Source organism: Streptomyces sp. NPDC054932 (assembly GCF_053610205.1).
In genome coordinates this window covers 1-45,462 of sequence record NZ_JBSGXU010000051.1, presented here as the reverse complement: position 1 = coordinate 45,462, position 45,462 = coordinate 1, and the positions used below count along the sequence as shown (strand labels likewise).

Below are 45,462 nucleotides of genomic sequence, written 5' to 3'. Positions count from 1 at the left end.
GCCCGCCGCGCCCGCCGCGCCCGCCGCGCCCGCCGCGCCCGCCGCGCCCGCCGCGCCCGCCGCGACGACGGGGCGCGCGCCTCATCAGCCGGGGGCGGGCGCCGGCGGGAAGGTGACGGTGAAGCAGGCGCCGCCCTCGGGGCCGTGCCCCTCGACGCGGATGGCGGCGCCGAGCCGCCCGGTCAGCCGGTGGGCGATGGCCAGCCCCAGGCCGCTGCCGACCGGGCGGGTGTCCCGGTAGCGCTCGTGGAGGGCGCCGTGGTCGAAGGCGATGCGTACGTCGTCGTAGGTGAGGCCGGGCCCGCCGTCGCGGACCTGCAGCTCGGCCCCGCCGCCCGCGGAGGCCGCATGGACGGCGAGTACCAGGGGAGCGCCCTCGGGCGTGACCCGCAGGGCGTTCTGCACCAGGCCGTCGATCAGCTGCCGGACCCGGAAGGCGTCCGTTGCGACGACGACGGGCCGGTCGGGCTGTTCGATCCGGAGATCCACACCATGGCGTGCGCACAGCCCGGTCCAGAACGCGGCGGCCTCGGAGACGACCGCGCGGAGGTCGGCCGGTGCCACGTCCAGGCGGAAGTCGTCGGCCTCCAGCCGGGCCAGGTCCAGCAGATCCCGCAGGAACCGGTCCAGGCGGCGGGTCTCGTCGGCCAGGATGGAGCCGACCCCGGGCACCCGGTCCGGCTCGATCAGTCCGTCGGCCAGTGCCTCGGCGTAGCCCTGGAGCGCGGTCAGCGGTGTGCGCAGGTCGTGGGAGACGGAGAGCAGGAACTCCCGCTGCCGGTTCTCGCTGTGGGCCAGCGCCCCGTCCAGGACGTTGAGCGCGCGCCCGATGTCGGCGGTTTCCCGGGGGCCGTCGACCGGCGCCGGTACGCCGCGTTCGCCGTCGGCGAGCCGGTGCGCGATCTGCGCGGCCGTCACGAGCGGACGGGCGATCCGGCGGGCCAGGAGCGCTCCGGCGAGGGCCGCTCCGAGCATGCCGAACACCAGCGGCACGATCACGTTGCGGCGGATCTGGTTCGTGTTCTCGGTGACCACGGTGTACGGCTCGGTCAGGACGACCGCGCCACCGCGCACGCCGGGCCGGCCCACCAGCAGGACCTCCTGGCCGCCCAGGATCCCGGTGGTGGAGACCGGCTTCCCCGCGAGCAACGCAGATTTGGACACCCGGTCGACGGCCGGGCTGGCGGTTCCGCTCACGGTGCCGTCCGGGGCAATGACCGCGATCTGCACCCCGTTCGGCCCGGCCAGGGCCTGGGCTCCGGTGAAGAGCGCCTCCGAGAGGGCCGGCAGGCGGCTGAGGACCGTTGCCTGACGCGTCAGCTGGTCGCGTTCGCGCTGCTCCGCGCCGTGTGCGGCGGTCTGCCAGGCGATCAGCCCGGTCAGGGCCACCGCGAGCGCCGCCACCACGGTGGTCAGCACCACGATCTTGCGGGTGAGGGAGCCGCGACGCGCGCCCGTCCCGGGGTCGGAGCGTGGGCCGGACCGAGGGCTGGACGGAGTGCCGGACGCAGGGCAGGGCAGCGGGCCACGAAGGGGGTCCGGGCGGCGGGGGCGCTTCACGGGCCGGGAGCCGTCGCGCTGTACCCGACGCCGCGGACCGTCCGGATCGGGCTCGCGTCGCCGAGCTTGGCGCGCACCTGCGAGACGAAGACGTCGACCATGCGGGTGTCGCGGTAGCCGGGGTACCCCCATACCTGGGAGAGCAGTTGCTCGCGGGTGAAGACCTGGCCCGCGTGCTGCAGGAGGTGGGCGAGCAGGTTGAACTCGGTGGCGGTGAGTTCGACCTGCTCACCGTCGCGGCGCACGGTGCGGCTGACCGGGTCCACCTGGAGCCGCCCGGTGCTCCCGGGCGGCGGACCGGGCGGGCCCGCCGCCCGGCGCAGTACGGTCCTGACCCGGGCGACGAGTTCGCGCGGCGAGAACGGCTTGGTCAGGTAGTCGTCCGCGCCGAGTTCGAGGCCGAGGATCCGGTCGGCCTCCTCGCCGCGCGCGGTGACCAGCAGGACCGGTGTCCAGTCGCCGGCATCCCGCAGGGCGCGGCAGAAGGCGATGCCGTCCATCCCGGGCAGGCCGATGTCCAGGACGATCGCCACCGGGTGCATGCGCCTCGCGGCCGCGAGACCGGCGGCCCCGTCGGCCTCGACGTGGACACCGAAGCCGTCACGCGCCAAGTAGAGGCGCTGTACGTCGGAGATGTGGCGCTCGTCCTCGACGATCAGTACGAGGCCCCTGGACTGCGTCATCACTGCCTCTCACGCGCGGTCGGCCGCATCGATGCTAACCGCGCCGACCCGCCGTTCCGGCGGGCGCGCCGCCGTCCGTACATTCCCCGAACAATGCGCGGGCCGCGCTGGGGGCGGGCCGCGGTGGACCGCGCGCTCACCCTCACGGGCGTCGGGGAACTCGCCGATCGCGGCGCCGAGCACCTGTCCGGCGGACAGCTCCAGCGCGTCTGGCTGGCCGGCTGTCTCGCCCAGGAGACGGGCGGCGAGGTCGAACGCTTCCACCACACCCTGCTCGAGGAATGGGCCTACCAGCAGCCCTACACCTCAGACCGCCAACGCATGGAAGCGTTCACCGACTGGCTGCACTGATACAACTACCACCGACCCCACACCGGAATAGCAGGCCAAATACCCGCCAGCCGCGGCATCAACCTCTCCGGACAACTCACCTAGACGGTTTCCATCGGCGGGGGCGGGGGCGGTGGGTTCGGCGGTCTCGCCGCCCCGCCCCCGCCCCCGCGCCCCGGGTGGCTCAGCCGTGGCTGAAGCGGGCCGGGCGCTTGTCCACGAAGGCGGACATGCCCTCCTTCTGGTCGGCCGTGGCGAATACCGCGTGGAACAGGCGGCGTTCGAAACGGACGCCCTCGGTGAGGGTGGTTTCGAACGCCCGGTTCACGGCCTCCTTGGCCATCATCGCCACCGGCTTCGACATCGCGGCGACGGTCTCGGCGACCGCGAGGGCCTCGGACAGCAACTCGTCCGCCGGGACGATCCGGGACACCAGGCCGGCCCGCTCGGCCTCGACCGCGTCCATGGTGCGGCCCGTCAGGCACAGTTCCATCGCCTTGGCCTTGCCGACGGCCCGGGTGAGACGCTGCGAACCGCCGATGCCCGGGATCACCCCGAGCCTGATCTCCGGCTGCCCGAACTTCGCGGTGTCGGCGGCGAGCAGGATGTCGCAGAGCATGGCGAGCTCGCAGCCGCCGCCCAGCGCGTAGCCGGATACCGCAGCGAGGGTGGGCGTACGGACCTGGCCGAGGCGGTCCCAGGCGGTGAACCAGTCGGAGAGGTACATGTCCATGTAGCTGTGCGGCCGCATCTCCTTGATGTCGGCGCCCGCCGCGAAGGCCTTCGCGGAGCCGGTCAGGACGATGCAGCCGACCTCGGGGTCCCGGTCCAGTTCCTCCGCAGCCGCCACGACTTCGGTCATGACCTGCAGGTTGAGGGCGTTGAGGGCCTCCGGCCGGTTGAGGGTGAGGACGGCCACCCGTCCCTTGCGCTCCAGCAGGATGGTTGCGTAGGTCATGCGGGTGTTCCGTTCCGGGGTCGCAGGGTGCGGACGATCGCCGAGAAGTCGAGGCCCGCGCCGTCGCCGGCGGCGAAGTCGGCGTACAGCTCGGCGGCCTTGAGGCCCAGCGGCGCCGCCACCCCGCCGGCCCGCAGGGCGTTCGCCGCCAGGGCGAGGTCCTTGGCCATGAGGGGCGCGGCGAAGCCGGGCAGGTAGTCGCGGTTGGCCGGGCTGCCCGGAACCGGCCCGGGCACCGGGCAGTTGACGGTGAGGGCCCAGCACTGGCCGGAGGCGGTGGAGGCCACGTCGTAGAGGGCCTGGTGGTCCAGGCCGAGGCTCTCCGCGAGGACGAAGGCCTCGCTCACCCCGATCATCGAGACGGCGAGGATCATGTTGTTGCAGATCTTCGCGGCCTGTCCGGCGCCCGCCGTCCCGCAGTGCACGGTCTTCTTGCCCATCGCGGCGAGCAGCGGCTCGGCCGCCGCGAACTCGGCTGCGCCGCCACCCGCCATGAAGGTGAGGCTCGCCGCCTGCGCACCGACCACCCCGCCCGAGACCGGCGCGTCCAGGGACCGGTGACCGGCCGCCCCGGCGGCCTCGTGGGCCGCCCGGGCGTCGGCCACGTCGATGGTGGAGCAGTCGATGAACAGCGTGCCGGGCCGCGCGGCGGCCAGCAGCCCGTCCTCCCGGTACAGGGCCAGGACGTGCTTGCCCGCCGGCAGCATGGTGATCACCACGTCGGCCTCGGTGGCCGCCGCGGTGGCCGCCAGGGCCGGCTCCACCCCCGTCGCTGCCGCGCCGGCCAGCAGCTCCGGCACCAGGTCGAAGCCGAGGACGCGATGTCCGGCCTTCACCAGGTTGGCCGCCATCGGGCCACCCATGTGGCCCAGTCCGACGAACGCCACGGTACTGCTCACCAAGGCACCTCCTGAGTCGAATCCGTCCGGGTCAGCTGCAGTTCGCGCTCACCGAGCGGGGCGAAGAACCGTTCCACGTCCGCCGGAGCCACCTCCGGCAGGGAGGGCGGTGACCACTGCGGGTTGCGGTCCTTGTCGATGACCTGCGCCCGGATCCCCTCCACCAGGTCGGGGGAGGAGAGAGCGGCGCAGGAGATCCGGTACTCCTGCTCCAGGACCCTTTCCAGCGGGCCGAGTCCGCGGACGCGCCGCAGGGCGGCCAGCGTCACCTTCAGCGCCGTGGGCGACTTGGCGGCAAGGGTGGCCGCGGCCTCCTTCGCCGCCGGGACACCGCTGCGGAGCAGGCGCTCCACGATGTCCTCCACCGTGTCCGCCGCGTAGCAGTGGTCGATCCACTCGCGGTCGCCGCCGAGCGCGCCACCGGGCGCGGGCCCGACGTACCGTTCCAGCACCTCGTGCACGCAGGCCCCCGCCAGGTCCGCGGCCAGCCGCGGCAGCAGCTCCGACGGCGCGAAGTGATCGGCGAGCCCGCACAGCAGCGCGTCCGCCGCCCCGATCGGGGCCCCCGTCAGGGCCAGGTGCGTGCCCAGCTCCCCGGGCGCCAGGGCCAGCAGGTAGGTGCCGCCGACATCGGGGACGAAGCCGATGCCCGTCTCGGGCATGGCCACGCGGGAGCGTTCGGTGACGATCCGCACGGTGCCGTGGGCCGAGATCCCGACGCCGCCCCCCATGACGATGCCGTCCATGAGGGCGACGTACGGCTTGGGGTAGCGGGCGATGCGCGCGTTGAGCCGGTACTCGTCGCGCCAGAAGTCCGCCGAGGCCGTGCCGCCGGTGCGGGCGTCCTCGTGGATCGCGCGGATGTCGCCGCCCGCGCACAGGCCGCGCTCACCGGCGCCCTCGATGACGACGGTCTCGACGTCCGGGTCGTGCTGCCAGTTCGCCAGCGCCTCGTCGATGCGGAGCACCATGGGGTGGCTGAGGGCGTTGAGCGCCTTGGGGCGGTTGAGGGTGATGTATGCGGCGTGGCCCTCGGTACGCAGGACGACGTGATCGCTGTCGTGTTCTGCGGGGGACGGGTGGTTCATCGCAGGGCCTCCGTGAGCCCGCGGGCGACGATGATGCGCATGACCTCGTTGGTGCCTTCCAGGATCTGGTGGACCCGAAGGTCCCGGACGATCTTCTCGATGCCGTACTCGCTCAAATAGCCGTATCCCCCGTGGAGTTGCAGGGCTCGGTCGGCGACCGTGTAGCCGGTGTCCGTGGCGAAGCGCTTGGCCATCGCGCACAGCTGCGGGGCCAGCGGATCGCCCCGGTCCAGCGCGTCGGCGGCCTGGCGGACCAGGGCGCGGGCCGCGGCCAGCTCGGTGGCCATGTCCGCGAGCCGGAACTGCAGGGCCTGGGCGTCCAGCAGCCGGGACCCGAAGGCCTCACGGTCGGCCAGGTACGCGAGGCTGCGGTCCAGCGCGCTCTGCGCACCGCCCAGCGAGCAGGCCGCGATGCCGAGCCGGCCGCCGTTGAGCCCGTTCATGGCGATGCGGAAGCCGTCGCCCTCGGCGCCGAGCCGACGGTCGGCGGGGACGCGCACCCTGTCGAGGACCACCTGGCAGGTGGGCTGGGCGTTCCAGCCCATCTTGCGCTCGTTCGGGCCGAAGGAGACCCCGGGGTCTCCGCGTTCGACGACGAAGGCGGAGATGCCGCCCGAGCCCTCGCCGCCGGTGCGCGCCATGACGATGTAGACGTCGGAGGCGCCCGCGCCGGAGATGAACTGCTTGACGCCGGTCAGTACGTAGCCGTCACCGGTGCGCTCGGCCCGGGTGCGCAGTCCGGCGGCGTCGGACCCGGCGCCGGGTTCGGTCAGGCAGTAGCTGCCCAGCGACCGGGCGGTGCACAGGTCCGGGAGCCAGCGGGCCCGCTGGGCCGGATCCCCGTACCGGTCGATCATCCAGGCGACCATGTTGTGGATGGAGAGGTACCCGGCGATGGAGGGGCATCCGGTGGCGAGGGTCTCGAGGACGAGGACGCCGTCGCTGCGGCTGAGCCCGGAGCCGCCGTGCTCCTCGCGGACGTAGACGCCGCCGAGTCCGAGGTCCGCCGCCTTGCGGATCACGTCCAGCGGAAAGTGCTTGTCCTGGTCCCAGGTGACGGCGTACGGGCCGATCTGCTCCTGGGTGAAGTCGAGGGTGACCTCGGCGAGGGCGAGCTGATCGGCAGTCAGCGTGGTCGTCACCGGGCTCATCCCATCGTCGGGATGGTGAAGCTCGCGCCCTCCTTGGCCCCCGAGGGCCAGCGCGAGGTGACGGTCTTGGTGCGGGTGTAGAAGCGGATCGAGTCGGGGCCGTGCTGGTTCAGGTCGCCGAAGCCGGACCGCTTCCAGCCGCCGAAGGTGTGGTAGGCGACGGGGACGGGGATCGGCACGTTGACGCCGACCATGCCGGCGCCCACCCGCCGGGTGAAGTCGCGTGCCGTGTCGCCGTCGCGGGTGAAGATCGCGACGCCGTTGCCGTACGGGTGCTCGGTGGGCAGGCGCAGGGCTTCCTCGTAGTCGGCGGCCCGTACGACGCACAGCACCGGGCCGAAGATCTCCTCGCGGTAGATCCGCATCTGCGGGGTCACACGGTCGAAGAGGGTTGCTCCGGCGAAGTAGCCGTCCTCGTGTCCGGGCAGGGTGAAACCGCGCCCGTCGACGACGAGTTCGGCGCCCTCGGTGGCGCCGATGCCGACATAGCGGTTCACCCGGTCGAGCGCGTCCCGGCTGACCAGCGGTCCGAAGTCGGCCTCGGGGTCGTCGGAGCGGCCGACGCGCAGGGTGGCGATGCGCTCCGTCAACTTGGCCACCAGGGCGTTCGCGGTGTCCTCCCCGACGGGCACGGCGACGGCGATGGCCATGCAGCGCTCGCCCGCGGAGCCGTAGCCGGCGCCGATGAGGGCCTCCACGGCCTGGTCGAGATCGGCGTCCGGCATCACGATCATGTGGTTCTTGGCGCCGCCGAAGCACTGGGCGCGCTTGCCGTGGGCGGCGGCGGTGGCGTAGATGTGTGCGGCGATCGGCGTGGAGCCGACGAAGCCGAGGGCCTGTACGCGCGGGTCCTCGAGGAAGGTGTCGACGGCCTCCTTGCCGCCGTTGACCACGTTGAGCACGCCGGGCGGCAGGCCGGCCTCGAGGAAGAGTTCGGCGAGGCGCAGCGGTACGGAGGGGTCCCGCTCGGACGGCTTCAGGATGAAGGAGTTGCCGCAGGCCAGGGCGGGTGCGGCCTGCCACAGGGGGATCATTGCGGGGAAGTTGAAGGGGGTGATCCCGGCGACCACACCCAACGGCGAGCGCAGTGAGTGCACGTCGATCCCGGTGCCCGCGTTGTCGGTGAATTCGCCCTTGAGCAGGTGCGGGACACCGGCGGCGAACTCGACCACCTCCAGGCCGCGTTGCAGATCGCCGTGGGCGTCGGCGACGGTCTTGCCGTGCTCGGAGGACAACAGCCGTGCGAGGGAGTCCCGTTCACCCTCGACGAGCTGGAGGAAACGCAGGAGCACGCGCGAGCGGCGCTGGGGGTTCCACTGCCCCCAGTCGGCCTGCGCCTCCTCGGCGTTCGCGATGGCTGCTTCGGTGTCGGCCCGCCCCGCGAGCGGGACGCGGGCCTGGACGGCGCCGGTGTTGGGGTCGTAGACGTCGGTGAAGAGGCCGGAGGATCCGGTGGTGTGCTTGCCGCCGATGAAATGGGTGAGTTCGCGGACCATGGTGCCTGCTCTCGTCAGGTTGGATCCGGGGATGGCACGGCGGACCGGCGGACGGCACCCGATGGGGTGCGCCGTTGGGGAGGGCCGTGGGACTACGAGCGCGCGAAGGTGTGCGTGCGCTCCGCCGGATCACCAGGGTCGTGGGTACAAACCGGTGCCATGCGTGTCTGCTCCATCCTCGTGGACAACACGGAACATCCGCGGCCGGTATCCTGACTCCCGGATCCCCGCGTGCCGCCCGCCTTCCCGACAGACCTCGTCAGTGGCGTGTGGATGGCAGCACACTCCCCGGTCACAGTGGCGGGACCGTGCCGGTTTCTCACCGGCTTCCCTGCACCGCGGACCTTGTGGCACGAACATATAGTTGGACGTCCTAGTAAGTCCAGAGCCGCCGCCGCGCGCCTTCGGTGGGGACCGGCGCCCGCTCAGTCCTGAGTGCCGGTCACCGGATGGTCACCGGGTGACCACCGGGTAGGGGATGAAGGTGCTGCTGTTCTCGTCGACGGCCAGCGCCCGGCCGAGCGGCGGTACGGCCCGCTGCGGGCAGTCGAGCCGTTCGCACAGGCGGCAGCCCATTCCGATGGGGGTCGCGGCCGCCGTGTTGTCGAGGTCGAGCCCGTCGGCGTACACGAGCCGGGAGGCGTGCCGGATCTCGCAGCCGAGCCCGATCGCGAAGGTCTTGCCGGGCTCGCCCCAGCCGCCGCGGTGCCGGGTGACGGCGCGGGCGGTCCACAAGTACCGCTGCCCGTCGGGCATGGCGGCCACCTGGACGTGGATGCGTCCGGGCGCGGCGAAGGCCTCGTACACGTTCCACAGCGGGCAGGTGCCTCCCGCGCGGGAGAAGTGGAATCCGGTCGCCGACTGCCGCTTGGACATGTTCCCGGCCCGGTCCACCCGGACGAAGGAGAAGGGAACTCCGCGCAGCCTGGGGCGTTGCAGGGTGCTCAGCCGGTGGCAGACCGTCTCGTAGCCGATCCCGAAGTGGTCGGTGAGCCGCTCGATGTCGTAGCGGAACTCCTCGGCGGCCGTGTGGAAGGCGCGGTACGGGAGGATGAGGGCGCTCGCGAAGTGGTTGGCGATGCCGATCCTCGCGAGGGCGTGGACGGGGGAGCCGGGCGGGAAGTCCTCGGCGGCCAGCCGGTCGAGCTCGGTCCCGTACTCGATCAGCGCCAGCTGGGTGGCCATCCGGAACGCCTGCTGTCCCGGCCGGAGCCGGTTCGACAGGTGCAGGACCCGGGCGGTGGGGTCGTAGTGGTGCAGCCGGTCGGAGTCCGTCGCCGTCCTGACCCCGTGCCGCTCGGAGAGCCGGTGGGCCAGGGCGCGGACGACGTCCCCCGGGCGGATGCCGATCTCGGAGGCCAGCTCCTCGGCGGCGAGATCGGTGTCGTGGAGGTAGTTTTGCCGGCGGTAGAAGAACTCGCGGATCTCCTCGTGGGGTGAACGCGGGCTGTCGGTCACCGCGTCCCGCCCGTCGGCGGCGTCGGCGAGCCGCTCGGTGAGGAGCTGGCTGCGCCGGCCCAGGTCCAGCAGGACCGAGGCGACGGCCGGCATCCGGGTGGCCAGCTCCGCCAGGTCGGAGGGGGAGACGCGCGCCTCGGCCACCTCGTTCGCGAGCGCCTCGCGCAGGTCGGCGACCAGCCGGCTGGTGTCGCGCTCGGAGAAGAAGCCGGGATCCACTCCGAAGGCCTCGGTGAGCCGCAGCAGGACCGGCACGGTGAGCGGCCTGGAGTCGTGCTCCATCTGGTTGAGGTAGCTGGGGGAGATGGCGAGCATCCGGGCCAGGTCGGCCTGGGTCATCCGCCGCTCCTCGCGCAGCCTGCGCAGCCGCGCCCCCGCGTACGTCTTGCTCACCGCACTCCTTCGCCGCCCGGCCCCGATCGCGCCGCCAGGATACGGGGATCTTCGCAGCCGATGGGCTTCGCAACCTTGGCAATTCCGGTGCCGAAGATTCGCAAAGCTTGGCAGATGTACCTGGTTGATGGCACTCAGTGTCAGTGCCAGAGTCGGTGCTGCGGCCCGCCGGGCACGGTGGCCGAGAAGGACTGACTGGCCCGATTCGCGCCCTGATTTCGGCCATCTAGGCAGTTCGACCCGGCGGCTCGGCAGCATTGCTCAGCTTCGGCCCATGGCCGGGTTCGGCGGCCGCATCTCCTTATCAGGCACAGAGTGTCAATCTGCCGGGTTCATGTCCCGGCTCGTTGGCAAGACAAGCGACGGATGGAAACGGTGACGGTCATGGCAGAGGCGAACACGACGGCGGCGGCCGAGCAGCTCAAGCAGCGGTGGGCCGACGACCCTCGCTGGGCGGGCATCGAGCGCACCTACACGGCCGAGGACGTGGTCCGGCTCTCGGGCAGCGTCCGCGAGGAGCACACCCTGGCCCGGCGCGGTGCCGAGCGGCTGTGGCGCCAGCTCCACGAGCGGGACTACATCCACGCACTCGGCGCGCTGACCGGCGGCCAGGCGGTCCAGCAGGTCCGCGCCGGGCTCCAGGCGATCTACCTCTCGGGCTGGCAGGTCGCGGCCGACGCGAACCAGGCCGGACACACCTACCCGGACCAGAGCCTCTACCCCGTCAACTCGGTCCCGCAGGTGGTCCGCCGCATCAACAACGCGCTGCTGCGCGCCGACCAGATCGCCACCGCCGAGGGCGGCAGCGACACCACCGACTGGCTGGCCCCGATCGTCGCCGACGCCGAGGCCGGCTTCGGCGGCCCGCTCAACGCCTTCGAGCTGACCAAGGCGATGATCGCCGCGGGCGCGGCCGGCATCCACTACGAGGACCAGCTCGCCTCCGAGAAGAAGTGCGGTCACCTGGGCGGCAAGGTCCTCGTCCCCACCTCGCAGCACATCCGCACCCTGAACGCGGCCCGCCTCGCCGCCGACATCGCCGACGTGCCCACCCTGATCATCGCCCGGACGGACGCCCTCGCGGCCAACCTCCTGACCAGCGACGTCGACGAGCGGGACGCGCAGTTCGCCACGGGTGAGCGCACCGCCGAGGGCTTCTACCACGTGCAGAACGGCATGGCCCCGGTCATCGCCCGCGGCCTCGCCTACGCCCCGTACGCCGACCTGATCTGGGTGGAGACCGGCACCCCGGATCTGGCCCAGGCCCGCGAGTTCGCCGAGGCGATCCACGCCCGGTACCCCGACCAGATGCTGGCCTACAACTGCTCGCCGTCCTTCAACTGGAAGGCGGCCCTGGACGACGACCAGATCGCCAAGTTCCAGCGCGAGCTGGGTGCGATGGGCTATCGCTTCCAGTTCATCACCCTGGCCGGCTTCCACTCCCTCAATCACGGCATGTTCGACCTCGCCCGCGGCTACGCCGAGCACGGCATGACCGCCTACGTCGACCTCCAGGAGCGCGAGTTCGCCGCCCAGGCCCAGGGCTTCACCGCCGTCAGGCACCAGCGCGAGGTCGGCACCGGCTACTTCGACCTCGTCTCCACCGCCGTCAACCCGGCCTCCTCCACCACCGCGCTCTCCGGCTCCACCGAGGAAGAGCAGTTCCACTGAGCCACTGACGGGCGTGCGCCGCGCCGCCGCCCCGCCGACCGCTTCCCGACGGGTGCCCGAGGGACTTCCCCCTCGGGCACCGCCCACCGCCCCCGCTGAGGAGAACCGCATGCCCCTCTCGCCTCTGACCAGCAGCGTCCAGGTCCTCGGTGCGCCGGGTGAGCGCCACGAGGAGATCCTGACCCCCGAGGCCCTGGAGTTCATCGGCCGGCTCGACACCGCGTTCGCGGACCGCCGCCTGGAGATCCTCAAGGAACGCAACCGCCGCTCCGGCCACCTGGCCGGCGGCACCCCGCTCGACTTCCCGCTCGCCACCCGCGCCCTGCGCGAGGACCCGCACTGGCGGGTCGCCCCGCCCGCGCCCGGACTGACCGACCGCCGCGTCGAGATCACCGGCCCGCCGGAGCGGCGGATGGCCGTCAACGCCCTGAACTCCGGTGCCAAGGTCTGGATGGCCGACTTCGAGGACGCCACCGCCCCGACCTGGACGAACGTCATCGGCGGCCAGCTGACGCTGCTCGACGCCATCGCACGGCGCATCGACTTCACCACCCCGGAGGGCAAGGAGTACCGCCTCGGCGGGCACCTCGCGACCATCATGGTCCGGCCGCGCGGCTGGCACCTGACGGAGGAGCACCTGGAGATCGACGGGCGCCCCCTGTCCGCCTCCCTCGTCGACTTCGGCCTGTACTTCTTCCACTGCGCGCAGCGCCAGATCGACGCCGGCCACGGCCCGTACTTCTACCTGCCCAAGCTGGAGAACCGGTACGAGGCCCGCCTCTGGAACGACGTCTTCCTCCTGGCCCAGGAACTCCTCGGCATCCCCCGCGGCACCGTCCGCGCCACCGTCCTCATCGAGACGATCACCGCGGCCTTCGAGATGGAGGAGATCCTCTACGAGCTGCGCGACCACAGCGCGGGACTCAACGCGGGCCGCTGGGACTACCTCTTCAGCCTGATCAAGACCTTCGGCCACCGCACCGACTTCCAGCTGCCGGACCGTGCCGCGGTCACCATGACCGCCCCGTTCATGCGGGCCTACACCGAGCTGCTCGTCCGCACCTGCCACCGCCGCGGCGCCCAGGCCATCGGCGGGATGGCCGCCCACGTCCCCAGCCGGGACGCGGAGGCCAACGCCGCCGCGCTCGCGAAGGTCCGCCTCGACAAGGAGCGGGAGGCCGAGGACGGCTTCGACGGCTCCTGGGTCGCCCACCCCGGGCTGGTCCCCGTCTGCCGCGAGGTCTTCGACGGCGTCCTGGGCGAGCGGCCGAACCAGCTGGAGCGCACCCGGGAGGACGTCGAGATCACGGCCGCCGACCTGCTGTCCGTACGCCGGATCGCGGCGCCTCCCACCCGGGAGGGGATCCGCTCGAACGTCGCCGTGGCCCTGCGCTACTTCGACGCCTGGCTGCGCGGCAGCGGCGCCGTCGCCCTGTACGGCCTGATGGAGGACGCCGCGACCGCCGAGATCGCCCGCGTCCAGATCTGGCAGTGGCTGCGCCACGACAGAGTGGACCGGGCCACGGTCCTCGACCTCCTCGACGCCGAATGCGCGGCGCTGGAGGAGGAGGACCCGCAGGCCGCGGTCACCGGGGCCCGGGAGGTGTTCGTCAACACCGCGCTCACCCCCCGCCTGCCCGCCTTCTTCACCCCCGAGGCCTACACCCGCCACCTCGTCCACCGGACGGAGAACCGATCATGAGTACGTCAATCCGCCGGATCGGCATCGTGGGCGGCGGCCAGATGGGCGCCGGCATCGCCGAGGTGTGCGCCCGCGCCGGCCTCGACACCGTCGTCGCCGAGTCGGACGCCACCGCCGCCCTGGCCGCCCGGGAACGCGTCGCCGTCTCCCTGGAACGTGCCGTCCAGCGCGGCAAGCTGGACCGGATCTCCGCCGAGGACGCCCTCGCCCGGCTCGTCTTCACCAGCGACCTGGAGGACCTCGCCGACCGGCAGCTCGTCATCGAGGCCGTCACCGAGAACCCCGAAGCCAAGTCGGAGGTCTTCACCCGCCTCGACAAGATCGTGGAGGACCCGGAAGGGATCCTCGCCACGAACACCTCGGCCATCCCGATCATGCGTCTCGGCATGGCCACCGGCCGCGCCGACCGGGTCGTGGGCCTGCACTTCTTCAACCCCGTCCCCGTGCTGCCGCTCGTCGAGGTCGTCTCCTCGCTGCACAGCTCCGGGGACACCGTCGCCGCCGTGGAGGCCTTCGCCCGCGAAAGCCTGGGCAAGACCACCGTCCGCTCACAGGACCGGGCCGGCTTCGTGGTCAACGCACTGCTGATCCCCTACGTGCTCTCGGCGATCCGCATGGCCGAATCGGGCTACGCCAGCGCGGCGGACGTGGACACGGGCATGGAGCTGGGCTGCGCCCACCCGATGGGCCCGCTCAAGCTCGCCGACCTGATCGGCCTGGACACCGTCGCGGCCATCGCCGAGTCGCTGTACGAGGAGTTCAAGGAACCGCTCTACGCCCCGCCCCCGCTGCTCCAGCGGATGGTGCAGGCGGGGCTGCTCGGCCGCAAGAGCGGCCGCGGGTTCCACACATACGGCCGGGGCTGAGGGGCCCCGGCACGTCTCCAGGGCAGAGGGTGCGCCGGAGACGAACGGAAACGGCGCGGGTGGGCGAGTGGTGTCGCCCGCCCGCGCCGCGCCGCGTGCTGCCCGACGCCGGTACGCCCGGCCGGGATCAGGTGCGCGACGTCAGCAGCTTCGCGAGGCGGTCGGCGAACCGGGTGATCCCCTCGAGCAGCGGGCCGCTGCGCGCGACGCGGAATCCGTGCCGACGGCCCCGGAACGCCTGTGTCCCGATCGTCCGGGTGCCCTACGCTGGGTCGAATGATCAACACCTCTGTCCGTCCGCGACCGGCCCTCGGGGCGACTTCGAGCCGCCGGGGGCGCTGACATGGCGCCCTTCGTGTACCGCCTCACCCCGGCCGCGGCCGTCCCGTACGGCCTCCGGGTACAGATGGCCGAGACCTGTGTCGCAGCCGCCGGCCGCTTCGCCCGCGACGCCGGGGTCGACCGGCTGCTGATCGACAACCCGATGGCGCAAGGGTTCTTCTCCTTCTCGGCCCGTCGGGCCCGTCCGGCCCGGAGATCCCGGGGCCTGGAGGCGCTCTTCCCCGCCGACGACACCTCCGACGCGTCCGGCCCGCCGCGCCCGTCCGGCTACCACGACGGCGCGCGCGTTCCGCTGGACACCGCACTGGAACTGCTGCGGGCCGTGCTGCTGCGCGAGGGCCCCTGGTGCCGGCTGCACGCCGAGGGCGGGTTCTTCCTGCACGTCGGCGAACAGGACGACCTCTACATCGGCGGTGCGACCCCGGCCGACGAGGCCGCGGCGCACGCCCGCCGCTCGGGACTGACCGTCGAACCGGTCGAACGCTCCCCGTACGACCCGGACTTCGACGAGACCGACCCACAGCCACCCGCCGACGGAGCCTTCTGGACCGAAGTCCACCGCCTGGTCGCCGAGCGCGGCGGGGTACTGGTCGAGGAGCAGTACGTCGCCGCAGCCCACCGCTGGCACCGGCTGACCGCCGCCGACCAGGTCACCCGCGTACGGTCGCGGCTGACCCCGCGGGCCCGCCTGGCGGTGTGGCCGGACCTGAGTGACGACATCGAAGCCGTCCGCGCCGCCGTCCGCCGCTCGGAGCGGCTCGAACTGCTGGTCCAGCAGCAACCCGACGGGAGCATCCGCCGGGCGCGCATCGCCGAGCCGTGGATGGGCCACACCGATCTCGTCCACCCGGTGATCCCGGCGGGCCGGGGCCGCCGGGCGGCACTGGTCCCGCTGGCCCGGGCCGACCGCCACCCCCTGCTCGCCGGAGTGCTGCCGGATGCCGACGGTGTCCTGCGGGCGCGCCGGCGCACCAATCGCACTCCGGCCGACGAGCGGCGGAGCCTGCTCGCCTCGCTGCGGATCGGGGACGTCGTGACCGGTACCGTCGCGAGCGGGCTGCACGACGTCGCCGTGTACGTGGACCTCGACCACGAGTGGGGACAGGGGATGGGCTTCCTGCGCGTCCCGGAGATGTCCTGGGAGTCCTTCGATTCCGTGGACGACGTCGCCCCGATCGGCCGGCGGATCCGTGCCGAGGTCCTCCACGTCGACTGGGACGGTGAGCACGCGAGCCTGTCCGTCAAGGCGCTGCACCCGGACCCCTGGCGGTCCTTCGCCGACGGCCACCGGGCCGGCGACACCCTCCCCGGCACGATCACCGGGACCGTTCCCTTCGGCGTGTTCGTCCGCCTCGCACCGGGCATCGAGGGCCTGCTCCACCGCACCGCACTGTCCGGCGAGACGTTCGCGAGAGGGGACGAGGTGGCCGTCACCCTGCTCGAAGTGGACCTGGTGCGCCGCCGCATCCGCCTCGCGCGGGACGCCTGAGCCGACGGCCCGCCGCCCGGACATCCCCCGGAACGGGTGACACGACTGGTGATCACCGCAGATCACCGGTTCAGTGGAGAGCGTGGGCCGATCACAGTGCGTCCTCCGGTGCGAACGCCGGTGACCTCCATGGACCGCCGGGCACCGACCGGCGACCCCATGCTCACGGCCAGGTTCGCGCCGCCCGCCGTGCCGAAGCTGCTGGTCCACCGGCCCGAGCTGCTGGGACGCCTGACGGCCGGCGTGCAGGGGCCGCTCACCCTCATCAACGGTCCGGCCGGATCGGGCAAGACCGTGCTCACCGCACACTGGGCGGCCGACGGACGCACGCCCCGGCCCCCCATGTGGCTCACCGTCGAACCGGGCGACGCCCCCGGCGCCTTCTGGGCGTACGTCCTGGAGGCCCTCCACCGGGGCGGCGTGGCGCTGCCGGCCGGGGTGGGCCGGCCGACCCGAGCCGAAGGGGTGACCCGGTCGTTCCTGGTGCGCCTGGCGGACGGGCTGGCCGCGTCCGCGCGGCCCGCGGTGCTCGTGCTCGACCAGTTCGACACGGCGCAGCCGCCCGCGACGACCGAAGGACTGGACTTCGTACTCCGGCACGCGGCCGGGGGCCTGCGCATCGTGCTCACCAGCCGATCGGACTCGCTGCTGCCCCTGCACCGCTACCGGGCGGCCGGCGAGATCACGGAGATCCGGCACGCCGACCTCAGGTTCACCCACGAGGACGCCGACGCGTTGCTGGGCGAGCACCGGCTGGACATCTCCCCGGCAGGCATCCGACTGCTGATGGAGCGGACCGAGGGATGGGCGGCAGGAGTGCGCCTTTGCGCCCTGGCCATGCAGCGCAGCGCCGACCCGGAGGCGTTCCTCAGACAGTTCGCGGCCGACCGCACCACCATCGCCGACTACCTCCTCACCGAGGTGCTCGACGCACAGCCGCCCCCCACCCAGGACCTGCTGCTGCGCGTCTGCGTCACCGACCGCGTCCATCCGGACCTGGCGGACGCCCTGACCGGCCGGGACGACGGCGCACGGACCCTGGCCGGGCTGGCCCGCGACAACGCGTTCCTGGAGCAGATCGACGCCTCGGCCTGGTACCGGCTGCACCCGCTGTTCGCCGAAGTCCTGCGCGCGCACCTGCGGCAACGCTGTCCGGGTCTCGAGCCCCGGCTCCACGCGCGGGCGGCGCGCTGGCTGGCCCGGACCGGTCGGCTCACGGAGGCGGTGCTCCAGGGCGCCGCCGCCGGGGACTGGCCGTTCGCGGCGGCACAGCTGGTCGACAACCTGGCGCTCGGCCGCCTCCTGACGGGCCTGGAGGCCGACCGGCTGCGCCGCGCCTTCGCCGGGATGCCCGCGGGGACGGCGGGGACAGCGGGGGCGGCCGGGGCGGCTCCGGCACTGGTCGACGCGGCCTGCCGGCTGGCCGAACGGGACCTTCCCGGCGGCGAGGCCGGGCTGCGGCGGGCGGACGCCTCCCTGACGGCCGCCGCCCCGGGGGCCGCCTCCTGCGGTCCGGCGGTACGGCTCGGCCGCGCCTTCCTCGGCGTACTCGCCGGGCGGCTCGCCGATGACGTGACGTGCGCCGAACGGGAGGCTGCCGACGCCGACCGGCTGCTGCGGGAGGTGCCGCCGCCCCTGCTCGCCGAGCACCCCGAGCTGCGCGCCCTGCTGCTGGCCCATCTCGGCGCCGTCGAGCTGGGAGCCGGGCGCCTGGACCGGGCCGGGTCCGCCCTGGCGGCCGCCGTCGCCGCGTGCGGGCCGCCGGGAACGGAGCACCCGCTCTGCGACGCGCTCGGCTCACTCGCCCTGGTCGAACTGCTGCGCGGCCGCCTGGGGCAGGCCGCCGAGCACGCCCGCGCCTCGCTCGCCGTCGCCGAACGGTCCGCCCTGCCGCCCGAGCACCGGTTCGGTGTCGACCACCTCGCCCTCGCGGGCGTGGCCGTCGAGCAGGACGACCTGTCGGCCGCCCGCTGCCACCTGGACCTGGCGACCACGGCGGCGGCGCCCCTCCCGGATCCCGCGACCGCGGCCCTGGCCGCCGTCATCGGCGCCCGGATCGCCGCGTCCGAGGGCGACGGGGACGCCGCGCTCGCCGCCCTGCGCGCGGTGTCCCCCGCACGGCTGTCCGCCTGGATGGTGGACGAGCTGGCCGTGGCCGAGTCGGCCGTACACCTGGTACGCGGCGACGCCGACGCGGCCCTGCAGGCCCTGGACGCGGTGGACGACGCGGCCGCGCCGGACGGCCCCCGGCCGCAGCACGTGGTGGCCCGTGCCCGCGCCCTCCTGGCCACCGGCCGCGGCCCGGCCGCGGCGCAGGCGCTGGACGGCCTGCCGGGGGACGAGGGCGTCCCGACACCGGTACGGGCCCACGCGTGCCTGCTCCGCGCACAGATCGCAGCGGGGGACGGCGACCTCGCCGAGGCGCACCGGCGCCTCAATGAGGCGCTGGCGCTGGCCCGCCCCGAGGAACTGCGCCGGATGTTCACCGAGAGCGGTCCCTGGATGCGCCGGATCCTGCGCGAGGACCCGCACCCGGCCCGGTCGCACGGCTGGCTGAACCCCCGTACCCCGGTCCGTACGGCGCGCACGCCGCGGTCCGGCGGGCAGCCGCCGGTACTGGAGCCGCTGAGCGGGCGGGAGACCGAGGTGCTGCGCAAGGCCGCGGAGCTGCTGTCCACCGAGGAGATCGCGACCGAGCTGTACGTATCGGCCAACACGGTCAAGACCCACCTGAAGAGCATCTACCGCAAGCTCGGCGTCACCCGGCGCAGCGAGGCCGTCCACCGGGCCCAGGACCTCGGGATCCTCTGAGCCGCGGGCAGTCGGCCGCAGGCGCCGCTTTTCGCCCGCACCGGGCGATGCCGGGCGCCGGGCGCGGGACCGAGGATGGCAGGTGAAGGCAGGGACCGGGGCGGGCCGCCCGCGCCGGCCCCGCACCCGTTGCCTTCGTTCCGAGAGGAGTGACTGCTCCCATGCGCTATGAATTCCGCATCTCGGGGGTCGTGCCGGACGCACTCGCCGCGAGCTTTCCCGAGCTCGACCGGATTCCCGTCCCGGAGCAGACGCTCCTGTTCGGCAGCGTGGCCGACGAGGCCCACCTGTACGGGCTCCTCACGCGCTTCCAGTCCCTGGGCCTGCGGGTGCTCGAAATGCGCCGGCTGCCCGCCTGAGCGGGCGCCGGGCTGGGCCCAGGGGCGAAGACCACCCGCTTCGGGTGATCACAGGAACCGGGCCGCCGGACGACACTGCGATGTGGGCACCGAAGCCTGTGACCGACGAGCCGGAGCAGGACGGTCCTGCGCTGTACCGCCAACTGTGAGGTGAATTCCATGGGCCAGCCGACACCGACCGGGGGGAACTGGAACACCGGCCCCGCGCCGGGCAACGCGCCGCTGTACCCGGGCGACGACGGCCGGGGGAGCGTGGGCACGATGTTCGCCGCGGTCCTCCTCCTGGTGACCGGGTGCCTCGCGGTGTTCCAGGGCATCGCGGCCATCGCGAACGACGACGTCTACGCGCGCATCGGAAGCTATGTCTTCGAATTCGACCTGACGGCGTGGGGCTGGATCCACCTCATCGTCGGAATCATCGTCGTCCTCACCGGAGTCGGCCTGCTGGCCGGCTCGAACCTGGCCAGGGGCGCGGGTATCGCACTCGCCGGCATCAGCGTGATCCTCAACTTCATGTGGCTGCCGTACCAGCCCTGGTGGTCGATCATCATCATCGCGATCGACGTGTTCATCATCTGGGCCCTCTGCACGAGCTGGACCCACTCCACCACCGACTGAAGCGGGGCACACGCGGCACCCGATCCGGCGACGGGTCGGGTGCCGTCGTTCGGCCGGGACCCGAGCCGGCCCGACTCGAGCCGGGACCGCCCTGTCCCGGCTACGCGTACACCGGGAAGGACGCCTGGAAGGCGAGCCGGCGGCCGGCCCCGTCTCCGATGCGGGTGAGGAGGTCGTCGAGAGCGAGGTACTCCTCCCAGTGCTCCCTGCCCGTTGCCCGCGCCAGGCGCGAGATCACGAGGTCTTCGAGTTCTGTGACGCGCTTGTTCTTCCAGACCTTGTCGGCCGTACTCACCAGCAGGTCTTCGAGCGTCGCACCGGGAGCCGTCCAGGAGGCGTGCGTCCCGGCGAAGCGGGCCAGGTCCGGGGCGAACCCGTGGGCCAGCAGCAGCTCGCGGCCCGCCTCTTCGTGATCCGAGCCGGGACCGGACAGCTCGGCGGTGTGCACGGTCTTGCCGATGTCATGGGTCGCCGCTCCGAAGAGGACGGCCGCGCGGTCGACGACGACTCCCGGGTGGCGATCCTCCATCCACTCCACCAGCTGAACGGCCACGTCGTGGACGGCACGCAGATGGGCGGCCAGTCGAGGCGACGCATCGAGCGACCGGAGCAGGTGCACCACCGGGGGCGGGAGCGGCCGGAGCCGCGGATCGCCGGGGGTGTGCAGGGCCTGGGACAGGGCGTGCGAGGGGGGCATCGGGTCAGGCTACCGAAGGGGACCGACGCCACCCCCCCCGGCTGCGGTCGGGTGCGGGCCCCGCTCCGCCGCCCGGGCGGTCGCCCGGGCGGTTGGACCAGCGCTCGGGCTCAGCGTTCAGGCCCGGCGCTCAGGACCAGCCCATCTCGGTGTAGCGGCGGCCGGCCCGGATGCCCTCGATCGCCGCCCTGGCGTACGGCACGATCGGTTCCGGCAGCGCGTCGGCCGGCCACCAGCCCCAGCCGATGCACTTGTCCGGCTCGCGGACCTCCTCCGTCCCCTCCCAGCGGTGCGCGCGGAAGACCAGTTGCAGCCGCGGCCGGGAGCCCGGGGGGTCCACCACGTGCACGGTGTGCGCGAGTTCGAGGTCCGCCGCCCCGATCCGCAGGCCGGCTTCCTCGCGCGCCTCGCGGATCAGGCAGGCGATCGCCGACTCCCGCTCGCAGTGCCCGGCGAGGAAGTGGTGGTGCGAGGCGCCGAAGGCCGAGTCTGGATGCCGGAGCCCGAGCAGCACCCTGCCCTCGCGTTCGAGGTAGAGGTGGACACCGATGACGTTGGGGCAGGCCAGGCCGCCCGGCCCGGTGGAGGGCGCCGCGGCCGGCATCCGCGGGCCCGTCACTCCCGCCCGGTGCTCGTCGATGACCTGCTGCGTCCAGGGGCACATCGTCAGGTGGGCGGTCGTGGCGGCGTCGAACCAGCGGAGCATGATCCCCTCGGTGAGCGGGAGGCCGTCCGCATCGCCGTCCCAGGAGCCGAGGTAGACCTGGATCCGGCCCTTGGTGCGGCCGTCGCGGTTGAGGCAGTCGACCACGGTGAACGGCTCCAGCGGGACCGTCAGGCCGGTCTCCTCCCTCAGCTCCCGCACGATCGCCTCGTGCGCGGTCTCGTCCCCCTCGCGGCCGCCGCCCGGGATGCTCCACGTACCCGGGTCGCAGATGTGCGGCTTGTTGGCGTCGCGCAGGTGCAGCAGGTACTGGCCCCGCGAGTTGACCAGCAGGGCGGCCGTGCCGCGCGGTTCGGCAGAAGCGGTGGACATGGGCGGGATCCCCCTCGTCGCGTTCTCCGGACGGGCTCGTCACGGGTATTGATGCCCCGACAACGGCCCGCGAACGGGACCCGTCACGGCCCGCACGGGGGCGATCCGTCCGATCGGGTGAACCGGTCGGGTGGTCCGACGAGCCGATGTCCCCTGCAGGGGCCCGGTACCCCCAAACGGAGGCGCGAGGACACCTCTTCGAGGGAACCGGGCCTCCCGACCCAGGCCGGGAGGCGGTCAGCTGCCGAAGGAAAGGGCGACGGCCCCGCTCGGGGCCGTGCGGTGCTCCGGCACCGCTGTGCGGTTACAAGGAGATGTCACGTGTCGCGTGTTCTGAAGAGTGCGGGTCTTGCCCTGGTGCTCGGCCTGGCGGTCATCGGCGGTGCGTCCTCGGCGTCGGCGGACGCCACCGCGGAGGGCTTCGCGGTCGGCTCGCCCGGCGTGCTTTCGGGCAACGTGGTCCAGATCCCGATCCACGTTCCGATCAACGTGTGCGGCAACAGCATCAACGTCATCGGCCTGCTCAACCCGGCCGCCCACAACACCTGCGTCAACGCCTGAGGGTCGTGAATGGCGGCTCATCCCGGTCGGAGGCTCGACCGGGATGGGCCCGCACGCACCACCACCGTCAGGACAGGGTGCGTACGTGCTGGTCGCGCAGTTCGTAGCGGGCGGCGAGCACGGCCAGTTCGCCCGTCGCCACCTTCCCGGCGAGGTCGGGCTCCGCCGCCAGCCGGCGGCGGACGTTGCGCACGTGAGCGTTGATCGTCGCGTCGATGCGGGCCTCGCCCTGCTGGCTGCGATCGATGGAAGGCCGTATCTGATCGGCCAGGTACTGGATGTGAGCGGGGAGCGGCTCGCCCGTCCCGTCGGCGCGGACCGCCGCGGCGACCGCTCCGCACGATTGATGGGCCAGGACGAGCACGAGCGGTACGTGCAGCTCCAGAACCCCGTACGCGATGCTCCCCAGAACCGCCTCGTCCAATACCTCACCCGCCGACCGGACGGTCAGCAGGTCACCCAGCCCCTGGTCGAAGACCAGCTCAGGCGGAACCCGCGAATCGATGCAGCCCAGCACGATCGCGAAGGGGTGCTGTCCCTGGACGAGCCGGCGGCGCAGGGCCACGGACTCGTGCGGGTGCTCCTGGTCCCGGTTCCGCCATCGCTGGTTGCCGGCCGCCAGCCGCCGCAGGGCCTGCGCGGGCGTGGTGACCTGTTCGGCTTCCTCCGGGTCCCACGACGTGGCGAAGGCGGGGAAGGCGGCACCGAGGGTCAGACCCGCTCCGGCGGCCGCCGTGCCGGCCACGGCGGTGCGCAACAGGGCGCGGCGGCTGCGCGGAACAGGGCCGGTTCGTATGTTCGAAGGCATGGCCGGACCGTAACCCGGCATTCCGGTAGGGGAGTTGGCCAGGTCGGCACAATGGCGGGATCCGCTCGGGGGCGGGCTTGATGGGGGCGGGATCTTCTCAGCATGCGGGCAGCGGGCTCACGGGTTGCCCGTCGTGCCTTCGGGCCGCGCCGCAAGGGCGGCGCGGGCGGCCCGCCGGGCGGTCGGGCGGTCCGGGCGGTCCGGGCGGTGGAGTGGTCAGGCCGGCTGTGCCTGCAGGGCCGGGCGCCAGACGTCCTGTACGGACTTCCCGGCCCAGTGGGGCCGGACGGTCACGGACGAGGCCAGCTGCTGGACGATGCCCCAGCCGAATCCGCCCCCGTTCTCGGGGTCCCCGGCCCGCGGCACCGGGAGGGTGGTGCTGCTGTCGTGGACCTCGACCACCAGGGCCTCCTGCCGGCAGGTCATCCGCAGCAGCCACGCGCCCGCCGTGTGGCGGACGGCATTGCCCAGCAGCTCACTGACCACGAGCAGTACGTCGTTCACGTCGGCCCACGGGCACTTGGCCTGCAGGAAGCGCCGGACGGCGCGCCGGGCCAGTGCGGTGTTCGTGTGCGTGGAGTCGAGGACGAGCATGGCAAGGGGCTCCTGCCCAGGAGGGAGCGGCGGAAAGCGGTCCGAAGGGACGTACCAACAGGATCCCCGTCACCGGGCCCCCAGAACATCGGCATTTCGGCCGACCCGGGCCCGCGTGCGAGGCTTTCCCGGTACCCGGGAGGAGACAACACGATGCACACGCCGAGCCGGCCCGAAGACCTCGAACACCCCGAACTGCTGTGGGCCAGGGCGGTGACCATGGCCATGGTCGACACCGCGTGCTCGACCCGTAGTGAGTTCGCCCTGGACGACGACGGCCTGTGGTGCCACTCCACCGGCGCGGACGGCTGGTGGCGGCTGACCGTACTGGACGAGGGGCACGCGGTGTTCTGCGGCCAGGACCCCGACGGCAGCCACACCCATGTCGACGACCGGCAGATCGACTTCCTCGAGGGCGGACCCGACTGGCTGCCCTGGGAGCTCCTGCGGGACGACGCCGCCGGCAACCTCTTCGGCTTCGTCTACTGGTGGGAGGGCGGGGCGTGGCACCGGATCCCCTACCCGGACGAAGTGCGGGAGGACGGGCTGGAGGGGGCCGCGGCCTGGGTCGGCTCGGAGGAGGAGTTCCTCGGACTCACCGTGTCCTCGTTCGACGCCCCGCGCGGGCTGGAGCGGGGCCTGACCGAAGCCGTCGCCCGCTTCGCGGCGCTGGCCCGGGAACGCAAGGCCGACGCCGAGGCCGTGGCGGCACTGATGGCGGCGGCGCACGTCGAGGGCCGTCCGGCTCCGCGCCTCGACACGGCACTCGACTTCGCCACCCGCGCGGGCATCCTCGCGTAGGAGCGCGTGACGACGGGCCCGCCGCACGTCATGTGCGGCGGGCCCGTTCGCCGTTCGAGCGCATCCCGGCAGCTCGACCGACCCCGTCGACCCGATCTACTTGAGCGCGGAGAACGCCTTGGTGAAGGCCAGCGGCTGCTGGAGGATCGAACTGCACGTCGCGTCGGCGTGGTTGACGGCGCCCGCCGCGCACTGCTTGTCCCGCGTGGAGGACCACATGGCCAGTCGGCCGATCCCCTTCGACGCCGCGAAGCCCACGAGCTGCGTCGCGTCCTCCACCGTGAAGATCTCGCTCACGACATCGTTCACACCGATCATCGGCGTGACGGCGACGGCCTTCCAGGCCGCGGCGTCGGAGAGCCCGAGCACGCCCTTGATCTGGGCCTGTGTGGCCGTCGCGGCCTGGATCGCGTACTGCCCCATGTCCCCGCTGTACGCAGGCCCGTAGTCCATCGCCATGATGTTGACGGCATCGACCCGCACACCGTTCTTCTTGGCGTCGGCCAGCAGCGCCACGCCCGGCTGGGTCAGCCCCTCGGGCATCACGGGCAGCGTGAAGGCGACGTCCAGGCCCGGGTGGGACTTCTGCAGCCGGGCGATGGCCTGTGCGCGGCGCGCATTGGCGGCGGTGTCCGGCAGGGCCGCGCCCTCGATGTCGAAGTCGACCTTGGTGAGCCGGTACTGGTCGACGACCTTCCCGTACGCGGCGGCCAGCTCGTCCACGGTGGCGCAGTTCAGCGCCAGTTCGTGACCGGCGGCCCCGCCGAAGGACACCCGTACGTCACCGCCCTTGGCGCGCAGCGCGCCGATCTGCGCGGCCACCTTGTCGCTCGCGAGGTCGGTGACACCGCCCCACAGCGGGGCGCAGCCGCCGCCGGAGGTGATGAAGGCGAGGTGGAACTCCTTCACACCGGTCTTCGTCGCAGTGTCGAGCAGGTCGTACGCGGGGTACAGCGAGGTGTCCACGTACGGGGCGAAGCGCGCGCCGCCGCCCCCGGGGGCCGGGGTGGGGGTGGTCGGTGTGGGGGAGGGCGACGCGGTCGCGGTCGCGGTCGGTGCGGCGGACGTGGCGGACGCGGTCGGGGCCGGGCTCGCCGTGACGGTGGGCCGGGCGGTGGGGCGCCCGCTCGGCTGAGCCGTGGCGCCCTGGTCCACGGAGCACTTCACCCCGTTGATCAGACACCCGGTGGGGTCACCGAGGGTCCCGGTGCCGCTCGCGACGAAGCCGACGGTGACGGAAGCTCCGGCCGCCAGCTGTCCGTTCCAGCTCGCGGGCTTCACGGTGACGCGGCGACCGGAGACCGTGTGGGTGCCGTTCCACAGCGAGTCGATCTTCGTGCCCGCCGGCAGGTCGAACTCGAGGGTCCAGTCCGACTGCGCCCGGCCGGTGCCGTTGGTGATCACGTACTGGCCGGTGTAACCACCGCTCCACGAGCTGGACTTCGTGTACACGGCGCCGACGGAGGTCGCCTGCGCGGTACCGGTGAACGCGAAGGCCGCCCCACCGATCACCGCCGCCGCCACGATCGCGCCCGTGACCTTCGCCGTACGACTCGTCCTGCGCCGGTGCCCGACTGTGCTGCCCATCGCGTGCCTGCCTCTGTGTTACTGGGGAGTTGGGGAATCCGGCAGCACGCTAGCCGCACCGAAACGGACATTCGCTCGTTTCGGTGCACCGCTGATGAGTCTTAGGTTCCATTTAAGGATGGGGTAAGGAGGGCCTGAGGAAGCGGCCGTCGCCGACGGGGGCGTGTCCGGTCAGTCGCAAAGGCCGAACTGCAAGTCGTCCCGCATCAGGCGTTGCAGAGCCTCCGGATCCGGATGCCGTGAAGAACGGCTGGACCGTCCCCCCGGCCGGTCTCAGCCGTGCGTGGCGTCGATGACGCAGAATCGGTTGCCCTCCGGATCGGCCAGCACCACGAAGTCCGGGTCCTCGGGGTAGGAGTCCCAGTCGACGTGCCGGGCGCCCAGTGACACCAGCCGCGCCACCTCCGCCTCCTGCTCCGCCGCGTCCGCCGCGTACAGGTCGAGGTGCACGCGCGGGTGTTCCTGTACCGGCGTGACGCTGCGGCCGAGCGCCAGGCCCGGCCCGCCGCCGTCGGCCGGGACCAGCACGGTCCAGCCGTCGTCCACCCGGCCGTCGCGGGGTACGTACCCCAGCGCCGCACTCCAGAATTCCGCGGCCCGCCGCACGTCCGCGGCGCCCATGACGATCGTTCCGAGGGTCAGCATGATCCGATTCTGGCAAACCGGGCCCGGACTGGGGCGCGTATCGAGTCGTGATCAATCTGCCGATGGACAGGCTTACGTGACGCGAGTGCAACTGACCTATCCGGATTGGGAGTTCATCGAGCCGTACCGTACCTGCCGATCGGCGAGTACGGCCCGTACCCCGAGCGACTGCGGCAGCAGTTCGAGGGCGTGATCTGGCGGTTCAAGACGGGCGGGCAGGAGTTGAGTCAACCTTCAACCAGCCGTGGACGCGCGGCCTCACCCGTGGGTTCAGCGTCGGTGTCGTCGGTGCCGACCGGGCCGCGGGGAAGCATCCGGTCCAGCCACTTCGGCAGCCACCAGTTGGTCCGGCCGAGGAGTGTCATGGTCGCCGGTACCAGCACCATGCGTACGACCGTGGCGTCGATGAAGATCGCGGTGGCCAGGCCGAGCCCGAACATTTTGGTGGAGGGGTCCTCGGCGACGGCGAAGGACAGGAAGACCGCCACCATGATGAGGGCGGCCGAGGTGATGATCCGGGCGGTGCCCGAGACGCCCTCGACGATCGCCGTGCCGTTGTCGCCGGTGCGCAGGTACTCCTCGCGTACGCGGGAGAGGAGGAACACCTCGTAGTCCATCGACAGGCCGAACAGGATGGCGAAGAGGAACATCGGGATGAACGACACGATCGGAACCGTCGCTTCCAGCCCGATGAGTGCGCCTCCCCAGCCCCACTGGAAGACCGCGACCATGATGCCGTAGGCCGCGCCGATGCTCAGCAGATTCAGCAGTACCGCCTTGAGCGGTACGAGTACCGAGCGGAAGACCAGCATCAGCAGCAGGAACGACATCGCCAGCACGGCGGCGACGAACACCGGCAGGCGTTGGCTGGTGCGTCGGCCCACATCGGACAGGCTCGCGGCGGCGCCGCCGACGTGGGCCCTGGCCGGGCCGTCCCCGATCGCCGTGGGCAGCACGTCGGTGCGCAGCCGGGCGATGGTGTCGGTCGTGGCCCTGTCCTGAGGGCTGGTGGTCGGGAACACCACGAGGGTCGCGATGCCGGTGGCCCGATCGACGTGCGTCGGCGCGACGGATGCGATGCCCGGATCCGCCGCGACCGCCCCGACGAGTCGGTCCAGCACTCCCGGATCACCGGCGGGGTCCGCGGCGATGACGAGGGGACCGTTGGTGCCCGGGCCGAATCCCTCGGCGACGAGGTCGTAGGCCCGGCGCTCGGTACGGCTGTGGGGCAGTGAGCCGTCGTCGGGCAGGCCGACGCGCAGGCCGAGCACGGGCAGCGTCGCCGTCAGCAGCAGCGCCGCGGCGCCGACCGCGTACGGCACCGGGTGCCGGCCGACGTGCCCGATCCAGCGCCGCCAACCGGCGGCGGGAGCGGCGCCCGCCACCGTGTCCCGCCGCCGTGCGAGTCGGCCCGGCTTCCCGGTCTGCAGAGCCCGGCCGACCCGGCCGGCCCGGGCCAGGCGTGGGCCGGCGGCGCCGAGGAAGGCCGGCAGAAGCGTCACCGACGCGACCACCATGATCAGAACGACGATCGAGACGGCGAGCCCGCCCACCGTCATGAACGGCACGTTCGCGACCGCCAGGCCGAGGATCGATACGACGACGACGCCGCCGGCGAAGACCACGGGCCTCCCCGCCGTGGCCACCGCTCGCCCCGCTGCCTCGTGGGGATCGAGCCCGCGCGCGAGGTACTCCCGGTGCCTGGCGAGCACGAACAGCGCGTAGTCGATGCCCACTCCGAGCCCGACCATGCTGCCCAGGACGGGGGCGAAGGTCGGGACGTCCGTCACCCCCGCCAGTACCGTCATCGTGGCAACTCCGATGGTCAGCCCGAAGACCGCCATGCCGATCGGCAGCGCGGCGGCGACGAGCGAACCGAACGCCAGGAACAGGATCGCGGCCGCGGCGAGGAGGCCGATCAGCTCGCTCGCGCCGCCGTCGGGGTCGGAGAAGGCGTAGAAGAGGTTCCCGCCCATCTCGATGCGCAGCGGCAGCTCGGGGCGCAGCCGGTCGCCGAGTCCGACGAGGGCGTCGAGGTCTTCGGCCGACAGCCGGCTCTGGTCGGGGTACTGCACCCGGACGACCGCGATCCGCCCGTCGGCCGAGACAAGGCCGCCGCGCACGGCGGTGTCCCCGCCCGCGTCGAGTGCCCCCGCCGGGTCGCTCGTACCGAGCACGTGCGGCAGCCGCTTCACCTCGGTCTGCAGCCGCGTGAGAGCGGCGCGCGCGTCGTCGTCGAAGAACGTCGCACCGTCGTCGAGGGGGGTGACGACCACTTGGGCGGTCATCCCCTCCTGGTCGGTGCCTGCCCGCTCGATCAGTTCCGCGGCCCGCCCGGAGTCCAGTCCCGGAGCCGTCATCGAGTCCGCGGTCCGCCCGCCGAAGGCGACGGCGGCGAGGACGGCGAGCGTGGCGGCGATCAGCCATGCCGCGATCACCCGCCAGGGATGGCGGGCGGCGCCCCCGCCCAGGCGCAACAGGGCTTTCGAGAGCATCGGGTCCTCCAACCACGTCGTCGGCCGTCCTTGTACGGCCGCCGATGTCGAGGCTCGTCGCCACGGCGCTCCGTGGCATCGGCCCGCGGGCCGCGGATCCGTCGGCCCAGGGGTGGAGTGACAACCCGTCCTTTCGGCCGATGCGCGCCACGCCGTGGTCCCTAGGCTGAGAACCGTGCTCCGAGACGACCTGCGAAACCTGTGGACCGAACCCCGGCCGCCCGACGCGCCCGCCCGGGTGCGGCGGGACTGGGCGCTGCTCGCCGCGGGACTTGCCGGTGTGGTGCTCGAGGCCACCCTGCGCGAGAACGTCGTGTGGCGGCCGGTGGCGGTGGTGTTCGCCGTATGGCTGTGGCTGCTGCCCCTGTGGCGCCGGACCCGCCCGCTGGCGATGGTGACGCTGGCGTTCGGCTCGGTGGTCCTGCTTCCGGTGGTCTCGCTCGTCGTCGTACCGCGCGAGCCCGTCGGCCTGTACACCAGCGGGGTCGTGCTCGTGCTGGTGTACGCGCTGCCCCGGTGGGGATCGGGGCGCGAGATCGTGCTGGGCGGCGCGGTGATCCTCGCGGCCGGAGTGCTGTGTTCCGTCATGGACGAGACCCCGTTCCTCGAAAACGTCGTGGGCCTCGCCTTCCTGCTGCTGCCCGGCGTGGTCGGGGCTGCCGTGCGGTTCCGGGGGACCGCACGCGAGCGGCAGTTGGAGCAGGTGCGCTCCCGCGAGCGCGAGCAGCTCGCCCGGGAACTGCACGACACGGTGGCCCACCACGTGTCGGCCATGGTGATCATCGCTCAGGCGGGCCGGGTGCTCGCGGGCACCGACCCGTCCGCCGCCGTCGAGGCGCTGGAGGGGGTCGAGGAGGAAGGGGCGCGCACGCTGGAGGAGATGCGCGCCATGGTCGCCGCGCTGCGCGACCGCGGGGTCGGCGCCGAGCTGGCGCCGCCTGCCGGTGTCGCGGATCTGGAGCGCCTGGTGCGCACCCCCGGTGGTCGCCTCAGGGTCGACCTCGGGCTCGACGGCGAGCTGGACGCGCTGCCCCCGGCCGTGGACGCGGCCGTCTACCGGATCGTGCAGGAGTCGGTGACCAACGCGCTGCGCCATGCGGTCGACGCGACCGAGGTCGTCGTCCGGGTCGCCGCGGAACGGCACACGGTACGGGTGAGCGTGCGCGACAACGGCCGGCGCACCGGCCGGGGTCGCGACGGATACGGACTTACCGGATTGCGCGAGCGCGCGACGCTGCTCGGCGGCACACTACGAGCCGGCCCGGGTACCGACCGGGGCTGGCACGTCGACGCCGAACTGCCGGGAGCGAGGAGCGAGAGCGGTGTCCATTCGCGTCCTCGTCGCTGACGACCAGACGATCATCCGCACCGGGTTGCGGATCATACTGAACGCCCAGCCCGGCATCGAGGTGGTCGGCGAGGCCGCCGACGGGCGGGAGGCGGTACGTCTGGCCCGCGAACTGCGCCCCGACGTCTGTCTGTTCGACATCCGCATGCCCGTACTCGACGGGCTCGAGGCCACCCGGCTGGTCGCCGGCCCGGGCGTCGCCGACCCGCTGGCCGTGGTCGTCATCACCACTTTCGACCTCGACGAGTACGTCTACGGCGCGCTGCGTGCCGGCGCCCGCGGATTCCTCCTCAAGGACACGGGACCGGACCTTCTGGCCCAGGCCGTACGGTCGGCGTCCAGCGGTGAGGCGCTCATTGCGCCCAGCGTCACCGTCCGTCTGCTCCAGGCATTCGCGGACCTGCCCGCCGGCCGGCCCATGGCCCAGCCGGTCTCCCCCGTCACCGCCCGCGAGGAGCAGGTGCTCCTCGCCGTCGCTCGCGGGCTGACCAATACCGAGATCGCCGACGCACTGCACATCAGCCTCAGCACGGTGAAGACGCATCTGGCGAGCCTGATGGCCAAACTCGGCGCCCGCAACCGGGTCGAGATCGCGATGTGGGCCTACGAAACGCGCCGTATCCTCCCCGGAACCTGAGCCGGGTGCCGGGCCGTGTCCCATGAGGCCCCGCCCGGACATCCGATGATCACGACTCGACACGCGCCCTGCCTACGGGGCCGGGGCCCGCTCGATCGCCACCATCGCCGCGTCGTCGTCCAGGGTGTGTCCGGCGGCGTGGGCGAGCAGGTCCTCGCACAGGCGGTCCAGCAGTACTTGCGGGCGCAGGCCGGACCATGCGGTCACGCGCTCGGCCAGCGGGTAGAAGGTGCCAGCCCCGTCGCGCGCCTCCAGGACGCCGTCCGTGCACAGGAGCAGGACGTCGCCCTCGGCGAAGGCGAAGCTCTGCGCGGTGACGGCCGATGCCACGAGCCCGGCGAGCCCCAGCGGCGGTGACGGCCGGGACACCTCCAGCCCGACGGCTCCGCCGTCGCGCCGCACGAGCAGCGGCGGCGGATGGCCGCAGCTGACCAGGTGCAGCACCGGCTCGGCGTCGGGGATCTCCAGGACGGCCGCGGTCACGAAACTCTCGCCCGGATCCCCGCCGCCGTCCAGGTCCGCCGAGACCGCGGCCTCCAGGTAGTCCACCAGGCCCGCCAGCCCGGCCTCCTGGTGGGCGGAGGCCCGGAAGGCGCCCATGACCAGCGCGGCGTCCCCGACCGCCTCCAGCCCCTTGCCCCGGACGTCGCCGATGATCAGCCGGGTCCCCGTGGCCGTACGGGCGGCGGCGTACAGGTCGCCGCCGATCCGGGCCTCGGCCGCGGCCCCCAGGTACACGGAGGCGACGCCCAAGGGGCCGATCCGGTCGGGCAGTGGCCGCAGGACCACCTGCTGGGCGGTCTCCGCCACCGAACGCAGCTGGGTCACCTCCTTCTCGTGCACCTCGCGGAGGTGGGCGAAGAAGGTCACGAACACCGAGATCATCACGAGCGCGATGATCTGGAAGGTGTGGTTCAGGTCGGTCAGGCTGGTGCGCGCCATCGCGACGACCACCTGGGCCAGCACCGCGACCAGACCCACGAAGGCCGTCGTCCGGGGCCCCGCGAACGAGGCGGTCACCGCCGGTGCGGCGGCCAGGAACGGTCCCAGGTGCACCTCGGGAGGAGCGAGGACGTCGACCGCCGTCACCAGGGCGATCAGCACGAACGGGACCGCCAGCTGTGCCTGCCTCACCTGAGGGGACCGGTGGTGACGTGGGGGCGACGACCGGAGATCCATCCCCCCTGCATACACCGCGGGACGATCCGGATCCCCGAAGCCAGGCCGCCCCGGCCCGGCCGGTACTGGACCGGTCCTACGGGCGGCGGCGGGGCTTGCCGCTCCTGCCGCCCTTGGCGCCGCCGGAACCGGCGGAACCGCCTCGCGGGTTCTTGCCCGCCGGCTTCCCGGACGCCGACTTACCGGATCCGGACTTCCCGCCCGCGGACTTCCCGGCTCCCGGCTTCCGCTGCGCACCGCCACCGCCGCCGGCCGAGCCCGTTTCCGGCCGCTTGCGCTTCGTCTTGGGCTGCGGCGGGGTCGGCGCGCGGCCCCGCGTGCTGTTCACGGTCCGGCCGCGGACGATCCCGATGAACTCCTCCACCAGATCGGTGGTCTCCTCCTGCGGCCACGACAGTGCGACCCGCGAGGCGGGCGCGTCCGAGACCGGCCGGTAGGTCAGGTCCTTGCGGTGGTGCAGACGGGCCAGCGACTGCGGGACGACGAGTACGCCCACCCCGGCGGCCACCAGCTCGATCGCGTCCGCCGTCGTCTCGGGGCGCTCGAGCGCGGGCCTGCCCGGCAGCTGCTGCCAGTCCAGGGTGTCGTCCAGGGGGTGGAACACGATCTCGTCGGCGAGATCCTCGGTGGACACCTCTTCTGCCGCGGCAACGAGGTGGTCCTTGGGGACCACGACCACGGTGGTCTCGGTGTAGAGGGGGATCGCGCTGAGGTCCGTACCGTCGACCGGCAGCCGCACGAATCCGGCGTCGGCGCCGCCCGCCCGCAGCACGCCGAACGCCTCGGTCGGGGACACCGCGACCAGGGTCAGCGGGACGTCGGGCAGCCGCTCGTTCCAGATACGCACCCACTTGCTGGGTGTCACCCCGGGGACATAAGCGAGCCGGAACGAATGGGGTACTTCCGAGCCTGTCACCCCGCAAGGTTACCGGTCGTGGTCGGAGGTAGCGCACACGCTCGATACTCTTGACACCATGACGTCGCACCAGAACACCCAGACGATGAAGCCCGCGACCGCGGCGAAGAAGCTGGGCGTGTACCTCGAGGCCACCCCCGCAGAGTTCCAGGAGGGTGTCGTCTCGCGCAGCGAATTGAGTGCGCTCCAGGCCGATCCGCCCCAGTGGCTGCAGGACCTGCGCCGCACCGGTCCGCACCCCCGACCGGTGGTGGCCGCCAAGCTGGGCGTGTCCATCGCCGGCCTCGCCCGCGGCGGGGTCACCGAGCCCCTCACCACGGAGCAGATCGAAGCGCTGAAGCAGGAAGCCCCGGAGTGGCTGCAGCGCGAGCGCGCCACTCAGGCCGAGGTCCGCAAGGAAGCGGTCCGTATCAAGGAGAAGAACGCGGAGCGTGCCGAGAAGGCCCGCGACGAGCGCTCCTGACCTGCGGCTCCGCCTCCCGCCAGGCCTGGCCTCCCCACGGGGAGGTCGGGCCTGACGCCTTCCCCCTGCAGTCCCCCCGCAGTCCCGGCGCAGACCCGGCGCCGTGCCGGGCGGGATCACCCGCCGGCTCCGTCTCCCCCCAGCAGCTGCACCGCCCGGTCGAGCCGGGCCCGCCTGGTCTCCGGCGTGAGCGCCTGGAGCAACGGCAGGATCACCTGGTAGCGCCCGGTCCGGTCGAGCGCCTCGAACGCCTTCCGGGCCTGCGGGTTCGCCTCGAACGCCGCCGCGAGATCGGGCGGCACCGTCGCCGTCCGCTGCGATTCGTAGGCGTGCGTCCACCGCCCGTCCGCCTGTGCCCTGCGCACCTCGGCGAGCCCGGGCTCGCGCATCCTCCCCGCTTCCGTCAGCGCCGCGACCTTGTCCACGTTCACCTGCGACCACAGGCTCCTGGGCCGCCGCGGCACGTACTTCTGCAGGTAGTGGAGCTCGTCGAGGGCGCGCCGCTGGCCGGAGATCCAGCCGTAGCACAGCCCGATGTCGACCAGCTCGTCGTCGGTGACCGACGCGATCCCGGACTTCTTCTTGGCCAGCTTGATCCACACGCCCTCATGGCGCGTGTGGTGCTCGGCCAGCCAGCTCTCGAACGCCTCGGCGTCCGCGAAGCCGATGATCTCCACCCCACCCAGTTCCTCCATGCGCCCAGGCTATCGGCCGGCGTCCGGGCCGGAGCCCGCAGGCACGACGCCGGAGCCGGCGCAGAGTTCGTCCAGTACCTCCTCCAACGTGGGCCTGCGGGTGTCGAGTTCGAGGATCACGATGCCGTGCTCGGTGGCCAGGGCGCCGACGCGCTCGGCCGTCGTACCGGTCACGGCGAGCCGGCCGGGCCCCGACGGGGCGGACCGGACGACCGTCGCGCCCTCGCCCGCCAGCAGGGCGGCCAGTTCGGTGCAGCGCGGAGTGCCCACGATCACCCGGGCCGCCGCGCTCCGGGCGGCGAACCCGGCCGCGGACTGCGCGAGTACCCGGCGGCCCCGGTCGAGGACGACGATCCGGTCGGCCGTCTGCGTCGTCTCCGCCGCGCGGACACCCGTGATCGCGACCGTACGGCCCTGCGCGGCCAGGGCGCGCAGCAGCCGCCGGGCCCACCGCACGCCCTCGGCGTCCAGCCCGTCCAGCGGCTCGTCGAGGAGCAGCACCGGCGGATCGCCGAGCAGCGCCGCGGCGATGCGCAGCCGCTGCCGCATCGCGGGGGAGTACGTTCCCACGCGCCGCCGCTGCTCCTGCGACAGGCCGGTCTCCGCCAGCACCTCGGCCACCCGGCCGGCCCCGATGCCGTGCGCGCGGGCCCGTGCCCCCAGCAGCGCACCGGCCGTCCGCCGGGCGCCCAGTTCGGCCGGCTCGGGCAGGGCCCCGATCTGGTGGGGGCTGCGCGGGCGTCCGCGCAGCGGGACGCCGCACACGGAGACCGTGCCCGAGGTGGGGGAGTCCAGCCCCAGCATCAGGCGGACCGCACTGGTCTTGCCGGCCCCGGCGGCGCCGAGGAACGCGGTCACCGCGCCGGGCCGGACCGTGAGGGAGAGCCGGTCCACGGCGGTCCGGCTGCCGTGCGTCCTGGTGAGTTCCTTGACCTCGATCACTCGGCCCACCCTGTCGGGGCACCCGGTCCCCGCACATCGGGCGGCCGGCGGAATCCGCCCGGGCACCCTGGCCCGGGGGCGTACGCCCGGGAGCCGATGTACGGCCCCCGGGCGGCTGATTACGGTCGGGCCATGGACAAGTCACCGAAGAACAACAGGACTGCGGAGAGCCCGGAGAGCCCGGAGAGCCCTGAGAGCCCTGAGAGCCCGGAGAGCCCGGAGAGCCCGGAGAGCGGGGAGAGCGCGGCGCGTACGAAGGGCGCGGAGCCTTCGAAGACCGCGCACACCGCGCGGAGTTCGGCAGCAGGGCGGCGGACGGCGGCTCTCAGGGCCTGGGGCGGAGCGTGTCTCTACGTCCTCATCGTGGGCCTGCTCATCGGTGGTGTCCCGTACGCAGCAGGGCCGCTCCTCGGGGTCGTGCTGCTGCTGGCCGTGACCCCGCTCGTCCCCCTGCTGCGGCGCCGGCCCCTGGTGGTACTGACCCTGACCCTGCTGGGCGGCATGGTCGTCGCGGGAGCCAGCCGGGACCACAGCCCGGGCCGGTTCCTCGTCTTCCTCGCCTCGGACCTGGTGCTCGGGCTCATCGTCGCCGCCCGCCCCCGGCGGGACGCGGTCATCGCCCTCGTCATGGTGTTCGTGGTGGAGTGCCCGGCCGTCGCGCTGTTGACGATGGGACCGTACGACCTGATGAGCACGAGCCTGATCGCGTTCCTGTCCCTGGGCGCCGTCTACATGACCGGCCTGCGGTTCCGTGAGCGCCGGGAGCACACGGACGAGCTGCGCACGAAAGAGGTGTCCGAGGCCGTCACCGCCGAACGGCTGCGCATCGCACGCGAGTTGCACGACATGGTCGCCCACAGCATCGGGGTGATCGCCATCCAGGCCGGTGTCGGGAGCCGGGTCATCGACACCCAGCCGACGGAGGCCCGGGCCGCGCTGCGGGCCATCGAGGCCACCAGCCGCGAAACCCTGTCGGGCCTTCGCCGTACGCTGGTCGCGCTGCGCCGGGCACAGCCGGAGGGCGCCTACGAGCAGGCGCCGCTCGGGCCCGCCCCCGGACTCGCCGACCTCGACGGGCTGGTGGAGACCACCGCCGACGCCGGAGTGCGGGTCGACGTACGGTGGGAGGGGCTGCGGGGCCAACTGCCGCCCGAGGTGGACCTGTCGGCGTACCGCATCGTGCAGGAGGCGCTGACCAATGTGGTCCGCCACGCGGGTACCGGGCACTGCCGGGTCACCATCGGATACGGGGAAGGGGAGCTGACCGTGGAGGTTGTCGACGACGGGCGCGGGGCGCCCGACGGCACCGGACGTACGGGATTCGGTATCACGGGGATGCGCGAGCGGGTCAGCCTGCTGCACGGCCGCTTCAGCGCCGGCTCCCGTCCCGGCGGCGGCTTCCGGGTCGCGGCGGTACTGCCGCTGCCGGTCGCCGTGGCGGCTGTGGACGGGCTTCGATGACCGTGGCTCCCGAGCGGGCGATCCGCGTCCTGCTCGTGGACGACCAGCCGCTGGTCAGGTCCGGCCTGCGGGTGCTGATGGCCGACACCGCCGACCTGGAGGTCGTCGGTGAGGCCGGCACCGGCACGGACGCGGTCCGCCTCGCGACCGAACTCCGCCCCGACGTGGTGGTGATGGACATCCGGATGCCGGGCATGGACGGCATCGAGGCCACCCGGCTCATCACCACGGGGACGCAGGAGACGCTGCGGACGCAGGGGACGGAGGGGACGCAGGCGGTCAAGGTGCTCGTGCTGACCACCTTCGACGAGGACGACCACGTCTACGGGGCGCTGCGCGCCGGTGCGAGCGGGTTCGCCGTGAAGGACATGGCCGTGGAGGAGATCCTCGCAGCGATCCGGGTGATCGCCGCGGGGGACGCCCTGATCGCGCCGGGCGTCACCCGCAGACTGATCGCCGACTTCGTCCGCGCGCCCGGGTCCGCGGAGCCGCAGGAGCGGGCGCCGCGGGCGGTCACGGGGATCACCGAGCGCGAGCGGGAGGTGCTGACCCTGGTGGGGCGGGGCCTTTCGAACGGCGAGATAGCCGGGGAGCTGTTCATCTCGGCGGCCACGGCCAAGTCGCACGTGTCGCGTCTGTTCACCAAGCTCGGCGCCCGGGACCGGGTTCAACTCGTGATCATGGCTTACGAGACGGGGCTGGTCTCGACGCCCCGCTGAGGGGCCCGGGCGCCGGGGGAGCGAGTGATGCTGAATCGATTCCTCAGGCGGTCACGGTCTCCGGCCGCTGCTCGTCCCGGCGACCGGCGGTGGCGGCGGAGCGGGAGGCGAACAGCTGGTCCACCGCCGGCGCGCCGGGGCCGGTGAACACCAGCAGGAGGAAGGCCCAGCAGAACATCGCCGAGGCCTCACCGCCGTTCTGCAGCGGCCACAGCGCACCCGGCTGGTGCACGGTGAAGTAGGCGTAGGCCATCGAGCCGGAGGCGACGAAGGCGGCCACCCGCGTGCCGAGGCCCAGCAGCACCAGGGCGCCGGCGACGAGCTGGATGGCGGCGGCGTACCACCCCGGCCAGGCGCCGGCGGCGACGGTGCCGCCACCGTGCGCACCGCCGAGGACGCCGAAGAGGGAGGCGGCGCCGTGCGAGGCGAAGAGCAGGCCGGTGACGATCCGGAACAGGCCGACGGCGTAGGGCCGGGCATGGTCGAGACGTGCGTTCAGGGGGTTCACGGGGTTCATGGGGTTCATGGGGGGAGGCTCCTTCGGTTGGGGACGGGTCCCGAAGTCGTGCCGCGGTGTCGAGCGTGGGCGAGCCATAGGTTAGGTAGACCTAACCGGGCTGGCAAGCGTGAGTTCCGGCCACCTGAAGAGGGGGTCCGACGCTACTGCGGGCCCGGACGGCCGCGCCGGTGGCGCGCGCGGATTTCCCCTCCTCGGCGGCGCCTGTCGGAGCGCCGGACTGGGCGGGGATGGGGGGCGGGTTGCATGCGGCCGGGGCGGGGAGGGCGTGCGGGCCGGGGCGGGGGGAGGGGTGGCCGCACGTCCGACGAGGGATCGGGGACCTGCCGGTCCGTTCCCCTGTGACGGACCGGCAGGTCCGCGTCTGAGTCCGAGCCTAGGACCGGCCCGGATCCCGCCCTGTGCATCGCGCGCAGATTTGCTTGATCTTGCGTGCAACAGGTTTGCACGCCCGGCCGTGTGGTTCCCGCGCCGGTCGGCCCTGTCCGCTGGCGGCCCGCGTACCGGTGGGGTCCGCTGGGGGCGTGAGCATCCTCCCCGGCCGTGACTGGTGGTCCGGACTCCCGCCGGCGGCGGGAGCCGCCGTCATGGCCACCGCCATCATCTCCGTCGGCCTGCAGCTGACCGGGCACGAGCCGGTGTCACTGGCCGCGCTCGCCGTCGCCGTGGCGCTGTGGCTCGTACTCGCCGCGGACTTCACCTCCCGGCTGCTGGGCGACCGCGGGCGGTTCCGTGCCGAGGCCGACACGCCGGCCGCGCTGACGGGCATCGCCGCCACCACCGTCATCGGGACCCGGCTCTCACTGCAGGGCTGGCAGCTGGTGGCCGCCGTACTGCTCGTGGTGGCGACGCTCCTGTGGCCGGGACTGCTGTTCAACGTCGTCCGGCACTGGGGGCGGCGCATGCCGGGGGCGGCGTTCCTCGGCTGCGTGGCCACGCAGGGGCTCTCCGTCCTCGCCGCTTCCCTCGCCACCGCCGAGCACCAGGACCGGCTGGCCGTGGCGGCGCTGGCCGGCTTCTGCCTCGGGCTGTTGCTCTACCTCGCCGCCCTCTTCCGCTTCGACCTCCGTGAGGTGGTGGGCGGGGCGGGCGACCACTGGGTGGCGGGCGGCGCGCTGTCCATCTCCGCCCTGGCCGGATCCAAGCTCACGGCGTCACCCGTATGGACCGGTTCGGCGCACGACACCCTGCGTACCGTCACCCTCGTCGTGCTCGCCCTGTCCCTCGTCTGGTACGTCGTCCTCCTCACCGCCGAACTGCGCCACCCGCGCCCGCGCTACGACATCCGGCGGTGGGCCACCGTCTTCCCGCTCGGTATGACCGCCACCGCCTGCCTCTCCGTGGCCGACCCGGCCGGTATCGCCTGGCTGCGGCCACTGGGCGAGGTGCTGCTCTGGATCGCCGTGGGCGCATGGCTGCTGACCTTCATCGCGCTCGTCGCCGCCCACCTCACCGCCCGGCGCGGGGCAACGGGCCGATGACACCCGCGCCCGCCCGTCGTGTGGCGACGGCGCTGACACCTCAGTAGGGTCCCGGCATGGCCTACACATTCCAGGTGACCATCGACTCGGCCGACCCGCACACCCTCGCCGACTGGTGGGCCGACGCCCTCGGCTGGGAAGTGGAGCCGAGCGACGAGCCGTTCATCCGCGGCCTGATCGAAGCGGGCCACGCGAGCGAGGACGACACCAAGACCCACCGCGGCACCCTCGTCTGGAAGGCGGGCGCCGCCATCCGGCACCCGGAGGGCCTGGAGCGCGCGCCCCGCGTCCTCTTCCAGTTCGTCCCCGAGCCCAAGACCGTCAAGAACCGGGCCCACTTCGACGTCCGTACGGGCTCCGACGACCCGCAGGAGCTGGTCGCCCGCCTTATCGCGCGTGGCGCCAAACACCTCCACGAGGGCCGCCAGGGCCCCAGCGTATGGACGACGCTCGCCGACCCCGAGGGCAACGAGCTCTGCGTCTCCCACTAGGTCCTGTCCGGCGGATTCCGCCGGACAGGACCTGGGTGTGCTGTCCCGGGACGGGTCAGCGCTTGAGCGTGAAGGTGAAGTCCCCGGAGAGCCTGCCGCTCAGCCGGACCGCCGAGACGAGCTTCCCGTCCGTGATCAGTCTCTCGACCTCGGCCCGTGAAAGACCGCACCCCTCAGAGATCAATCGCACCGGCCGGACCGGGATCCGCGCTGCGAAGCGGACCGAGACGTCGATCACCTCGCGGTCCAGGTGATCCGATCCGCCGGTGTCGAGACACCAGGCGCCGTCCCAGTCGAGGGCGATGTGATTGCGGCGCCTCACGACCGGATCCTGGAGCAGTACAGCTGCCAGGCCCGGGTCGTTGTCATGCAGTCGGTCCAGCAGCTCGGGTCGTACGGAGCGCACGTGCACCCGCTCCAGGACCGTGAGTTTCGCCGTGTCCCCGCAAGTGGTGCAGAGCACGAGGAGCCAGGCGTCGAGGAGCTTGTGGTTGGCGTTGACGCGAAATTTGCCGTTCGCCCGGAAGCGCTCGGACGCGCACGAGTGGCATCGGCGGAGAACGAGCGGCAGGCAGGTGGGAGCGACCACCCAGGTATTGAGCACAGAAGTACACCGGTTCCAGTGAGAAGACCGCAGCAGAAAGGAGCGCGGCGCACATGCGCGACGCGCGACGAATCAGCACTCGGGGGGTCTCACAGGGTGTACAACGGAACGTCCTTGCCTAGACGACTTGTCCGGCAGCACGGTAACGGCGCACAGCGGGGCGGCTCCACTGATTTGTGGCTCCCCGGCCGGGGTGGTCGATGATGCGGATCCGTCATGGCCATGGCCCAGTGCACGGGGCCTTTCCCCGGAGACGTGGTGGTGGCGGCGACACCCCCGCATCCTCACCGGGGACCCGGTCTTCCGTTGCCGTCGCCTGGGGCGAGGACCGGGCTCACGAGGCTGAAGCCGACATCCGGGTCCTGTGCGGTGACGCTTTCGCCCTCCCCGCCACCGAGTTGAGCGGCCCGTACGACCTGGTCGTCGACTCGGGGTGCTTCCACCACCTACCGCCACACCGCCGCGTCAGCTACCTGTCTCTCCTCGACCGCGTCCTGGCGGAGTCCTGTCGGCGCCGAGGAGGTGCTATTCGCCGACCAGCAACGGGGCCGCCCGGCGGGCGAACTCCTCGAAGCCGCGCGGCTCACGGCCCGTCAGTTCCCGTACCGAGCCGGTGGTGGACGCGTTCTCACCGCCGCGCAGCGCCTCGAAGACGGCCACCACCTGCTCCGCGAGCCACTGCGGCAGGCCGGCCCCGGCCATCCCCGCGACCGCCGCGTCGTCCGGCACGTCCACGTACTCGATCGGGCGGCCCAGGACGGTCGACAGCAGCCGCGCGACCTCGGCGTAGGTGATCGCCTCCGGGCCGGTGAGGACGTGAGTCCGGCCGTCATGCCCGGACGTGGCCAGCGCCGCGGCTGCGGCGGTGGCCACGTCATGCGGATCGACCATCGCGATTCGCGCGTCACCGGCGGGGAGGAAGAAGCGGCCTGCCTGCCGGATGGTCGCGGCGGAACCGAGGATGTTCGACATCATGTGGCTCGAGCGCAGCACCACCGACGGGATGCCGGAGCCCCGCAGGTGCTCCTCGATGCGGCCGTGCTGGTCGAAGAAGACCGTCGAGGAACCGGCCGCTGCGCCGATCGTGGACAGCATGACCACCTGCCGGACACCCGCGGCCGCTGCCGCGTCGATCGCGTTCGTCCCGTACTCCACCTGCCTGGGGTCGTTCGCGCAGAGAAGGAACATCCGCTCGACGCCGTCGAGTGCCCGCCGGACGGACGCAGGCTCCGCGAAGTCGCCGTGCGCCGTCTCGGTCCCGCCGCCGAGAACGGCGGCCGCACGATCCGGGTCGCGGACGAAGGCGCGGACCGCAATGCCACGCTCACGCAGCTCCGTGGCGACCTTCGCACCGACGTTCCCTGTCGCGCCCGTCACCAGCACCGTCGCCATGTTCACTCACTCCCGGAGGTCGGCCCACGTCGGCCCAAAATACCCGAAATGGTGACATTTGGTTGCGGAACGGGGCCGGTTGCCTCGACGACACCTCATGGCATCGGACACCGTTCCCTGATCCGATCCGATCGACCGGACACCGCCTAGGCTGCCCCCGTGAACGTCATCCTCTTCGGCGCGACGGGAATGCTCGGCCGGGGCGTGCTGCGCGAATGCCTGCGCGACGACTCGGTCGAGAGCGTCCTCGCGATCGGACGCACCCCGCTCGGTGTCAGCCACCCCAAGCTGCGCGAGCGCGTCCAGGGCGATCCGTCCGACCTGTCCGCCGCCGGGGTCGATCCGGGCGCGTACGACGCCTGCTTCTTCTGCCTCGGGGTCTCTTCCGTCGGCATGAAGGAGGAGGCGTACCGGCGCGTCACCTACGACCTGACGCTCGCCGTGGCCCGGCCGCTGGCCGCCGCCAATCCCGGCATGACCTTCGTCTACGTGTCCGGAGTGGGCACGGACAGCACCGAGCGGGGCCGTTCCATGTGGGCCCGGGTCAAGGGGAAGACCGAGAACGACCTGCTGGAACTTCCCTTCCGCGCCTACATGTTCCGCCCCGGCATCGTCCAGCCGGTGCGCGGAGTGCCGTCCAAGACCCGGCTCTACCGGTTCCTCTACGCGGTCACCGGCCCCCTCGTGCCGCTCGTGCGGAAGGTCGCCCCGGACCTCGTCATCACCTCCGAGGCCTTCGGCCGCGCCATGATCGCGGTCGCCACGCCCGGCACGGAGGTCCCCGGCCACATCCTGCGGCCCGCCGACATCAACCGCCTGGGTGGCGCCCCGACCAGGCATAATTGACTACCGGGCACACCCTCCCGCGAGCGAGAATGAGCCATCTCAAACCGGGAGGACCCCATGAGCCAGGAGACCCTGACTCTGCATGACCTGCTGCCCGCGCAGGCGCTGGCGGAATCGATCGACGCAGGGTACGTGACCCGCAAGTCGCACCCCGAACTGCCGCTGTCCATCTACACCTACACACGGACGGCCCAGTACGAGCGCGTCTGGAACGAGGTCACCACACGCTGCCGCGGTCTCGTCGCCGACGACACCACCGGCGCGATCGTCGCCCTGCCGCTGCCGAAGTTCTTCAACGTCGGCGAGCACGAGTCGGGTCAGCCGTACGCCCCGGCCCTCCCGGACGAGCCGTTCGAGGTGTACGACAAGGTCGACGGCAGCCTCGCCGTCGTCTTCCACTACGCGGGCCGCTGGCGGGTCGCCTCCAAGGGGTCCTTCATCAGCGCCCAGGCGACCTGGGCGCAGCGCCGGCTCGACGGCCGGGACACCGCGGGCCTGCGCCCCGGCACCACCTACCTCGCGGAGATCCTGTACCCGCAGAACCGGATCGTCGTCGACTACGGCGAGCGCCGGGACCTCGTCCTCCTCGCGGCCTTCGGCCGGGGCGGTACGGAGGTCCCGCTCGCCGAGGCCGCGTCGCACTGGGAGGGAATCGGCTCCGTCGTCACGGTATGGCCCGCCATGCCCATCGACGAGCTGATCGCGCTGACCGAGTCGAACACCCTGCCCGGTGGCGCCTCCGCGACCGGTACCCAGGCGGAGGGCTTCGTCCTGCGGTTCGCCTCCGGCGTGCGCGCGAAGGCCAAGCTGTCCGAGTACGTACGGCTCCACCGGGTCCTCACCAAAATCACCGAGCGGGACATCTGGCGCGCCCACGGCATCCAGCGCTTCGCGGGCCTGCCCGTCAAGCAGCTCGCCCAGGGTCTCGGTACCACGGTCGCGGAGATCGAGGCCTCGGGCGGCAAGCCGCTGGACGCGCTGCTGGACCAGGTGCCCGACGAGTTCGACACCTGGGTGCGCGAGGTGATCGACCGGATCGAGGACGAGGCCGCGCGGCGCGAGCGGGCCATCGACGAGGCGTACGCGGGACTCGTCCACCTGGCGGCGGACCGCGGGGCCTTCGCCCGCGCCACGAAGGAACTGCCCGACCGTGAGGTCCGGGCCGCGATGTTCCTGCGCCTGGACGGCCGGCCCACGGAACTCGCCGTATGGCGGAACGTGCGGCCGGAGACGTCCGACCCCTTCACGAACGACGAGGAGAACTGACCCGTGTCCGACGAGACACCCGTGGCCGCTGCCGAGGAGGCTCCGCTGCCCGTCGTCCACGTGATGACGGGCCTGCCGGCCTCCGGCAAGACGACGGCCGCCCGGGCCCTGCAGGCCGAGGCCGGGGGCCGCATGCGCCGCGTCAACCTCGACGACCTGCGACTCATGCTGGACCTGCCGGATCCCGAGCGAGGCCGGAGCTACGCGCACGAGCAGACGGTGCTGACCGTCCAGGACGCGGCGGTCCGTGCGGCGGTCGACGGCGGTTTCGACGTGGTCGTCGACAACACCCACCTGACCAAGCACATCCCCAAGCGGCTCAAGGCCGCGGTCGGCGGTCTCGCGACGTTCGTCGTGCACGACTTCACCGACGTCCCGCTGGAGGAGTGCCTGCGCCGGGACGCCGCCCGCGAGCGCCAGGTCGGTGAGGAGATCATCCGCATCCTGGCGGAGAAGCACGAGAAGGCGCGCAAGGGCGGCTGGCGGCTGACGGACGCGTGGATGAACGGCGGGGCGAGCGGGGTGGCCGCCCCGCCCGTGACGGAGTACGTCCCCGACCCGGCGCTGCCGGCGGCGGTGATGTGCGACATCGACGGCACGCTCGCGCTGACCGGTGACCGGGGACCGTACGACTTCTCGCGCTGCGAGCTCGACCTGCTCAACGAGCCGGTGCGGCACGCGCTCGACGCCTTCCGGCGCGCCGACGGAGACGTGATCGTGCTGCTGTCGGGGCGCGGCGAGGAGCACCGCCCGCAGACGGAGGCCTGGCTGCGGCGCCACGAGGTGCCGTACGACGAGCTGTGGATGCGCGCGGCGGGCGACACGCGCCGCGACGACGTGGTGAAGGCGCAGCTGTTCGACGAGCACGTGCGCCACCGCTACGCGGTCCGGGTCTCGCTCGACGACCGGGACCGGGTGGTCGCGATCTGGCGCCGGATGGGCCTGCCCACCTGGCAGGTCAACTACGGCGACTTCTGAGGGGCAGGCCGCCGTGACGGGCGTACTGATCGTGGACGCCGCGAACGTCGTGGGCTCCGTGCCGGACGGCTGGTGGCGGGACCGGCGGGGCGCGGCCGTGCGGCTGCGCGACCTGCTGGCCGCCCGGGGCGGGGACGAGGAGATCATCCTCGTCGTCGAAGGCGCCGCCCGGGGCGTCGAGTCCGTCCCCGGGGTGCGGGTGGACCCGGCGCCGGGGAGCGGTGACGACCGGATCGTGGAGCTGGCCGCCGCCCATGCGGAGCGCGGCTGTGTCGTGGTCACGGCCGACCGTGGACTGCGGGAGCGGGTCCGGGCGTACGGAGTGGAGTGCGTGGGGCCGCGTGCCGTACGCCCGGTGGACTGACCGGACGACGCGCCGGCTGAACGCGCGACCGGCCGACCGGCCGGCCGCTGACCGGGCGACAGGTC

General features: G+C 72.8%; 42 protein-coding genes, 2 pseudogenes and 1 riboswitch. Of the genes and pseudogenes, 22 read left to right on the top strand and 22 right to left on the bottom strand.

What is annotated here, in order from left to right; translation table 11 throughout:
- Window positions 1-84 precede the first annotated feature (84 nt).
- Window positions 85-1,422, bottom strand: coding sequence for an ATP-binding protein (locus tag ACWGE1_RS16720; protein ID WP_453421243.1), 1,338 nt, complete (start codon window positions 1,420-1,422; stop codon window positions 85-87).
- 134 nt (window positions 1,423-1,556) lie between these two features.
- Window positions 1,557-2,243 (bottom strand): response regulator transcription factor, encoded by a 687-nt coding sequence (locus ACWGE1_RS16715; protein ID WP_453421242.1) that lies wholly within the window; start codon window positions 2,241-2,243, stop codon window positions 1,557-1,559.
- A gap of 234 nt (window positions 2,244-2,477) precedes the next feature.
- On the opposite strand from ACWGE1_RS16715, the pseudogene ACWGE1_RS16710 reads away from it, so the two are divergent.
- Window positions 2,478-2,678 (top strand): annotated as a pseudogene (locus tag ACWGE1_RS16710) (integrase core domain-containing protein); the annotation flags it as partial.
- A 79-nt stretch (window positions 2,679-2,757) separates the two neighbouring features.
- On the opposite strand, the gene ACWGE1_RS16705 reads toward ACWGE1_RS16710, so the two are convergent.
- The 6 genes from ACWGE1_RS16705 to ACWGE1_RS16680 form a co-directional block, all read right to left on the bottom strand.
- The gene (locus ACWGE1_RS16705) at window positions 2,758-3,531 is read right to left on the bottom strand and encodes an enoyl-CoA hydratase (protein WP_453421241.1); all 774 of its coding nucleotides are present in this window, start codon (window positions 3,529-3,531) and stop codon (window positions 2,758-2,760) included.
- On the bottom strand, window positions 3,528-4,430 hold the full coding sequence (gene mmsB / locus ACWGE1_RS16700) for a 3-hydroxyisobutyrate dehydrogenase (protein WP_453421240.1): 903 nt from the start codon (window positions 4,428-4,430) through the stop codon (window positions 3,528-3,530). Before mmsB ends, ACWGE1_RS16705 begins: the two co-directional genes overlap by 4 nt.
- On the bottom strand, window positions 4,427-5,518 hold the full coding sequence (locus ACWGE1_RS16695) for an enoyl-CoA hydratase/isomerase family protein (protein WP_453421239.1): 1,092 nt from the start codon (window positions 5,516-5,518) through the stop codon (window positions 4,427-4,429). Before ACWGE1_RS16695 ends, mmsB begins: the two co-directional genes overlap by 4 nt.
- Window positions 5,515-6,669, bottom strand: a complete 1,155-nt coding sequence (locus tag ACWGE1_RS16690; protein WP_453421238.1) for an acyl-CoA dehydrogenase family protein — start codon at window positions 6,667-6,669, stop codon at window positions 5,515-5,517. The genes ACWGE1_RS16695 and ACWGE1_RS16690 overlap by 4 nt, the downstream gene beginning before the upstream one ends.
- A complete protein-coding gene (locus ACWGE1_RS16685) occupies window positions 6,666-8,165 on the bottom strand; it encodes a CoA-acylating methylmalonate-semialdehyde dehydrogenase (protein WP_453421237.1) in 1,500 nt (499 codons plus the stop codon). Before ACWGE1_RS16685 ends, ACWGE1_RS16690 begins: the two co-directional genes overlap by 4 nt.
- A gap of 185 nt (window positions 8,166-8,350) precedes the next feature.
- Window positions 8,351-8,521: riboswitch (cobalamin riboswitch) on the bottom strand.
- 97 nt (window positions 8,522-8,618) lie between these two features.
- Window positions 8,619-10,016, bottom strand: a complete 1,398-nt coding sequence (locus tag ACWGE1_RS16680) for a short-chain fatty acyl-CoA regulator family protein (RefSeq protein ID WP_453421236.1) — start codon at window positions 10,014-10,016, stop codon at window positions 8,619-8,621.
- A 384-nt stretch (window positions 10,017-10,400) separates the two neighbouring features.
- Here ACWGE1_RS16680 and aceA point away from each other — a divergent pair, with 384 nt between their 5' ends.
- From aceA to ACWGE1_RS16645, 7 genes are all read left to right on the top strand, one after another.
- Window positions 10,401-11,687, top strand: a complete 1,287-nt coding sequence (aceA, locus tag ACWGE1_RS16675) for an isocitrate lyase (protein ID WP_453421235.1) — start codon at window positions 10,401-10,403, stop codon at window positions 11,685-11,687.
- Window positions 11,688-11,796: 109 nt separating this feature from the next.
- Window positions 11,797-13,389: a malate synthase A gene (gene aceB / locus ACWGE1_RS16670; protein WP_453421234.1), complete on the top strand. Its 1,593-nt coding sequence runs from the start codon at window positions 11,797-11,799 to the stop codon at window positions 13,387-13,389.
- Window positions 13,386-14,255: a 3-hydroxybutyryl-CoA dehydrogenase gene (locus ACWGE1_RS16665; RefSeq protein ID WP_453421233.1), complete on the top strand. Its 870-nt coding sequence runs from the start codon at window positions 13,386-13,388 to the stop codon at window positions 14,253-14,255. Before aceB ends, ACWGE1_RS16665 begins: the two co-directional genes overlap by 4 nt.
- 343 nt (window positions 14,256-14,598) lie before the next feature.
- Window positions 14,599-16,086 carry a S1 RNA-binding domain-containing protein gene (locus ACWGE1_RS16660; RefSeq protein WP_453421232.1) on the top strand — a complete coding sequence of 496 codons (1,488 nt, stop codon included), beginning with the start codon at window positions 14,599-14,601 and terminating at the stop codon, window positions 16,084-16,086.
- 129 nt (window positions 16,087-16,215) lie between these two features.
- On the top strand, window positions 16,216-18,897 hold the full coding sequence (locus ACWGE1_RS16655) for a LuxR C-terminal-related transcriptional regulator (protein WP_453421231.1): 2,682 nt from the start codon (window positions 16,216-16,218) through the stop codon (window positions 18,895-18,897).
- A gap of 161 nt (window positions 18,898-19,058) precedes the next feature.
- A complete protein-coding gene (locus ACWGE1_RS16650; protein ID WP_453421230.1) occupies window positions 19,059-19,256 on the top strand; it encodes a hypothetical protein in 198 nt (65 codons plus the stop codon).
- A gap of 159 nt (window positions 19,257-19,415) precedes the next feature.
- The gene (locus ACWGE1_RS16645) at window positions 19,416-19,874 is read left to right on the top strand and encodes a DUF7144 family membrane protein (protein ID WP_453421229.1); all 459 of its coding nucleotides are present in this window, start codon (window positions 19,416-19,418) and stop codon (window positions 19,872-19,874) included.
- Between the two features lie 100 nt (window positions 19,875-19,974).
- Here the strand turns inward: ACWGE1_RS16645 and ACWGE1_RS16640 are convergent, their stop codons facing one another.
- Together ACWGE1_RS16640 and ACWGE1_RS16635 are read right to left on the bottom strand one after the other, a co-directional pair.
- On the bottom strand, window positions 19,975-20,571 hold the full coding sequence (locus tag ACWGE1_RS16640; protein ID WP_453421228.1) for an HD domain-containing protein: 597 nt from the start codon (window positions 20,569-20,571) through the stop codon (window positions 19,975-19,977).
- Between the two features lie 130 nt (window positions 20,572-20,701).
- Window positions 20,702-21,607 (bottom strand): NUDIX hydrolase, encoded by a 906-nt coding sequence (locus ACWGE1_RS16635; RefSeq protein WP_453421227.1) that lies wholly within the window; start codon window positions 21,605-21,607, stop codon window positions 20,702-20,704.
- Between the two features lie 321 nt (window positions 21,608-21,928).
- Here ACWGE1_RS16635 and ACWGE1_RS16630 point away from each other — a divergent pair, with 321 nt between their 5' ends.
- Complete coding sequence (locus ACWGE1_RS16630) at window positions 21,929-22,168, top strand: chaplin (protein WP_453421226.1); 240 nt, start codon at window positions 21,929-21,931, stop codon at window positions 22,166-22,168.
- Between the two features lie 67 nt (window positions 22,169-22,235).
- Here the strand turns inward: ACWGE1_RS16630 and ACWGE1_RS16625 are convergent, their stop codons facing one another.
- Both ACWGE1_RS16625 and ACWGE1_RS16620 read right to left on the bottom strand, forming a co-directional pair.
- A complete protein-coding gene (locus ACWGE1_RS16625; RefSeq protein WP_453421225.1) occupies window positions 22,236-22,976 on the bottom strand; it encodes a carbonic anhydrase in 741 nt (246 codons plus the stop codon).
- 216 nt (window positions 22,977-23,192) lie between these two features.
- Entirely contained in the window at window positions 23,193-23,570 is a 378-nt protein-coding gene (locus ACWGE1_RS16620; RefSeq protein ID WP_453421224.1) for an ATP-binding protein, read from the bottom strand.
- 153 nt (window positions 23,571-23,723) lie between these two features.
- Here ACWGE1_RS16620 and ACWGE1_RS16615 point away from each other — a divergent pair, with 153 nt between their 5' ends.
- A complete protein-coding gene (locus tag ACWGE1_RS16615; protein WP_453421223.1) occupies window positions 23,724-24,371 on the top strand; it encodes a hypothetical protein in 648 nt (215 codons plus the stop codon).
- 96 nt (window positions 24,372-24,467) lie between these two features.
- Here ACWGE1_RS16615 and ACWGE1_RS16610 read toward each other — a convergent pair whose 3' ends face one another.
- The 3 genes from ACWGE1_RS16610 to ACWGE1_RS16600 all read right to left on the bottom strand — a co-directional run bounded on the left by ACWGE1_RS16610 (window position 24,468) and on the right by ACWGE1_RS16600 (window position 29,098).
- Window positions 24,468-25,958 (bottom strand): cellulose binding domain-containing protein, encoded by a 1,491-nt coding sequence (locus tag ACWGE1_RS16610; RefSeq protein WP_453421222.1) that lies wholly within the window; start codon window positions 25,956-25,958, stop codon window positions 24,468-24,470.
- 273 nt (window positions 25,959-26,231) lie between these two features.
- Window positions 26,232-26,603: a VOC family protein gene (locus ACWGE1_RS16605; protein ID WP_453421221.1), complete on the bottom strand. Its 372-nt coding sequence runs from the start codon at window positions 26,601-26,603 to the stop codon at window positions 26,232-26,234.
- 227 nt (window positions 26,604-26,830) lie between these two features.
- Entirely contained in the window at window positions 26,831-29,098 is a 2,268-nt protein-coding gene (locus tag ACWGE1_RS16600; protein ID WP_453421220.1) for an MMPL family transporter, read from the bottom strand.
- 175 nt (window positions 29,099-29,273) lie between these two features.
- Here ACWGE1_RS16600 and ACWGE1_RS16595 point away from each other — a divergent pair, with 175 nt between their 5' ends.
- Window positions 29,274-30,446 (top strand): sensor histidine kinase, encoded by a 1,173-nt coding sequence (locus ACWGE1_RS16595; RefSeq protein WP_453421219.1) that lies wholly within the window; start codon window positions 29,274-29,276, stop codon window positions 30,444-30,446.
- Window positions 30,421-31,083 (top strand): response regulator, encoded by a 663-nt coding sequence (locus ACWGE1_RS16590; RefSeq protein ID WP_453421218.1) that lies wholly within the window; start codon window positions 30,421-30,423, stop codon window positions 31,081-31,083. Before ACWGE1_RS16595 ends, ACWGE1_RS16590 begins: the two co-directional genes overlap by 26 nt.
- Before the next feature lie 72 nt (window positions 31,084-31,155).
- Here ACWGE1_RS16590 and ACWGE1_RS16585 read toward each other — a convergent pair whose 3' ends face one another.
- Window positions 31,156-32,262, bottom strand: coding sequence for a PP2C family protein-serine/threonine phosphatase (locus ACWGE1_RS16585; protein ID WP_453421217.1), 1,107 nt, complete (start codon window positions 32,260-32,262; stop codon window positions 31,156-31,158).
- A gap of 76 nt (window positions 32,263-32,338) precedes the next feature.
- The gene (locus tag ACWGE1_RS16580) at window positions 32,339-33,178 is read right to left on the bottom strand and encodes a LysR substrate-binding domain-containing protein (protein WP_453421216.1); all 840 of its coding nucleotides are present in this window, start codon (window positions 33,176-33,178) and stop codon (window positions 32,339-32,341) included.
- Window positions 33,179-33,236: 58 nt separating this feature from the next.
- Here ACWGE1_RS16580 and ACWGE1_RS16575 point away from each other — a divergent pair, with 58 nt between their 5' ends.
- Window positions 33,237-33,641 carry a DUF5997 family protein gene (locus tag ACWGE1_RS16575; protein WP_453421215.1) on the top strand — a complete coding sequence of 135 codons (405 nt, stop codon included), beginning with the start codon at window positions 33,237-33,239 and terminating at the stop codon, window positions 33,639-33,641.
- 116 nt (window positions 33,642-33,757) lie between these two features.
- On the opposite strand, the gene ACWGE1_RS16570 is transcribed toward ACWGE1_RS16575, so the two are convergent.
- Entirely contained in the window at window positions 33,758-34,336 is a 579-nt protein-coding gene (locus tag ACWGE1_RS16570) for a YdeI/OmpD-associated family protein (RefSeq protein ID WP_453421214.1), read from the bottom strand.
- A gap of 9 nt (window positions 34,337-34,345) precedes the next feature.
- The gene (locus tag ACWGE1_RS16565) at window positions 34,346-35,278 is read right to left on the bottom strand and encodes an ABC transporter ATP-binding protein (protein WP_453421213.1); all 933 of its coding nucleotides are present in this window, start codon (window positions 35,276-35,278) and stop codon (window positions 34,346-34,348) included.
- A gap of 132 nt (window positions 35,279-35,410) precedes the next feature.
- Between ACWGE1_RS16565 and ACWGE1_RS16560 the strand changes: the two genes are divergently transcribed.
- A complete protein-coding gene (locus ACWGE1_RS16560) occupies window positions 35,411-36,739 on the top strand; it encodes a sensor histidine kinase (protein WP_453421212.1) in 1,329 nt (442 codons plus the stop codon).
- Window positions 36,736-37,458, top strand: a complete 723-nt coding sequence (locus tag ACWGE1_RS16555; RefSeq protein WP_453421211.1) for a response regulator — start codon at window positions 36,736-36,738, stop codon at window positions 37,456-37,458. The genes ACWGE1_RS16560 and ACWGE1_RS16555 overlap by 4 nt, the downstream gene beginning before the upstream one ends.
- Window positions 37,459-37,501: 43 nt before the next feature.
- Here ACWGE1_RS16555 and ACWGE1_RS16550 read toward each other — a convergent pair whose 3' ends face one another.
- Window positions 37,502-37,957 (bottom strand): DoxX family protein, encoded by a 456-nt coding sequence (locus ACWGE1_RS16550; RefSeq protein WP_453421244.1) that lies wholly within the window; start codon window positions 37,955-37,957, stop codon window positions 37,502-37,504.
- A 542-nt stretch (window positions 37,958-38,499) separates the two neighbouring features.
- On the opposite strand from ACWGE1_RS16550, the gene ACWGE1_RS16545 reads away from it, so the two are divergent.
- Window positions 38,500-39,456, top strand: a complete 957-nt coding sequence (locus ACWGE1_RS16545) for a tellurite resistance/C4-dicarboxylate transporter family protein (RefSeq protein WP_453421210.1) — start codon at window positions 38,500-38,502, stop codon at window positions 39,454-39,456.
- 56 nt (window positions 39,457-39,512) lie between these two features.
- A complete protein-coding gene (locus ACWGE1_RS16540; RefSeq protein ID WP_453421209.1) occupies window positions 39,513-39,947 on the top strand; it encodes a VOC family protein in 435 nt (144 codons plus the stop codon).
- A gap of 55 nt (window positions 39,948-40,002) precedes the next feature.
- Here ACWGE1_RS16540 and ACWGE1_RS16535 read toward each other — a convergent pair whose 3' ends face one another.
- Window positions 40,003-40,551: a DUF1062 domain-containing protein gene (locus tag ACWGE1_RS16535; RefSeq protein ID WP_453421208.1), complete on the bottom strand. Its 549-nt coding sequence runs from the start codon at window positions 40,549-40,551 to the stop codon at window positions 40,003-40,005.
- A 299-nt stretch (window positions 40,552-40,850) separates the two neighbouring features.
- On the opposite strand from ACWGE1_RS16535, the pseudogene ACWGE1_RS16530 reads away from it, so the two are divergent.
- Window positions 40,851-41,051 (top strand): annotated as a pseudogene (locus ACWGE1_RS16530) (class I SAM-dependent methyltransferase); the annotation flags it as partial.
- Between the two features lie 25 nt (window positions 41,052-41,076).
- On the opposite strand, the gene ACWGE1_RS16525 reads toward ACWGE1_RS16530, so the two are convergent.
- A complete protein-coding gene (locus tag ACWGE1_RS16525; protein WP_453421207.1) occupies window positions 41,077-41,943 on the bottom strand; it encodes an SDR family oxidoreductase in 867 nt (288 codons plus the stop codon).
- A 159-nt stretch (window positions 41,944-42,102) separates the two neighbouring features.
- Between ACWGE1_RS16525 and ACWGE1_RS16520 the strand changes: the two genes are divergently transcribed.
- Genes ACWGE1_RS16520 through ACWGE1_RS16505 form a run of 4 tightly spaced genes read left to right on the top strand, consistent with a single transcriptional unit; the run spans window position 42,103 to window position 45,397 of the window.
- Window positions 42,103-42,789 carry an epimerase gene (locus ACWGE1_RS16520; protein ID WP_453421206.1) on the top strand — a complete coding sequence of 229 codons (687 nt, stop codon included), beginning with the start codon at window positions 42,103-42,105 and terminating at the stop codon, window positions 42,787-42,789.
- A gap of 57 nt (window positions 42,790-42,846) precedes the next feature.
- The gene (locus ACWGE1_RS16515) at window positions 42,847-44,055 is read left to right on the top strand and encodes an RNA ligase (RefSeq protein WP_453421205.1); all 1,209 of its coding nucleotides are present in this window, start codon (window positions 42,847-42,849) and stop codon (window positions 44,053-44,055) included.
- 3 nt (window positions 44,056-44,058) lie between these two features.
- Entirely contained in the window at window positions 44,059-45,033 is a 975-nt protein-coding gene (locus ACWGE1_RS16510; protein WP_453421204.1) for a phosphatase domain-containing protein, read from the top strand.
- A gap of 13 nt (window positions 45,034-45,046) precedes the next feature.
- Complete coding sequence (locus ACWGE1_RS16505; RefSeq protein WP_453421203.1) at window positions 45,047-45,397, top strand: NTP pyrophosphohydrolase; 351 nt, start codon at window positions 45,047-45,049, stop codon at window positions 45,395-45,397.
- Window positions 45,398-45,462 lie beyond the last annotated feature (65 nt).

Excerpts from the sequence above, each read along its gene's own strand:
- ACWGE1_RS16715 (WP_453421242.1), bottom strand. The coding sequence starts at position 2,243 with ATGACGCAGTCCAGGGGCCTCGTACTGATCGTCGAGGACGAGCGCCAC.
- ACWGE1_RS16585 (WP_453421217.1), bottom strand. The coding sequence starts at position 32,262 with ATGGATCTCCGGTCGTCGCCCCCACGTCACCACCGGTCCCCTCAGGTG.
- ACWGE1_RS16515 (WP_453421205.1), top strand. The coding sequence starts at position 42,847 with ATGAGCCAGGAGACCCTGACTCTGCATGACCTGCTGCCCGCGCAGGCG.
- ACWGE1_RS16615 (WP_453421223.1), top strand. The coding sequence starts at position 23,724 with ATGCACACGCCGAGCCGGCCCGAAGACCTCGAACACCCCGAACTGCTG.
- ACWGE1_RS16705 (WP_453421241.1), bottom strand. The coding sequence starts at position 3,531 with ATGACCTACGCAACCATCCTGCTGGAGCGCAAGGGACGGGTGGCCGTC.
- aceA (WP_453421235.1), top strand. The coding sequence starts at position 10,401 with ATGGCAGAGGCGAACACGACGGCGGCGGCCGAGCAGCTCAAGCAGCGG.
- ACWGE1_RS16690 (WP_453421238.1), bottom strand. The coding sequence starts at position 6,669 with ATGAGCCCGGTGACGACCACGCTGACTGCCGATCAGCTCGCCCTCGCC.
- ACWGE1_RS16650 (WP_453421230.1), top strand. The coding sequence starts at position 19,059 with ATGCGCTATGAATTCCGCATCTCGGGGGTCGTGCCGGACGCACTCGCC.
- ACWGE1_RS16560 (WP_453421212.1), top strand. The coding sequence starts at position 35,411 with ATGGACAAGTCACCGAAGAACAACAGGACTGCGGAGAGCCCGGAGAGC.
- ACWGE1_RS16575 (WP_453421215.1), top strand. The coding sequence starts at position 33,237 with ATGACGTCGCACCAGAACACCCAGACGATGAAGCCCGCGACCGCGGCG.
- ACWGE1_RS16540 (WP_453421209.1), top strand. The coding sequence starts at position 39,513 with ATGGCCTACACATTCCAGGTGACCATCGACTCGGCCGACCCGCACACC.
- ACWGE1_RS16610 (WP_453421222.1), bottom strand. The coding sequence starts at position 25,958 with ATGGGCAGCACAGTCGGGCACCGGCGCAGGACGAGTCGTACGGCGAAG.
- ACWGE1_RS16635 (WP_453421227.1), bottom strand. The coding sequence starts at position 21,607 with ATGTCCACCGCTTCTGCCGAACCGCGCGGCACGGCCGCCCTGCTGGTC.
- ACWGE1_RS16695 (WP_453421239.1), bottom strand. The coding sequence starts at position 5,518 with ATGAACCACCCGTCCCCCGCAGAACACGACAGCGATCACGTCGTCCTG.
- ACWGE1_RS16555 (WP_453421211.1), top strand. The coding sequence starts at position 36,736 with ATGACCGTGGCTCCCGAGCGGGCGATCCGCGTCCTGCTCGTGGACGAC.
- ACWGE1_RS16605 (WP_453421221.1), bottom strand. The coding sequence starts at position 26,603 with ATGCTGACCCTCGGAACGATCGTCATGGGCGCCGCGGACGTGCGGCGG.
- ACWGE1_RS16655 (WP_453421231.1), top strand. The coding sequence starts at position 16,216 with ATGGACCGCCGGGCACCGACCGGCGACCCCATGCTCACGGCCAGGTTC.
- ACWGE1_RS16625 (WP_453421225.1), bottom strand. The coding sequence starts at position 22,976 with ATGCCTTCGAACATACGAACCGGCCCTGTTCCGCGCAGCCGCCGCGCC.
- aceB (WP_453421234.1), top strand. The coding sequence starts at position 11,797 with ATGCCCCTCTCGCCTCTGACCAGCAGCGTCCAGGTCCTCGGTGCGCCG.
- ACWGE1_RS16525 (WP_453421207.1), bottom strand. The coding sequence starts at position 41,943 with ATGGCGACGGTGCTGGTGACGGGCGCGACAGGGAACGTCGGTGCGAAG.
- ACWGE1_RS16600 (WP_453421220.1), bottom strand. The coding sequence starts at position 29,098 with ATGCTCTCGAAAGCCCTGTTGCGCCTGGGCGGGGGCGCCGCCCGCCAT.
- ACWGE1_RS16660 (WP_453421232.1), top strand. The coding sequence starts at position 14,599 with ATGGCGCCCTTCGTGTACCGCCTCACCCCGGCCGCGGCCGTCCCGTAC.
- ACWGE1_RS16665 (WP_453421233.1), top strand. The coding sequence starts at position 13,386 with ATGAGTACGTCAATCCGCCGGATCGGCATCGTGGGCGGCGGCCAGATG.
- ACWGE1_RS16645 (WP_453421229.1), top strand. The coding sequence starts at position 19,416 with ATGGGCCAGCCGACACCGACCGGGGGGAACTGGAACACCGGCCCCGCG.
- ACWGE1_RS16570 (WP_453421214.1), bottom strand. The coding sequence starts at position 34,336 with ATGGAGGAACTGGGTGGGGTGGAGATCATCGGCTTCGCGGACGCCGAG.
- ACWGE1_RS16620 (WP_453421224.1), bottom strand. The coding sequence starts at position 23,570 with ATGCTCGTCCTCGACTCCACGCACACGAACACCGCACTGGCCCGGCGC.
- ACWGE1_RS16640 (WP_453421228.1), bottom strand. The coding sequence starts at position 20,571 with ATGCCCCCCTCGCACGCCCTGTCCCAGGCCCTGCACACCCCCGGCGAT.
- ACWGE1_RS16685 (WP_453421237.1), bottom strand. The coding sequence starts at position 8,165 with ATGGTCCGCGAACTCACCCATTTCATCGGCGGCAAGCACACCACCGGA.